Here is a 57671-nt window from a genome sequence, read left to right on the forward strand (position 1 = left end):
AGAAGCTCGAAGTATAGGAAAAACAAAATCGATTTCGTGCAATGAGCAGTTATGCAGCAGCAGTGTGCGTTTGAAAGAAGAACTACCGTAAGGCCTGAGGGGCAATTCTGCCCGCCCACTTCATTCTCGCTCCTGTGGCGTCGAGAAGCGGATCTACTTTGAAATCACGCAGAATCGACTCCCGACCAACGATGCGGACGCGGTCCAGGTCGTCGTCTCTGAGCCAGCAACATGAATATCCTTTCCGAGTCTTCTGCGCCGGAGCAGGTACTAAATATCGATGCGATCGCGTACGAATAAGTCATACTAGTCATCGCCTTTTGAATTTCGATACGCTTTAGGTCGTTCTGAGTGAGGAAATCCTATGCAGTTGCTTTCCCTCGTTCTGCTTTTCATCACCATCACTGGATTTCAGAGGTTATCAGCCTCAGGTACTCAAGGCTTTCTTTCTGGAAAGTCTTATACGAACGAGCAGTTGATGTTCACTTATCAATTCCCAGCAGATTGGGTTGTTGAGCAAGTCGACTCACAGAGTAGTGAGCTGGTGAGCTTGCTCAATGCGCAGACGGGTCCTCTACAGTCGCCTACGGCGACTATGACTTTGAGTGCTGAGAAGATCGCAGTCCAAACGGGGAGCTTGGATCTCTCTGAGTATGTTGACGCTATCGAACAATCTAGGCCGCTCAAAGGGTGGGTCAGAGTTGGCGAGCAAACTACAGCGGAGACCCCAGGCAGGACCTGGTTGCAGGCCAACTTTAGAACAAACGACAACACTAGCATGAGGGAATTAGCAGTGCTCGTTTGCGCGTCTCATGGCTACGTCCTTCGTCTCTTCTATTTCGGGACATCTGAAGATTGGCTTCATAATGCCATCAAGACCTCTCGCGGCATCAGGTTCATCCCAGATTGGTCGGAATCTTCCGCTAACGACGTGGGGTCTGAAGCCAACTCTGTTTCAAGAAGGGTCCGAATATCATCCGGCGTTCTGTATTCAAATCAGACAAAATGGCTCGAGCCGAATTATCCAGACAGCGCTCGCCGCGAGCGCGTGCGAGGCGGTGTCATCGTAAGCCTAGTAGTCGGTACAGACGGGGCGGTCAAGCGGATCTATGTGCTTGAAGGCAACCCTGCCCTCACGCAATCCGCAATTGAGGCCATGCGCGATTGGCGCTACAAACCGTACGTGCTGAATGGTCGACCAGTAGAGGTCGACAGCGTTGCCTGGGTTGAATTCAAGTAGCCGTGAAACGGTTAGACTCAAGCCTCAGTTACTGCCGTTAGAACCGCATGAGAGGAGCGGCTCAACCTCCATGATCGCTCCAAGACAGCAATGAGCGATTCATCATTGACAAGCTGCCGTTCACCCAAACTGAGCGCGTGACTATCCTGCTTGTCAATGTCCCTGGCCGCCTGTTTCATGATCTTCGCCGCTGCGCATCCCGAACCCTACTAGCTGCCGGCGTGCCTCAGGCGGTCGCAATGAAGATCATCGGACACAAAACCGATTCGATGTTTCGTCGATACGCGATCGTCACCGCCGAGCAACAGCGTGAAGCCTTGCGCCTCGCCGAAAGCTACCGCCGTGCCCAACAGCAGGGGCAGGAAAGGTTGCAACCATAGCTAGGCGCACTCAGTAGGGTTCTCTATGGAAGGTAAGCGTCCGTGAACACGGACAAAATACGGACAAATCCGAAGCGGCCACTCATCGCGAGTGGCCGTATCTTTTTGAATCTTATGGCTCCTCAGGTAGGACTCGAACCTACAACCCTCCGGTTAACAGCCGGATGCTCTGCCATTGAGCTACTGAGGAGTATGGTTTGCGGGTCGCCAGGACGGCGATCCGCTGGTTAAGTTGTCTTTCTTTTATAGCATAGCTGATGGCTAGGGGTCACTTGTGTGTTTGGCGTCAACCGTTCGCCGGGTGAGTGTGTGGTTCTGTTTTTTGATTTCTATTAGCGTCTCTCATCACCGAACTAGTTCGGTGCTACCAAACTTCCGGAAAGCGGGTCAATCGAAATTTGTTCGGGCTGATGTGGCCTGAGTGTTCGAGATCGGAATCGGGAAGGTGCGAGCAACGGACGAAATTTTCGAAATTCACTGCTAATACACTGTTTTTCACTGTTGTTTTTGTGCGAGCTGACGCGTCACTCCATCTAAGTCTATGTCTGCATGGCTCTTGTTCAGAATTGTCCGGCGTTCTTCTGAGTCACACAAAAAAATTCGCTGATAAATTCGCTGATAAATTCGCTGTTCCTGAAGCAGCAGTGAATTTCGCAGGAAATTGAGCCAGTCCGTTGCTCGAGGGTCCACCGCGCCGTGGATGGCGATATGGCGCCACTGGCTCAGGCGGCTCGCTTGCTAATCTGAGGATATGCATTCGATATCTCAGGTGATGAAACCTCCCGCGACCGCGAAACAGGTCGTCGAGGAAACCCTGCATGGGTTCACGATTCGGGATGAGTTCCGGTATTTGGAAGATGCGAACGATCCTGAGACACAGCGGTTTGTCCAGGAGCAGGACGCGTGGACTCGCAGCCTGCTCGATCCGTTTGCTGGGCGCGACGCGATCCACGCGCGTCTGGAACAACTGCTCAGCATCGGTGTGCTTGGGGCGCCACAGATTGGGGGGAACTACTACTTCCATACAAAGCGTGTTGGCAGACAGAACCAGGCCGTGTTGTACGTTCGCGAAGGGCTGAAGGGCGCTGATCGGGCCTTGGTGGACGTGAATACCTTGAGCGCGTCTGGAACAACAGCGTTGGACTGGTGGTATCCGACTCACGATGGGAAGTATGTCTGCTTCGGAACATCAGAGAATGGATCCGAGATCAGTGATCTGCAGGTAATTGAAACGGCTACCGCAAATCTGATGCCCTTGAAGATCCAGCGCACGCGAGCCGCGAGCGTTGCCTGGAAGCACGATAACTCTGGATTCTTCTACACGCGTTATCCCAAGGCGGGAGAGGTTCCAGCGGGCGAGGAGGTTTACCACCGCAAGGTTTTCTATCACTCTTTGAGGGATCCAGGCGACGGCTCGCAAGACAGGCTGGTCTTCTTCTATGACAAGGATCCGCAGGCGTGGCCTAACGTCACCATCTCTGACGATGATTGCTGGCTGCTTATCTCAGTGAGCCAGGGCTGGACGCGAGTGAACTTGTTTCTACAGGATCTGCGAGCTGATGCTGCTCCGCTTGAGATTACAGAAGGCAAGGAGTTTCTTTACGGAGGCGACATCTATCGCGGATCGATTTACCTGACCAGCAATGAAGACGCTCCTCGCTTTCGCTTATTCAAAGCCGATGCCAGCAGACCGGCGCGAGAGCATTGGCGCGAGATTATTCCGCAAAGCCCTGGCCCACGCGATGCCGTTCTTCAAGGCGCTCACGTGATTGGCGGGAAACTGCTGGTCAATTACGAAATTGACGTGACGGCAGAGATCAAAGTATTTGATCTCGAGGGAAAGCATTTGGCGGACGTGGCGATGCCTGGATTGGGCTCGCTCGGTGGAGTGGGCGGGAACTACGACAGCGATGAAGCCTTTTTCGATTTTCAGTCGTTTACCGTGCCTACAACTGTGTACCGCGTTGACATGAAATCATCGTCAGCAGAGGTCTCATTATGGGAATCGTTGCGTGCAGCGATTGATTGTCAGCAATACGTCGTCACCCAGGTTTTCTATTCCTCCAGGGACGGAACCCAGATTCCGATGTTCATCGTTCACGGCCCCCATGCGAAACTCGACGGTAAGAACCCGACGTGGCTCAGCGGATACGGAGGTTTCAACGTCAGCAACTCGCCGACGTTTCGCGCCTCGGTGTACCTGTGGCTGGAGCACGGAGGCGTCTTCGCCTTGGCCAACATTCGCGGCGGCTCCGAATATGGCGAAGAGTGGCACCGAGCGGGCATGCGCGAGCGCAAACAGAATGTCTTTGATGACTTCATCGCCGCTGCCGAGTATTTGATCGCGGAAAAATACACGAATTCGCAGCGGCTGGCGATTCAGGGTGGCAGCAACGGCGGCTTGCTGGTAGGCGCCGCTCTTACGCAGCGTCCAGATCTGTTTCGCGCTGTGATCTGCCAGGTTCCTTTGCTTGACATGCTGCGGTACCAGAATTTCCAGATCGCGAAACTGTGGATTCCGGAGTATGGATCGGCAGAAGATCCTCAGCAGTTCCGGTGGCTTTACACGTATTCGCCATATCACCGCGTGAAGGCCGGAATTCAATATCCGGCCGTATTGTTCATGACGGCCGACACCGATACACGTGTGGATCCGATGCATGCGAAGAAGATGACGGCGCTGCTGCAGACGCAGGCTTCGAATGGCCAAAGCGCGGAACGTCCAATCTTGCTGCGGCTCGATCTGAAGGCGGGGCATGGAGCGGGGAAACCAGTCTCGAAACAAATAGATGAGCTGACGGACATGTTTTCTTTTTTGTTTTGGCAGCTAGAGGTGAAGGATATCGGGTGATCGGGTGAAATGAGGCAAGTTTTCGGCGTTCGCCTATCAGGGTTCGGCCAGCAACCTGTTCGATTCGCGACCAGAACGGTTACAGGCCGACAGCTGACAGCCGAAAACCTAGCCAAGTTTCGCGAATTTTTATTCCCGCTCTGAATCCTGCTTAGTTCGCTGTCTCGCGCGAACAATCTCTTCCATCCGTTTCCGCAATTCGTGCTCGAAGCCTTCATCCGTCGGATGGAAGTAGCTGCGGTCGCGAAGATTGTCGGGTAGGCATTGCATGTCGGCGACCTTGGATTCGAGGTCATGGGCGTACTGATAGCCTTTGCCATAACCGAAGGCTTTCATGAGTCCGGTCGGAGCGTTGCGTAAATGCAGGGGTACAGAATCGGCGGCGGTTTTCTCAACATCTTCCTGAACCGCTCCAAACGCGGTGTAGATTGCGTTCGATTTTGGCGCCAACGCAAGATAGGCCACGGCTTGCGCCAGCGCGAGTTCGCCTTCGGGAGTGCCGAGAAAGTCATACGCATCGCGAGCCGCAAGGGTAATGCTGAGAGCCTGGGGCGAAGCGAGGCCGATGTCTTCGACTGCCATGCGGACAACTCGCCGTGCGATGTAGAGCGGATCTTCGCCGGACGCGAGCATGCGTCCGAGCCAGTATAGCGATGCGTCCACATCGCTGTTGCGGACGCTTTTGTGCAGGGCAGAGATCAGGTTGTAGTGCTCTTCGCCGGACTTGTCGTAAAGCAAAATGCGCTTCTGCAGAGCGTCGGCAACAAGGTCCGAAGTAATCGTTGCCGGCTCTCCCGTTTTGGCTCGCTCTTGGGCGAGCTTCGCGGCGATTTCGAGCACGTTGTAGGCGGAGCGGGCGTCTCCACTGGAGTAGGCAGCGATTCTGGCTAGAGCATCATCGGCGATGGTTACTCCCATTTCCCCGAGCCCGCGCTCGTTGTCGGTGAGTGCGCGACGCAGCAGCGTGATGATGTGCTCGTCGATGAGCGGCTTCAGAACATAAACGCGCGTGCGCGAGAGCAGTGCCGAGATGATTTCGAATGAAGGATTCTCTGTGGTTGCGCCGATCAGGCGGATGTTGCCCTTTTCGACGTGGGGAAGAAAGGCGTCTTGTTGGGCTTTGTTGAAGCGATGAATTTCATCGACAAATACGATCGTTCGAGTGCCAAAGTCGCGGGCTTTGGCGGCGTCGGCCATGACCTGCTTGATCTCTTTGATTCCGCTCAGAACGGCGGAGAATTCGATGAAATCAGCTTTCGTGACTCGGGCGATGATTTGCGCAAGAGTTGTCTTTCCCACTCCGGGAGGACCCCAGAAGATGATGGAACCCGGATCGTCTCGCTCGATCTGCAAACGGAGCGGCTTGCCCGGCGCGAGCAAATGCTCCTGTCCTACGACTTCATCGAGAGCTCGGGGACGCATGCGCTGGGCGAGCGGAGTGGAAGCAGATCGCGCGGTTTCCCGATCTGGAAGGGAGGAGAAGAGGCTCATCGCACGGCGCTCCGCTGACTTTGAGCTTCGTAGAGAGCGATTGAGGCGGCAACCCCAGCGTTCAGAGACTCGACTCGTGCTTGAGGAATTGCGACAAATTGGTCCATTTGTGCGAACAGTTCTCTAGGGATCCCAGCCCCTTCGTTGCCGATAAAGAGAGCGCAGGGGCTCGCGAGATCCGCATCCCGGAGCCGAAGTGGTGAGCGCGGGCTCCTGCCGTCACCGGAGTTGCCGTCATTGTGCGGAGCCACTAAAGCTAGAGCCCGTATCTGTCGACTGCGAAGCTCAGCTAGCAATTCCGGAGCGCTTGTCTTGAGTACAGGCAATCGGAACACCGATCCGGCGGAGGCTCTTACCGTCTTCGGATTCCAATGGTTCACAGTTTCTGCGATCCCGATGACGCCGCTGGCTCCGAAGGCTTCGGCGGAACGGACAAGGGTTCCGAAATTGCCGGGATCCTGAATAGCCGCTGCAACGACCAGGAGCGTGGACTGCCCTGCAAATAGAGATTGCAAAGAGTATTCGGATACCTGCACCAGCGCGGCCAAGCCTTGGGGATGTTCGGTGAGGACCGCGTTGTCGAAGACGCGATCCGGGAGGAGAAGAGCATCGGCATGCTTTGAGAGCTGGTCGAGGACTCGCTGCGCTTTCGGCTTCGCGGATTCACGGATGAACAATGTCTGGATCTTGAGCCGGCTGCGGATCGCCTCTTCAATCAACCGAATGCCTTCGACCGCGCAAAGTCCATTAATGGCCTGGCCTTGGCTGAAGGCCTGGCGCAGCTCTTTCACGAGAGCATTCTGGGCGCTGGTTATGGGGCGCAGCCGGGTTGACGTAAGTGTACGCATACGCTGAGGCAATTGTATTCCGTGACCTTAAACGATCGGTGCGGATGACGCTCTTGCAATGATGATTTATGCTTAGCCTTCGCGTTTCACACTTCGCTCACCAGAGGACGCCTTTGCCGGCAGAACTCCTGAAGATCAACAGCAGCCAGCCGGAACAAAAGCTTGTAAGTTACGCTGCGGAGCGCATTCGCCAGGGACAAGTATTGGGCATGCCAACCGACACCTTTTATGGCCTCGCCGCCGATCCGGTGAACCTGCGCGCGGTGGAGCGGATTTACGAGATCAAGAGCCGCTCGCGCCACAAGCCGCTGTCGTTGCTGGTGGAGAGCGTTGATCAGGCAGAGGAACTTTCGCGGAATGTTCCCGAGGTGTTTCATGAACTCGCTGATAGGTACTGGCCCGGACCTCTAACGATGATCGTGAAGGCGAGCTCGCGTTTGCCGCTGAAAGTTACTGCCAATACGGGAAACGTAGCCCTGCGCGTGCCTTCGGCTGCGATTCCGGTGGCCATTATCCGGGAGATTGGATTTCCCATTACGGCGACTTCAGCCAATCTGCTCGGGGCATCAGAATGCACGACTGCGGAGTGCGTCCGTGATCAGATGGGTGACCGCATTTCGATCATCGTGAACGGCGGACCCACGGAGCGCGATACGCCAACGACGATCGTCGATTTGAGCGGCGATCCGACGCAATGGCAGATTATCCGTGAAGGCGCGGTTCCTGCAGAAGAGATTTCACAAATCCTCTGGCATTGATGTCGAGCACTCGTAGGCCTCGAATTTGGTTGGCTATGTTCGCGGCGATTGCAGCTGCGGCTCTGGCTTGGGTCTCAGCGATTTTTTGGCTCGTCAGTCGGCAGGCGAGCCGGGATGAATCGCAGCACGCCGATGCCATTGTTGTATTTGGCGCAGCCGAGTACGCGGGGCATCCCTCGCCGATCTATCGCGCTCGGCTGGATCATGCATACACGTTGTTCAAGAGTGGATTTGCTCCACTGATCATTACCAGCGGAGGCGCGGCTGATGATCCCAATTTCACTGAGGGAGGCGTTGGAAGAGACTACCTTGTCTCCCGAGGCGTACCGGACGGAGCGGTGATCGCGGAAACACAAAGTGCTGACACGAGCGAATCGGCGTCGCGCATCGCCAACATCTTCCGAACGAACCGACTGCACACGTGTTTGGCCGTGAGTGATGGTTATCACATGTTCCGAGTGAAGCGAATGTTAGAAAGTGAAGGCGTGATTGCCTATGCATCGCCGCGGCCGGACTCCCGTCTAACCGGTCATTGGCAGCGGACCAAGGTTAAGTTGCGAGAAGTGATGAGTTACACGGCGTGGAAGTTAGGCTTTTAGTCGCGAATAGGGAGTGAAGAGCTATCTCACTAGCGCCATCAGCCGGACAGGTCCTTCGCCAGCGCCGTTGATCTTCTCCGGGGCGGCGATCGCGATAACTCCGGACTGTGGAACCAGCGAGAGATTGGCCACATTTTCCAGCTCGTAAATGCCTTTTGTGGCGAGATAAGCATTTTGTGTACTTGGCGCGACCGATGTACCGGCGTTTCCTATGGCGACGATATTCCGCGCTTCGACGAGAAAGTGCAGCGCATCATTACTGAACTGAGGTGTCTGTTGTTTCTTCGACGTTAGCAGGACGATCGCTCCTTGCGGGACAGCTCCGTGATCGCGTTCATAATCAGCCACGTCGTTCATGGTGACCAGCGATTCCGAATCGGGAAAACTCTTGTGCTGTGCTTCGATTACTGCGAGTGGGGCGACCAGCCGTGACGCCGGAAGAGTATCCACAGTCCATACGCCGCCGATCTTGGCCGGAGCTACAAGAATGGTGTTTCGGGTTGAGCTCAGGTCCACCTTCAGAGTTGTCGAGGCGGTCAAGTCAACCACTGCCCGAAACTGCGGTCCGGTTCCAATGGTGTGTTTCTGTGCTGCAAACAGCAGTATGGCGATGGAGAGAGTCGCGGCGACTACGGAAGCTTGGATCTTTAACAATCTGAAATTCATGAACTACTACTCTGATGATCTATTACGCAAATCCGGTGCACAGAGTTGCAGGCGAGTGACGCTACTCATCAGATGCATGCAGCCAACCGGTGTTTGCAGCAGCTCAGGTTAAAAAATCGTGTGATCAGACGAGGAATATTGGTTCTAATGGGTGCGCTCCAAGGCAAATCCGAACCACAGAGGATTCGATCCGTTGTAGGTCAAACTACGCTTCTGCGCGGCAAATCCGGGGCGAGAAGCCATCAGTGAGCAATTCTCACAGGGCTGCTGCAGGGGGATCTCGTATTTGCCTTCTCGTCCGGAGATCGTACTTCCGACGTCTGTTCCCGACGCGTCGGTCAGTACAACCTTGGTCCGAGGCAGCGGCCAGCCCTCGGTGTCGCTCACGAAACCTCGAACGCTTCCACGCGGCGCAAGTCCTTCCGGGGCGATGCCTCTGGCCTGATAGGCAGGTCCGCGAAGCGGACGTCCGCCATACTGACCAGTGGCCTTCTCATGCTCAAGTGCGAGGGTCCCATTTACGAACACATACTCGATTCCCACACTGGGGCGATTCGGCGATTCGAACGTACCCACGTCAAGGACCTTCGCCGGATCGAAAATGGTGATATCGGCAAAGTAGTCCTCGCGCAAGAGTCCACGATGGTCGAGACGCACGCGTTGCGCGGGAAGACAAGTGAATTTGCGGATCGCATCTTCCAGTCGAAGGAGATGCTCCTCGCGAACATATTTTCCCAGAATGCGAGTGAAGCTTCCGTACGCGCGCGGATGCGATTTCGACTCTCCGAGAAGTCCGTCAGGAGCGACGGCGCCATAGTCGGTGCCCACACTTAGCCATGGCTGTTGCATGGCGAGACGAACATCGTTCTCCTGCATGCTGAAGTAGGCTGCGACGATCCCATCTTTGCTCTGAATCAGAAGATCGCAGACCGTGTCGAACGGCCCTTTGCGCTGCATGCGAGCTACATCGGCGACGGTGCGCCCCTCATACTGTTTCAGTTCGGGAACGATCGTGGAAACCAGCATTACACCTTCGGGCCCGCCGACTCCACGCCACATGTTCTCGTAACCCTTGCCGCTCTCGAGTTCCTGGCGGATAGCTTCTTTCGTCTTTGGATCTTTCAGTCGCGCAACCAGCGCGTTCGATCCGCCTTCGTGATATTTCGGCGGAATGAGGGCACCCAACGATGTGGCCGAGGCGACATAGGGATACTGATCTGCCGTTACGTCTATCCCATGCGCGCGCGCATCCTCAATTTTGGAGATGACTTGTTGCATCTTTCCCCAGTTTTGTTTTCCCGAGACCTTCAAGTGGAAAATTTCAACCGGGATACTTGCCTCACGGGAGATCCGGAATGCTTCATCGAGGGCCAGCATTTCCTCGTCGCCCTCGTTGCGCATATGCGTCGCGTAGATGCCCCCGTACTTAGAAGCCACTTTCGCGAGCGCAATCAGCTCGTCTGTTTGCGCATAGCTCGAAGGCGCATAGATCAATGCGGTGGAAATTCCCATGGCTCCATCAAGCATGGCATCGCCGACAAACTCTTCCATGTCCTTCAATTCGTCAGCTGTGGGTGCGCGATTGACCATGCCCAACACCTTCTTGCGTACTTGACCTGCCCCAACATAGGTCGCCAGATTAATCGCCGCGTGCTGCTTGGCAAGCCGATTGAAGTATTGATCAAGGCTGTCCCAGTCGACGGTCAAATGAAAATGCTCGAAATAATCTTTTCGCTCGGCCAAGTCAAACTTCACAAATGGAGCAACGGACTCACCTTCACCCGTGATCTCCGTCGTAATGCCCTGCGTAAGCTTGCTGATCGCTCGTTTGTCGATCAGCAGATTCTCCTCGGATTGCCCAAGCATGTCGATGAATCCTGGAGCAACAATCAGGCCACTAGCATCAACCGTGCGCTTGGCTTTTACCTCGGGAGCGGCGTGTCCAACGAAGGCGATGCGATCACCGATAATTCCAAGATCTCCGTAAAACCATGGATTGCCGCTGCCATCGACGATTTTGCCGTTGCGAATGAGCATGTCGTACTGTTGAGAGAAGGCTGAAGCGGTGAAGATTCCGAAGAAGAGAATCAGCAGAAGTTTAGTTTTCATGAGTTGTTGGACTTGTGGCTCCGGTTGATGGAGAAAGTTTTGTAATGATTTACCACGTCAGAGTGGTTGCCAGCAAAGCGGCCGCGAGTGTCGATACAAAGTTGACTGCATTGTTGGTGAATCGGCCACGCCGCTCCAAGGTGGCGCCAAGCAGACTGTCGAGAAACATTCCGAGTGTTCCGGCTGCCGCCACGATGAGGGCGCGTCGAAGATCGATCAAGCCCGCGATCATCGCTTCAAGGGCCACCAGCGCCGCTGCCCCGACTCCTAGGAGGGTACCCGGAATGCTTATAGCTCCATCGGTTCCAGCGGGAACGAGCCTGCCCGAAGTTACAAGTCGTGCTTGCAACGCCAAGGCTTTGCCGGTTTCACTCGAAACCGTGTCGCAGGCTGCCTCCGCAAGGGCAGCAAGGCTGCCGACCAGCAGCGGCAAACGACGAGACGTAATTGCAGATAAAACTGCGAATATCGCGGATATCCCAACGTTCGCCATTACCTGCGCGCCATCGCGCCCGCCAGAACGCTCCGCGATCCTCAGAGACTGCTTACGCTTTTTCCCGAATTTTGTGGCTAGCAACGTGAGGACAAATACCAACAGAGCGGCAACGAACATCGCTGGCCCTGAAGTCACTAACAGCATGGAGGTGACAAGAAAGCCTGCTGCTGCGCCGCTGCCTGTAACACTGGCAAGGACTCTCGCGACCACTGCAAAAGCTAGAGTGATCATGAGAGCTGGTAGCAGTCGCGCGCAAAAGGGAATTTTCACCGCAATCGCACTGAATAAGGCGAGTAATCCTAATGCAAACAGGATCCAAAAGCGGGCGCTGCTAGTGCGAGTTGGCGTCGAGGCGTGAGGAACTGCGTCCATAGATGGCGGCAGTGAGGACGGCATCTGGTGGGGGTATCTGCATCGTAACAAACTGGACCGTTTGTAATCTTGAATTTACGCGTTCTAAAGGTAGAATTACGCTCCTACGCTATTGGGCCTGGACGACACTTAAGGAATAACTATGGCTGCTTCGGTTTGGACTGGATATCTGACATTTGGCCTCATTTCGATGCCAGTGCGCCTGTTTTCTGGCGCGCGCTCCAATCATGTTTCCTTTCATATGCTTCATCGTGACGATCATGTTCGAGTGAAGCAGCAGCTCGTCTGTCCAGAGGAGGACAAAGTGATCGGCCGAGACGAGATCGTGAAGGGCTATGAGTTCCGCAAGGGCGAATACGTGATTATCGAGCCGGAAGAGCTGAAGAAGATCGAGCCTAAAACGGCAAAAGCCATGGAGATCCTGGAATTTGTGAAGGCCGACGATATCGATCCCATTTACTTTGAGTCTTCCTATTACCTAATGCCTGAAGAAGCGGGCAAGCGGCCATATGCGCTGCTGCAGAAGGCTCTCGAGGACAGCAAGCATGTGGCGATCGCAAAGCTCGCAATGCACAACCGCGAGTACACAGTATTTTTGCGTCCGCATAATGGCGGCATGATGCTGCACACCATGTATTATCAGGACGAAATTCGTCACATTGAGGATTTCGGCAAAAGCGACGTCGAGATCAAGGACTCAGAGTTAAAGGTCGCGCATCAACTTGTGAATGCGCTCGCCGCAGACTGGGAGCCGAAGAAGTACTACGATACCTTCGAAGCGAATGTGAAAGAACTGATCAAGGCGCACCTCGAAGGCAAGCACGTGGTGGGAGTGGAGAAGCCGAAGAAGGCAGCGCCGGTAGTCGATCTGATGGACGCGCTCAAACAGAGCCTCGCACAGATGGAAGGCAAGAAAAAGGGGCCGCAGCGTGCTATCGATTATCAGCGTGAGAATCAGGTTCGTATTAGCGACGAACCGCAGCCTTCAAAGAAGGCCGTACGGAAGAGAAAGAGCGCGTAGCCACGAGTGGAGACGCAGCATGCCTGCATCCCTTTATACGTATCGCAATCTCATATAATAAGCAGACAGTCCTTCCCTTGAGCCTTCTGGCTTGCCCGTTGTGACTGCATCCAGCTGTATGTCTAAGCCAACCATCGCCGTAGCTATGTCCGGAGGCGTGGATTCGTCCACAGTGGCAGCCATGCTGCGCTCTGATGGGCATCCAGTGGTCGGCCTGACGATGCAGCTCTGGAATCAGCGAAGACTCGCTGGACGTGTGGGGATGCCGGAGGATGTGCAAGGCCGATGCTGCTCAATCGAGGACGTTTACGACGCTCGCCATGTAGCCGAGCATCTTGGTATTCCGTACTATGTAGTGAACCATCAGGAGCGGTTCGAGCGCGACGTCGTTCGTCCGTTTGTTGACGAATATCTCTCTGGCCGTACTCCGATTCCGTGCAGTCTCTGCAACAATCACTTGAAGTTTGACGAGCTCCTTATTACGGCCCAGCAAATTGGTGCCGACTTGCTTGCGACTGGACATTATGCGCGCGTTGAATATTCCGCAGAGCGCGGCCGATGGCTTCTGCTGCGCGGTCGAGACTTAAGCAAGGATCAGAGTTATTTCCTCTTTGGACTGACGCAAGACCAGCTCAGCCGCACGCTTTTCCCGTTAGGAAACATGTCGAAGCCGGAAGTTCGCGACCTGGCCCACCAACATGGTCTGGCGCTTGCCGAGAAGCCCGACTCGCAGGAGATTTGCTTTATTCCGGGCGGTGACTACAAGCGATTTATCGACGCTTACCTCCACGAGCAAGGCGAGGAGCTGCCGGATACCTCAGGCGAATTGGTGACGATATCCGGCGAAGTGATCGGTACCCACGCTGGCATCCACAACTTCACGGTAGGACAGCGCAAGGGCTTGGGCGTCGCAACCGGGTCGCCGCTTTATGTGATCGAGCTGCGCGGGGACAAGCAACAAGTCATTGTCGGAGGAGACCACGATCTGCGCTCGCGAACTCTGCGCGCTCATCGCTTGAATTGGATTGCCTTCGACACTCTTGAGGGTTGCATCCGCTTGAAGGCCAAAATTCGCCATCGTCACGAGCCGGCAGAAGCGGAGGTCAGAATGGACGGAAACCGCGCGGCGGTCACTTTTGACGAACCGCAAAGAGCTATTACTCCGGGACAGGCGGTTGTCTTTTACGACGACAATCTTGTGATCGGCGGCGGCTGGATCTGCTGAGCGGATTTAAACGAACATTCCTTCGTCATTCGTACTGCGCTTCCGCTCTTCACGAACCTCTCGCTTCTGATTCAGGAAAGCTCCAACGCCCACGCTGATAGCCTGAAGAATGCCGTTCACACGACGAACGGGAAACAGTACTGAGTTCTGCACTGCTCCCGTAGTCTTCTCCACCCGCTCGAGTGTTCGTGTAAGAATCTCATCTGCTGCTACGACCTTGTTCTTAGTCCGAATAGCCATCTCGATGGCGGTATCACCCAACGTGACCGCCTGCTTCTTCAGTGTCGCGGAAGCTTCGGAGAGGTTCGAAGTGATCTCCTTCACTTTGGGAGTGGCATCGGCGAGGAGGTCGCGAGCGTTCTCGATCAATGGTGTAGTGCGCCGCTGAAAATCCATTGCAATGTCATGCACTTGCGACGTAGTTCGGCGCATCGTGAGATAAATGCCAAGCAGAATCAGCATCTGCAGCACGATGGCCAGAGACGTGATCGCAATGAAGGCGGTCAGGAGGTTGGAGTTCATGGGCATGCTCTCGGTCCATCGTTCGGGGCGATGGACCGGAGTAGCTGTTCTTAGGCCTTGGGCTCGACTGCGTCGCGATATGCCTGACGACCGGCTTCCACCGCTGAGGTGATCTGGTCTTTGGAGCGGCTGATGGTGTCTTTTCCCTTTTGGACGTACTGGTTCACCTGACCTCTAAATTCCTGCGTGCGATTGTTGAGGTATTCGCGGCCTTCATTAGCCGATTGCAGGATCGTATCGCGAGTCTCTTTTCCGGATTTCGGAGCGTAGAGGACCCCAACGAGTGCGCCAAGACCCAATCCGGCGAGGAACCATCCAATGCTGCTATTGTCGTTGTCTGCCATAACCTGCGTGCCTCCCAGCGAAGATTGCTAAGAAGGGGATGTTAGCACAAAGCAGCTTCTAAGCTGCTCAGCTCCTGAGCGGTTGCGGCGATTTTTGGAGTGCTGGAATCCTAGGGCGTTTGGCGTTCGCGGGAAGCTCTCCCCATCAATGCGAGCGCGAGATCCAAAGAGCAAGAAAATAACAAGCTTAGGAGCTTAGGAGCTGGAAAAAACGAATTATCGATTCGATCCCGCGATAAAAGTTGGGAATGTGGAATTTCTCATTGGGGGCGTGGAGATTGTCGTCCGGCAATCCGAATCCCATCATGACTGATGGAATGCCGAGATGCTTCTCGAAATCCGCCACCACGGGAATCGAGCCGCCACTGCGAATGAAGACCGTGTCTTTGCCGAAAACTTCTTTCATGGCATCCTTTGCCGCCTGCACATAATGGTTGTCGGTGCGGATGAGCATCGGATCAGCGCCGCTGATTTGGCGAATATTGATCTGAATACCGCGAGGGGTAATTGATTTCACGTAGTTGGAGAATCGCTTGAAGATCTCGTCAGGATTCTGATTTGGGACGAGACGCATCGAAATTTTCGCAGATGCTTTTGCAGGAATCACAGTTTTGGCTCCGGCACCGATGAAGCCGCCAGGCATGCCGTGAACATCGAGCGTTGGGCGGGCCCAGGTTCGCTCGGCTACGGAATATCCTGGCTCCCCTGTGAGTTCGGTACTTCCAACTTCCTGTTCCAGATATTCCTTCTCATCAAACGGAAGCGATTTCCAACTGCGCAGCTCGTCTGCTGAAGGTGTCGTAACGCGATCGTAGAATCCCGGAACGAAAATGCGGCCATTCTCGTCTTTCAATTTTGCAACGATCTGTGCCAGCGCAACAAATGGGTTTGGAGCCGCACCGCCGTACATTCCGGAGTGCAGATCGACTTTCGCTCCGCGAGCTTCGACTTCGGTGTAAACCAGGCCACGCAGTCCTACACAGAGCGTGGGCAGATTGGGAGCGTACATCTCCGTATCAGAAACCAGGGCAAAATCGGCTTTGAGCTTCTGCGGATTTTCTTGTATATATTTTGCGATCGCCTCTCCCCCAACTTCTTCTTCGCCTTCAAGCAGCAGGCGGACATTGATCGGGAGCTTACCGGCCCCGCTCTTCATGAGCGATTCGAGCGCTTTTAGATGCATGAACATCTGACCTTTGTCGTCCACTGCGCCACGTGCATAAAGGTTCTGATTGCGCTCGGTCGGCTCAAACGGCGGAGTGGTCCACTCGTTCAGCGGATCAGGAGGCTGAACGTCGTAATGTCCATAGCAAAGCGCAGTGGGCTTGCCAGTGGCGTGTAGCCAGTCGGCATAGACGAGAGGATGGCCGGCGGTCTTGATGACTTCGACATGTTCGAGGCCGATGCTGCGCATTTGAGCTGCAAGGAAATCGGCTGCGCGTTCGATATCGCTCTTGTGCTGAGGAAGCGTGCTGACACTAGGGATACGAAGGAGATCTTTGAGCTCTGCAAGAAACCGCGGCTGGTTCTGCCGGGCATATTCAAGAGCAGGGGAGGACATCTTGACAACCTCTTTTCACTGCAGATTGTTCCCGTGAAACGATTCAGTATAGCAGCGGAAAAGCATGACATTCTGGACGGCGCACCCCGGCGCTCCGTTCACAGGCGTTTCAGTAGCTCCTTTGCTTTTTCGAGTTCTGGAAACAGTTTTTCCTCATCCTGGAACGCTTTGGGATGAACACACCTCCGGCTGCCGTTCAGCTTCACAGGATGTTTCAGGTGAAGCATCTCGTGATACACAAGGTATTCAACCGCATACCGGGGCATATCCGCTCTGTCGAAGACGCGGCTGATGACAATCGTGTTGTGAGCAGGATCGTAGTGGCCGAGGCTCTGGCGCGATGCATAGCGACTCCATGTCATGAGCGGCCGCGCAAGTAGCCCGTAAAAAAAGCGCCGATTCAAATCCTCGAAGACTGCTTCGAGGTTATAGTGCTGACCTTGAGGAGATAGCAGGATCTTCCGCCCGCGTTGCTGCCGCAGTAAATGCGCTTTACCAGAGACATCTCTGCGTCCCAGGTATCGACGATATCGTGTGGCATGCCGCCTCTGAATCTCTTTTCGGTAGAGCTTGGCGAGTAGAATGTGCGCAATGGCATGAAGTACGTCCTTGGGAGCGCCGGACAGCAAATCGGAGATCCGTACCAGGACTCTTCCTTGCCGCAGCCGAATAGTGTTGTTGATGTTGGAAAAAGGAAAGAATTGCACGCGAAACTCAGGAAATGGCGCCCGTGGACGTAATTCACGGTACGCCTGGGAAAAAATGTCCTTGAGCTTCGGGGTCACCTAAATCGAATTTAGCACGCCGCGCGGCAAGTAGAGACGCAGCATGCTGCGTCTCTACCATCAAGCATAAAGCTCACGTTTTTTTCTTCTTCGCAAATTTAGCGTTTTGTTCTTCCAGAAGTTTGCGTGTGCTGTCAGCGCTGCGATTTACGGAGTCGATGGCGTCCTCAAGGGCAAATTTGTAATCAGCAGCTTCATCCACGTTCTTCGAGTTCTCCGACGCAGCCTTCAATTCACGCAGCTTAGTCTGGAAATCGCTGTCCATCTCGACAACCTGTTTCAAAGGTTTCCGCAGATCAGCGTTGCGCTCGTTGTAGTTCTCTACGTTGTCGTCAACTTCATCCACAAGTGTCGCGATATCCTCGAGGAGATCATGAATCTTCTGGCCTCGGCCTTTGTTCAGTTTGGGATCGGAACGTAACTGCTCAACGGCGACTATCCGCGCCTTTGTGAAATCGACCATCAACTTGAGGCGTTTTTCCGGTTCAATGGCAGTCTCCCGAAGTTGATCGACTTCCTTTTCAGTAAGCGGATCCCGATCGCGAACCTGGGAACACAATGGGAGATTCAGAACTAATGTCACTGCGAAATAGAGGAGAGGACTAGCGCGCATAGAGCTACCCTAATGCTTAAAAATCTGATTCAGAATTTCGTCGTCCGCGGCTTCGATGCGCTTCACGACGGCCATGATCGCGGCGCGATTTTCTACGGCCGAAGACTGAGCAATGTCGGCGAGGCGACGCGAAGCTTTATGAAGTGTCAATTCCGCTTGTTTTAATTTGTGATGAGTATTTTTCGAGCCGTCACGTGCTTTGTCTGCGTAAGTTCCGATATCGGTTAATGCCTGCTGCGCTGGTTCTAGTCTGCCGGCATGCATCTGGACCTCGAATTCCTCGACCAGTTCGCGGACCAGCTCCGCCGCATCAATGCACAAGTCTTTTTCTGAATCGCGTGCGACTTTTTGCTTAAGTTCCTCGATCCTTGCTGTGGTTTGCTGTTCGGGAGTCTCCTTCTTATCCGCAGGAAGACTGGAGCAAACTGAACACAGCAGCGGAATGAGGAGCAGTCGTTTCACTTCAGCTTTTCAATCGCAATCAGACGGTGACGCGCCTTCCATTCCTCGTCGGGATACTTGCCGTTGGCCGCCGCCAGAAACTGCGTGTAACTCTGCGTTGCTTCCGGAAAGCGACGGAGATGGTCAAGCGCAGTCGCCCGCAGGAAGTATGTTCCCGGATTGTCGCCTAGTAGCTTAGTGCGGATATCGAGAGCCTTCAAGGCCAAGTCGTAATGCTGGTTCTCAGAGGCGACCACCGCCAGGTCGCCGTACGCGGTGGCGAGATTGGCATTCAGCTTTATTGCGGCCAGCAGCTGTTCTTCAGCCTCTGGCCAATGGTGCTGATGCATCAGCCCCAAACCGTACTGATAGCGAAGCTCGGAATCGCTGCCGCTCTGTTCCACAAGTTGTTTATAGATAGGAACTGCCTCGACCTCTCGATTCACCGCCATCAAGAGTCCAGCTTTGTCGCGCAAAACTTTTGGATCTTTTTGGTTTCCGGCTGCGCTGAGTTGAGCCAGTGCCTCATCATTTCTTCCTTGCGCCGCTAACAACCTGCCCAGCAGCAAATGAGCCTGCGAGTCTGCAGGATTTGTCGCCAGATATTGGCGTACATTCATCTCCGCTTGGTCGTACTGTTTTGACTTAATCGCAATGTTCACCAGCCCACGAAGAGCTCGATCGCGAGCGTCACCCTGAGCACCCTCGGCTGCTTGTCGATACTGAGTTCTCGCTGCTTCCAATTTGCCGGAGCTCTCGTATAACTCGCCCAATGAAAGACGTGGTTCGGAATCTTCAGGTGTGAGTTTCGCGGCTTCTATAAAAGCGTTTTCCGCTTCACCCGGTTTGCTGCTTTGCTGAAGCCTGCCCAGCGTGAGCCATGCATGCGCCTTAGCTCTCTCCCGATGAGTGGTGGGTTGAAGTTGTGTTGCTGCTCGAACGTATGTAATCGCTTGATCCCGCTCACCAGAATTCGCCAGGAGGAGACCAAGATTCAGATTTGTCTCAAAAACGCCGGCATTGATTTCCAGTGACTTCTTGTACGCCGAAAGGGCTTCGCTGTTGTGGTTAAGAGCCTGCTCGCAATATCCAAGGTCGTACCAAGCTTGATAGCTCTTCGGATCTTTGACTGCCGCCTTCTCAAGTAATGGCTGAGCAGAAGAGTAATCTCCGTTGGCGAGCAATGCCTCTGCTTGATCGAGCAGCGCAGACGCGGCCGATGGTGTTTGTTGCGCAGCGGCATGGTGCCGCACTGTCTGATGTGTGTCTTGCTGAACAGCGGCTGCGCTAAGGCTGGCCAGGAGAACAACGCCAGGAAAAAATCTATTCGACAGCGACGCCATCATTGGACTGCGAATTCCCATTCTTGGATAGGACGCGTGACAACCACTGACCCGTATAAGATTTCTTGTTCCGCGCGACTGCTTCTGGAGTGCCAACAGAAACTACCTCTCCGCCGCGAGCTCCGCCCTCTGGGCCAAGATCAATTAGCCAATCTGCGGCTTTTATCACGTCGAGATTGTGCTCAATCACAACCAGGGAACCGCCGGCTTCAATCAGCCTTCGGAAAGCTGCGAGCAATTTGCTTACATCGTCGAAGTGCAGACCGGTGGTCGGCTCGTCGAAGATGTATAACGTCCTAAGTGGCGATGACTTGCGCAGAGTTCCGCTCCCGTTCTCGCTGCCCTGGTTTGACGTACGCTCATCTCGGAACCGTGGAGTCAAATGCGCTGCTAGCTTCATCCGCTGGGCTTCACCGCCACTGAGCGTCGTTGCCGACTGGCCGAGCCGGAGATAGCCTAGCCCGACCTCCTCGAGCACTCGCAATTTATCTGTGATTTTCGGTACTCCAGAGAAGAAATGGAGAGCTTCCTTGACGGTGAGGTTCAGCACGTCGTGGATGTTCTTGCCTTTATAGCGGACATCGAGGACAGAGCTCTTGTACCGTGTTCCTCGGCACTCCTCGCAAATGAGCTCGACATCCGCAAGGAATTGCATTTCGACGGTTACAGTCCCATCGCCTTGACAAGCTTCGCAACGTCCCCCGGGAACGTTGAAGGAGAAGTGTCCAGCGGAGTACCCGCGCTTCTGAGGCTCCGGAAGGGAAGCAAATAGCTCGCGGATAGCATCAAAGGCCTTGATATATGTGACGGGATTTGATCGGGGCGTGCGACCGATCGGAGACTGATCTACCAAGATCACTTCTTTTATCTGCCCTCCGCCCTCGAGCTTCTGGAACAGACCTGTCGCGCTACCCGCCTCTGTGCTGCCGGTCACCGCGGCTACAGCCTTGTAAAGAACATCGTGCACGAGCGTAGATTTGCCGGATCCTGAGACGCCAGTAATTACCGCCAATACTCCGAGAGGAATACTGACGTTCACATTTTTTAAATTGTTTGCGCGGGCGCCAATCAGCCGCAACTCGCCACGAGGCTTTCGTCGAGCAGGAGGAATTGGGATTGCGAGATTATGGCTAAGATAACGTCCAGTTAACGAGTGTGCGTTGCGCGAAATCTCATCGTAAGTTCCGGTCGCTACGATCTTGCCTCCCAGTTCGCCGGCACCCGGTCCGAGATCGACGATACGATCGGACGCGGCCATTACCTCGGAATCGTGTTCGACCACAAGGATGGTATTTCCCAAATCTCGGAGTTCATGCAAGATCCGAACCAGCCTGTCCGTATCGCGGCTGTGAAGTCCGATGGAAGGCTCATCCAGGACATAAAGCGCACCCACCAGTCGTGAGCCCAGCGACGTAGCCAACTGAATTCTTTGCGACTCACCTCCGGAAAGGGTCGACGCAGTGCGGTCCAATGTCAGGTACTCGAGTCCCACACTGTTTAAGAACCCGAGCCGGTCACGAAGCTCTTCCAGAATCTTTTCGGCAATCTCCGCCTGCTGCGGAGTGAGCTTCACCTCGCCTACAAAGCGGGCTGCGTGCTCAACTGTCATGGCGGTCAGTTCACAGATGTTTTTACCCTCGATCTTCACATTGCGCGCCTCGGCCCGTAGGCGCTGGCCATGACAATCCTGGCAGGTCGCATAGCCTCGGTAGCGACTCAGAAAGACCCTAATGTGAAGCTTGTACTTCTTCCGCTCCAGTAGTGCAAAAAAGCCGGTTATACCGGGAAACTTGCCGTCACCCTGGAGGATCAATGTCCTCTGATCGTTCTCGAGGTCGCACCAGGACTGGTTCATGGCAATGTCGTGTACTTTGGCGAAGCGCTTTAGTTCCGCCTGGAAAGTCTTGTACTTGGGCTTGGTCCAGGGCTCTATCGCTCCTTCATTCAGCGTAAGCAATGGATTGGGAATCACCAGGTTGAGATCGAAGTCGATGGTGTTCCCGAATCCCTGACAGCGCTGGCATGCTCCGTAAGGATTATTGAACGAGAACAGCCGCGGCTCTGGCTCTTCATACTTGCGCCCACAGTCTTTGCATTCGAAACGCTGAGTAAACCTAAGTTGACGACGGGGAGACTCGTCGCGCGGCACGATCTCGAAGACCGCCTCTCCCGACTCGCGATAGCCGATTTCAAGCCCATCCACGATGCGAGCGCGCTGGTCTGGTGCCAACACTATTCGATCCACCAGAACGAACAAGGGCTGAGCGAAGTTAATCTCCAAGAGCGACTCGGGAGTTGAGAATTCATAGATGTTCTGGTTTTGATAGAGCCGATTGAACCCTCTACGACGGAGTTCGCCGAGCCGTTCTTTAAGCTGGTCGTTTAGCTCGGATTTCTTAGTCCCTGCCGCCTTGACCCTGCCGCGCGATTTCTTTCCTGTGATACCGGGAGCGGGAGCGGCTGTAACCGGGAACAACACATGGAATCTCGTGTCCTCAGGCAATTGGCTCAATGCCGTGAACACTTCATCGACAGTGTCTTTCTTCACTTCGATACCACAGTTCACGCAGTAGGTGCGTCCGATCCGGGCAAATAGCAGACGCAGATAGTCGTAGATTTCAGTCGCAGTCGCAACGGTTGAGCGGGGGTTTCGAGTAGTGTTTTTCTGCCGAATGGCGATGGCAGGCGAAATGCCATCAATCAGGTCGACATCAGGCTTTTCGATTCTTTCCAAGAACTGACGGGCATAAGCAGACAGAGACTCCACATAGCGCCGCTGGCCCTCAGCGTAGATTGTGTCGAATGCCAGAGAAGATTTGCCCGATCCGGAGACTCCGGTAACGACAGTCAGGGTATTGTGCGGGATCTCAAAGTCCACGTTCTTCAGGTTATGAACCCGTGCACCCCGTACAACAATGCTCTCGTTTGACATCCTAGGAAGACTTCCCCGCCGCTTCGGAACACTTCAGTGAGATCCAGAAAGGGGTAGGGAATCTTTCATTATAGCTGAATGTTATCGCGTTTCGGAAAGCCCTGGGAATAGAACAAGGGTAGTGGCAGGAGGATTTCAGCGACACCATTTCGTCCCAGAAAGTGCTCCCTAAATGGGAATATTCTCCAAATTGGGAATCGTAGAATAATGGCGTATTTCCACCATCAGCTCAGTGACATACAGCCAAGCTTGGTCATAGCTCCTCAGCGGCTTCTCCCAAAGTGACCAAACTCGCTGGAGGACGTGACCAAAACGGAACCCGCCCGTTTGTAATCACTTAGCTGTCCAATTGAGGCGTTGGAAACACGTCTGCAATGGGGACTAAGTGCACCGCGCCAGCTTCCTACTCGTTTCCCGCTCCGATTCATTGAGCATTCCAGGGTGATTTGTCGATGCCCCCTTCTTCTTCTACAAGCGGTGTGCCACCGGTATCCGAACTGCTGGTCGCCGACACAGATCTGGAATCACTTGAGTTGTGCCGTGACACAGCTGCGGCTGCCCGCTCGGTGCTGCGTAACACCCACGACTCTGAAGCTACGCTCGAGGTATTGGAATCAGGGCTAGTCGACGTACTCCTCCTCAGCGAGCAGCTTCCGGGAGGAGCGGAATTGGAGCTGCTGAGGCACATTCATTATTGGTATCCCGAAACCCAAGTCATTATGATCTCGGACCATCCGAGTTATGCCTCTGCGGTGCAAGCCGCGAAATTGGGCGCATTTGACTATTTGCCTAAACCCTTGGAGGGAAAACTCCTGGAAGCTACAATCGTGCGCGCCGTGGAGCATTCTCGCACAGCCCGTGTAGCAGTCAGGGAACCCATAGATGCCGAAGCAGCGTACGGCATCGTCGGCAAGACGGCAGTGATGTGGAAGCTCTACAAGGTCATCGAGAAAGTGTCCGCGAACATCCATCCTGTACTCATTCTGGGAGAAAGCGGCACGGGCAAGGAACTCGTCGCCCGGGCCATTCACTTTAGCGGCATACGTCATGAGCGGCCATTTATCCCAGTAGATTGTGGGGCGCTGGTTCCGACACTGTTAGAAAGCGAACTGTTTGGTCATGAGAAAGGAGCATTCACAGGAGCAGAGAGGGCCAAAGACGGACTGCTTCGAATCGCGGAGGGTGGAACGGTGTTCCTCGACGAGATTGGCGAACTTCCAGTGGAAGTTCAAGGAAAGCTCTTGCGGGCCCTACAAGAAAAGGAGATTCGTCCCGTCGGTAGTACAAAGCGCATTCGCATTGATGTTCGCGTAATCGCAGCCACGAATCGCGAGCTCGAGGCTGCGATAAAAGAAGGCCGCTTTCGCAAAGATCTTTATTTCCGCCTCAACGTTGTCACCATCAAACTGCCTCCCTTACGAGACCGCATGGACGATATTGAAGAGCTAGTGAATGCCTTTCTTGATCGAATTGCCCAAAATACCGGCCAGCCCAGGAAGAAAATCTCACGCGAGGCAGTGCGGATGTTGAAGACATATTCCTGGCCAGGGAACGTTCGCGAACTGGAGAACTTTATCGAGCGCGCGGTGGCGCTGGGCAGTGGAGGGACGCTGGAGCCTATCGACTTCCCCAGTCAAGTTAGCGGAAACATAACATTACCATCATTCTCGACCAGCGAGCCTATAAGACGTATTGGCCGCGTGCTTCCGATAGCAGAAGTTGAACGCCACGCAATCCTGAATGCAGTGGCTGAAGCTAAAGGCGATAAATTGCTGGCGGCTCGTATGCTAGGAATAGGTAAGACCACTCTCTACAGGAAACTCCGTCAATATAAAAACCGTGCATCACAACTATTATTGCCGTCGAGCTCCCCTGCAACTACAGACTCTTAATTCGAATTCATCTGACTGATAACACAGAATTTCTGGCGTGTTTTGACGCGATGAGACGGGCATCCAGATCAGGCCCGCTTTGCTCTAACTGCTCACTCGGTTGTGCGGGCTTAAACCTCCTGTTTGGGCAAGCATCACAACGTTGGTTCCGAACCTCATTGAAAAAACCCGAATGAACCTAGGGAGAAGATCTTACATTGCAGGCTGAAACAAACAGCCAATTGACCATCGAGTCACTGAGTTCAAGCCCGTCTGCTCACGATCCCCAGGTCGAGGCGGCGAAGTCGTGCCCAGAGTTGACCCGACGAATCATCGCCCTAGGCGATTGGTTTCATAACATCAATCTCAACGGAGTCTGGACAGCCCCAGATCACTTCCTCGGTGATTTTCCCAACGTAAAGTGGAAGGACATTTCGAAAGCCGTCCCGGAGGACCTAAAAGGAGCGTCCGTTCTGGATATCGGGTGCAACGCCGGATTTTATTCAATTGCCCTCAAGAAACGCGGAGCAGGCAGGGTCCTCGGAGTGGACGTCGATGAGCGCTATCTGAATCAGGCTCGCTTTGCTGCCGAGACTCTCGGCTTGAAAATCGAATTTCAGAAATGCTCGGTCTACGATGTGGATCAAATCCCCGGACAGTTTGACTACGTTTTGTTCCTCGGCGTGTTTTACCACCTTCGATATCCGCTATTTGCTCTCGACAAGATCATTAAGAAAGTCGCCGGAAGGCTCTTCTTCCAAAGCATGATGCGCGGATCGATGGAACAGCGAACATGGAACGGGGATTACGAGTTTTGGGATGTGAAGCCCTTTCAGGATCCTGATTTCCCCTGCATGTACTTCATTGAGAACAGCTACGCGAGCGACTACACGAACTGGTGGATCCCAAATCGTGGTGCGGTCGAGGGAATCTTGCGTAGTTCGGGTCTGCAAATCCTTGACCAGCCAGAGTCGGAAACCTACGTCTGCGAACCACGTCGCGTGCAACGGGATGGTAAGTACCTACTTGATCTTGAACTTTCGGGAACTTTGTAAGGTCTCAAAGAACGATAGAGGAATGCACGAATGGTTGAAGCGGTGATGCTCTGGAACGAGCCCAACAACCTCTCCCACTGGGATTTCAAAATCGATCCTGACTGGAAGAAGTTCGCGGAAATGGCAATTGCTGCAGGCAAGGCAATCCGCAGCGTGAATCCCGAGCTGCCCATCGTACTGGGCGGGATCTCGCCTATCGATCCTAATTTCATTCAGCTGATGGGCTCACATGGCATTCTGAACGCCGTGGACGTCGTTGCAATCCACGGCTTTCCTCTGGACTGGAATCACTGGAATGTCAACGAGTGGCCCGCGAAGGTGGATGAAATCAGGGCGGTGACAAAGCTCCCGGTCTGGATTTCGGAAGTCGGGGCCTCATCTTTCGGAGCCGAAGAGGTTCAGCTGTTCGGATTACAGAGGATGTCTGAGCTGCTGCTCGGGAATGTGGAACGCATTCACTGGTACAGTCTCTTTGATCTACCGGCCTCCTGGACTGCAACTACACGCCATAAAGAAGCGGAAGGAAGCGCCTATTACCGCCACTACTACATGGGCTTATTGCGTGAGGATGAAACCCCTAAGATGGCAGCGGCGGAATTTCCTGAGGGACTTGGAATCTGTCAATGGTTTCACTACGAAGACCATCGACTGGATTCAGCCGTTGAGTGGCTGCATAGACTCAAAGTTCGGTATCTCCGGACTGGGGTGAGTTGGGCCGACAGCCATCGTGAAAACGCTGAGCTGTGGTTTGACCGCCAGATGAAGGCTCTTGAGCCGTTTAATACGACGCTCACATTGTGCTTTACGCCAGAGCATCTAGGCATTGCGCCGCATTATACGAGTCCGCCGAAGGATCCAAACACGTTCGCGGAATTCGCGCAATGGGCGGTATCACGCTATGCACCTGCGCCTGTTCGAACGAACTCGGCTTACGCAATGCCGGAAGAAATGGCGGCGCCTTCGGTTCTAAGGTGAGAACAACACTGGAAAGTGAATTGAGGCAGATGATCACAAAGAAAATCTTGATCACAGGTGGAGCAGGTTTTGTTGGCTCACACTTGGCTGATGCGCTCATCGCTCTGAGGCACGACGTCCGCATTTTTGACAACTTGTCTCCTCAGGTTCATGGGTGTGGAGTGCCCTCGTATCTTTCCGGCAATGCGGAATTTGTCGCCGGGGATATGCGGGACGAGAACGCAGTTCGGAAAGCGATTGAAGGCGTGGACGTCATTTTTCACCTTGCCGCCTCCGTCGGAGTCGGCCAATCGATGTACCAGATCTCCGACTACATGGGAGTGAATACCCAAGGTACAGCAGTGCTGCTACAGGCGCTGCTCGAACGAAAAGCGCGGGTCGAAAAACTAGTAGTGGCGTCGTCGATGTCAATCTATGGAGAAGGGCAGTATCTTTGCCCCAACTGCGGCGATTCTGTCCCCTCCCCGAGGAACATCGGGCAGCTTGCTAGAAAACAGTGGGAGGTAAAGTGCCCGGACTGTGGTGCTGAACTTACTCCTGTGCCCACGGCCGAAAGCAAACCTCTGCAATGCACCTCAGTTTATGCGCTCTCGAAGAAGGACCAGGAGGAGATCTGCCTGCTTTATGGCCGGACCTATGGGCTGCCAGTTGTAGCTCTGCGCTACTTCAATATCTATGGGACGCGCCAGGCTCTCTCAAATCCCTACACCGGAGTTGCTGCGATCTTTGCTTCTCGTCTTCTGCACCTAAAAGCGCCATTAGTTTTCGAAGACGGGCGCCAGATGCGCGACTTTGTCAGCGTTCATGACATCGTGAACGCAAATCTGCTCGCTATGGAATCGGAAAAAGCTAACGGCCATGCCGTCAACATCGGGTCTGGGCGGCCCATTTCGATTCGTGAGGTCGCCTCAGTGCTCTCGCGAGCGATGGGCCTCCAGATATTCTGTGAAATCACGGGCAAGTACAGGGCTGGAGATATCCGCCATTGTTTTGGAAAGATTTCCAAAGCACGCGAACTTCTCGGGTACGAACCAAAAGTCCGATTTGAGGATGGAGTCGCTGAACTGGTTGATTGGCTGCGCGAGCAGACTCCCGAGGACAAGGCCGAGCGCATGGTTGCGGAATTACAAACCTTCGGTCTCACGGCGTAGCAGGGCCAAGTGTTGAGGAACTAGAGATGGATAGTAATCATTCAGAGAGGCGATCGGTACTGATCTTCGGCGGCGCAGGTTTTATTGGCGCGAATCTTGCGCAGTATGTGCTCCTCGAAACCGAGGCGAGCGTGCATGTCTTCGATAATCTCTCCCGTCGGGGCGTTCAGCACAACTTGGAGCTGCTGAGGAAAGCGGCTGGGCGATCTGGACGGCTTCGCGTCACCGTAGCCGATGTGCGCAACGCGTCAGCAGTCGAGCGCGCCTGCGGGGAGGCTACCGAGATATATCAATTTGCAGCGCAGGTCGCGGTCACAAGCTCGATCACCAACCCAAGGTGCGACTTCGAGACCAATATTATAGGGACCTTTAACATCCTCGAAGGTGCTCGCCTTTCTGGCAATCAGCCGTTCATCCTATTCACTTCCACCAACAAGGTGTATGGGGAGATGCTTGAGGAACAACTGGAGCTCAGAGGAGGACGATACGCCTATGCACATCGCACCTGTGTCTCTGAAGAGCAACCACTCGATTTCCATTCACCCTATGGCTGTTCGAAAGGCTCCGCAGATCAGTACGCTCGGGAGTACTCACGAATGTACGGATTACCCACTGTCGTATTTCGCATGTCTTGCATCGCCGGCGAGATGCAATACGGGAATGAAGATCAGGGCTGGGTAGCGCATTTCCTCTACACAGCATTGCGCGGCGGTCGACTCGTCATTTATGGAGACGGGTATCAAGTGAGAGACGTACTTCACGTGAAGGACTTGGTACGCGCATTCGACGCGGTGCGCACGTCATTGCCTCAAACTGCTGGACAGATTTACAACGTGGGGGGCGGGCCAGAAAACACGATTTCCCTCATGGAGCTCATCGATGAGATCGAGGTTCTCACCGGCGAGCGGCTGGAGTACACAACGGGCCCCCGCAGGGCCGGAGATCAACAGATTTACGTGAGCGATTACTCGAAGTTAGCTCGGCACACCGGCTGGAAGCCGCGTTCCTCGGTTCGCCAAACGTTGGCTGCCATCCACCAATTCTGGCAAGAGCATCGTGAATTCTTCGGCGATATTCCGGTCCGGCAGCGTGCCGAACCCGTTCTGTCACCCACGTTGCTTGAGAGGGCAGCCTGATGCGGTACGCTTTCATAAACCCAAATTGGAACTTCACAGGTTCAACTTACTTCGGCTGTCAGGAGCCACACTACCCCCTGGAGTTGCTCTTCGCCTTCGACCAGGTGCTTCAGGCAGGAAGTGAAGCTTTGCTTGTGGACGCTCAGGTCGAGAACCTCACTACCACTGAGGCTTCGCCGCGAATTCGTGATTTTCGACCTGACTTCCTGGTAATCCCGACTGCTCCGTCGTACCTTTTCTGGCGTTGTCCGCCGCCTGAGCTGCGCGTGCCGGGAGAATGGTTTTCAGCTCTGCGCAGCAGTGGGACGCACGTAGCAATCGGTCCTCATCCGTCGGCAACACCTGGTGCTACGTTGCGCAAGACGAAATGTGATCTCGCGTTGCGCGGGGAACCTGATCAGACCTTGCCGCAGCTCGCCTACAAGCCTTGGCAGGAGATCGTCGGTTGCTGCTGGCGCGATGACAAAGGCGAACACATCAGCTCCGCATTGGGAGTCACAGATATGAAGGCGCTCAGTGCGCTCGACTTCCACAACTATCCAGTCGAACTCCACGGGCATTGTCACCATGTCTTTAGTGGGCAAGCCCGAGGTGCTGAACTCGAGTTCGCACGCGGCTGTCCATGGTCATGCACCTTCTGCAATAAGACATTATTCCGCAACAAATTCCGTGAGCGCTCGGTGGACGCAGTACTCATCGAAATCGATCACCTAATAGCCCGCGGAGTCGGCTACATCTACTTTATCGATGAAATATTTGGCGTCAGTAAGAATGTCTTGCGATTGCTCGAAGGCATCGCCGAACGACCGGTGAAGATTGGCTTCCAAACGCGAATCGATCTCTGGACCGAGGAGACACTCGATCTACTTGGTCGCGCCCACTGTATTTCGATGGAATGTGGTGTGGAATCAATTACTGAACAGGGCAGGGAAGAGCTGAACAAGAATTGCCGGATCGATACCTGCCGCATTAGTGAGCTATTGATCTATGCGCGCCAGCGAATTCCCTGGGTACAGGCGAATCTGATCCTTACGGAGCAGGACGACAAGGTCCAGATTCGCAAATGGCAGGACGAGTTGAAGTCACACGGCGTGTGGGTCAGCGAGCCTGTTCCGATGTTTCCGTTTCCCGGCAGTCCTCTCTACGTGCAAACGTTCGGTGAGTCGCCCGACGACAGTGCCTGGGAGCGGGCACATCACTTCTACATGTCCCAATTTCAGGACAAGGGTTTCAGCGATATCCAGGAGCAGCAGCCGGCCGCGATCGAGGATCTTGAATGCACGTATTGATGACTGCGGATACCATCGGCGGCGTCTGGACCTTTGCCCGCGAACTGGTCACGCAGCTCTCTCGCCAGGGGATCCGCATTACTCTGGTGAGCTTTGGGGAGATTCCATCGGCACAGCAATCCAAGTGGCTCGATGACCTTCCATTAGTGTCGTACTACCCAACCGCGTTCCGTCTGGAGTGGATGCAGGACGCGCAATCCGACTTAGAGCAATCTGCCGAACTTCTTCGATCTCTCATCGCGGAAACGAAGCCCGATCTACTTCATTTCAATCAGTTCTATTATGGGAGCCTTGACTGCGGGCAACCCAAAATCGTGGTCGCCCATAGCGACGTCGTCAGCTGGTGGGTTGCCGTACATGGTGTCGAGCCACCGGCAAACGATTGGATTCGGCAGTACCGCGAGAACGTAGTTCGCGGTTTCGCTCGAGCCGATCTGGTAATCGCTCCTACTCACTGGATGTTGGACCAGGCGTGCCATCACTATGGCGAGCCTGGGAAGAAAGCCGTCGTGTACAACGGTCGCGACCCACGACTCTTCGTCGCCAATGCGGCGAAGCAACATTACGCAGTTTCGATCGGAAGGCTCTGGGATGCGGGTAAACAGGCGAACTTATTGCTTCGTGATGACCTTCCGTTGCAGACAATCCTGGTGGGATCCGAACAGAGTCCCCAAGGAGCCATTGCCTCGGCTCAATCGATGGGTCGCCTCGCCAATCTTCGCGTGATTGGACCTCAATCCGAAGAGCAACTGCGCCAATTGCTTGCGGGAGCGTCCATCTACGTCGCCAGCTCGCGCTACGAACCCTTCGGTCTAGCGCCGTTGGAAGCTGCACTGTCAGGCTGCCCGATCATTGCGAATGACATAGAAACATTCCGCGAGGTCTGGAGCGAAGACGCGATTTACTTCGAGAAAAACAATTCCGGCAGCCTGGTACTCACAATTCAGCAACTTGCATCTAACCCCCTGCGGCGTTCGGAATATGGAGATCGTGCCCTGCAGCGAGCACGCAGGCAGTTCAGTTCCGAGAAGATGGCCGAAAGCTATCTAGCCCATTACCGTTCCCTAGTCCATTCGGAGGTTGCGGCCGCTTGAACGGCAAGCTGCGAATTCGGGTCTTCGCACACTCTCTCGTATCTGACTGGAACCATGGCAACGCGCACTTCCTGCGCGGATTGTCGCGCGCATTGGTTCGTCTTGGCCATCAGGTTCGCTCGTACGAGGAGCTGGGCGCATGGTCGCTTGCCAATCTCATTCGCCAGGAAGGTGAGACCGCGATTGAAGCCGTCGACGACTTTCGGCGGATCTACTCCGAGCTCGATATCCACTTCTACAAGAACGACGCGACCTTGGAAGGCTTCCTGGAGGAAGAGCTCAAGGAAGTAGACCTGGTTCTCATCCACGAATGGAATGACCCTTCGGTCGCCAACAAGGTGCTCGCATTCAAGGAAAAGTACGGATTCAAGGCCCTGTTCCACGACACACATCACCGCGCTTACACGAGGCCGAGGGAAATCCTGAAATTTCACCTGCACAAAGTCGACGGGGTACTAGCGTTCGGCGAGGCCATCCGTCGAATCTATGCGGACGGATTCGGTGTGCCCCGGGTTTGGACTTTTCACGAAGCTGCCGATGCCGAGGTTTTTGCTCCCCGACGTGAAAAACAGGAGACCGATGTCCTCTGGATCGGCAACTGGGGTGATGATGAGCGTACGCGTGAGTTGATGGAGTTTCTGCTCCAGCCAGCCAGTGCGTTGCAGGGTCGCCGAATCGTTGCATACGGAGTTCGCTATCCAGAAAACGCGCTCGAGCAATTGCGCCAGTCCGGAATTGAATACCGCGGCTATCTGCCCAACTTGAAGGCTCCACAGGTGTACAGCAGGAGCGCTCTTACGCTGCATGTTCCACGGCGTCAGTATGCCAATGGCTTAAGTGGGATCCCAACGATCCGCGTCTTTGAGGCGCTCGCTTGCGGAACGCCACTAGTGTGCTCGCCCTGGACGGATACCGAAAATATGTTCCGACCTGGGCAAGACTACCTGTGCGTGCCTGATGGCCCAAGCATGCGCGCGGCGATAGAAGCCCTTCTCCGCGACGATGCCGCACGCGCGCAGCTCGGAGTGAGTGGACGAGAGACGATCGAAAAGCACCACACCTGTGGTCATCGCGCAGAACAGTTGCTGGGCATCTACGAGGAGTGCGCATAGTGAAGATATTCGTCTTCGGTTCCAGCATTACCTCCTCATACTGGAACGGAGCCGCAACCTACTATCGGGGCATTTACAGTAACCTCGCCCGATTGGGTCATCAGATCACTTTCGCAGAACCCGATGCCTATGGCCGACAGCAGCGGCGCGATCCGGGCGACTACAGCTATGTCGAGAGTCTGGTGTATTCGAGCCCATCAGACCTTTCGAAAATCTTCGAGCAGGCTGCCCGAGCGGACCTCGTTATCAAGCACAGCGGCGTAGGAGTTGACGACCCCGAACTGGAATTTGCAGTAGCACGTGAAATTGAAAGCGCTGCCATTCGCGTCTTTTGGGATGTTGATGCTCCCGCAACCCTCTCCCGTATCGAGCAGGACCGGAGTGACCCATTTCGGTTACTCATTCCTCAGTACGACCTGATTCTGACCTATGGGGGCGGACCACCAGTTGTAAATCATTACCGCCGCCTGGGCGCACGCGATTGTTGTGCAATCTACAACGCCCTGGATCCAACCACTCACCATCCGGCGCCAAAGGATTCATCGCTGAAGTGCGACCTCGTATTTGTCGCCAACCGCCTTCCCGATAGGGAACGAAGGGTAGAAGATTTCTTTATCGCGGCAGCGCACCTTGCGCCTGAACTAAGTTTCATCTTGGGAGGCGAGGGCTGGGAAGGGAAGCGTTTGCCAGAAAATATCCGGTGGATTGGACATGTCGGCACCTCAGATCACAACCGCGTAAATTGCTCGGCTCGCATGGTATTGAATCTCAATCGAGACTCCATGGCGAGCGTTGGTTTCTCTCCGCCAACCCGTGTCTTTGAAGCTGCTGGAGAGGGCGCATGTGTTGTGACTGATGCCTGGACCGGAATCGAAACTTTCTTTGAACCGGGCGAAGAGATCCTATTGGTCTCAGATGCGAACGAAATCGTGGACGTTCTGAGAAATACGAGTGATGAGCGTGCTGCGCAAATCGGAACCGCCATGCGGCGGCGCGCTCTACGGGACCACACCTACGCTCAGCGCGCGGAACAGTTATCTGAACTCCTGGCGCGCGTCGAAAACCAGCAGAGCGCAGTAGCGTAGCCGCTTATGAAGATCGTTGTCTTCGGTTTATCGATTACTTCTGCCTGGGGCAACGGCCACGCCACCACCTTCCGTGCACTCCTTAAAGCTTTACATGAACGCAAGCACGACATCGTATTTTTCGAAAAGGAAACGGAGTGGTACGCCCATAATCGCGATCTCCCCGAGCCGCCCTACTGCCGGCTGATCCTTTATGACAACTGGTCAGACGTGTCGAGCAAGGCGCGCAAAGAGCTGGCCGATGCCGATGTGGGAATGGTCGGTTCATACTTTCCGGATGGAGTAGTCGCCATCGACGAGTTGCTCGACAGCCGAGCTGGCGCGAAAACCTTTTACGACATCGATACGCCGATCACGATCGCCAACCTCGGGCAAAAGGGAAGTACAGACTATGTAACCGCAGCGCAGCTGTCTGGATTCGATATTTATTTCAGCTTCACCGGCGGGCCGATGCTGCGCGAAATCGAGGAGAAGTTCGGGGCAAAATCGGCGTTTCCCCTCTACTGCTCTTTCGATCCATGTGAATATCATCGCTTTCCCGCAAACAAGCGTTTCGCATGTGACCTGAGTTATATGGGTACGTATGCCCCTGATCGGCAGGCGAAGCTCGAAGAGCTACTTGTACGCGCCGCCACCGACTCTCCGGAGTCGAGCTTCACAGTCGCTGGATCGCAATATCCAAAGCGTATCCGCTGGCCAAAAAATGTCCGGCGGATTACACACCTAAATCCAAAATGGCACGCTCGCTTTTATTCATCTTCGCGGCTTACACTGAATCTTACTCGGCGCGAGATGGTTATCGCTGGCTACTCGCCTTCAGTGCGTCTTTTTGAGGCCGCAGCTTGCGGCGCAGTCATCGTTTCAGACAACTGGCCAGGGCTCGATTCCTTCTTTATTCCGGGACGTGAGATCCTGCTTGCGGCCGATGCTCAGGACGTCGAGCGATATTTGGCGTTGCCGGATTCGGAGCTGCGCGCCATCGGCGATGCTGCCCAAGCGAGAGCTCTGGCTAAGCACACCAGCGAGATACGGGCTATTGAATTTGAAGAGGCCATTGGCGCGCCAATTCAGAAGCGCGAAATCGCTACTCCTGGTTCGCAGCAGGAAGAAGAAGTTGTGCAGGTGAGTTAAATCATCGGCGCCGAGTTGCGCGCCAACGCTACCATCCTTTTCCGCATCTAAACAGAAGCTCCATCCGGTGAAGCAGCACGTAGTCTGCCCCACAGTCCAACCCAAGGAGTCCAATGAGAGTTGCTGTAGTCGCTCCTCCGTTCATTCCAGTTCCCCCAAAACGATATGGCGGAACGGAGCTCTTCGTCGGTTATCTCGTGCAGAGTCTAAAAGCGCACGGAATCGATGTGGTTTTATACGCAACAGGGGATTCAACTGCCAAGGTGGAGGTCCGCTTTCTCTATCCGAAATCAGAATGGCCTCTCGAAGGCGAGATCTTCTCAAACTTGAAAGACGTGAATCACACCTTCTGGGCAGTCGAAGATGCGATGCACGATTGCGACATCCTTCACCTGAACAACGCGCCGGGGTTGGCGGCTACCCGTTTTGTGAACGTTCCAGTCGTGTACACGGTGCATCATCCCCGGCAGAATCTTCTGAGTGACTTCTATGCCTCGTATCCGGACATCAACTACGTCATGATCAGCGATTCTCAGAAGTCGTTTGAGGCGATGCCGAAGATGACGACGATCCATCATGGAATTTCGATGGACGATTATCAGTTTCAGAAGCAGAAGCAGCCATACCTGAGCTTCATTGGCCGATTTGCTCCGGTCAAGGGCCCCCACATTGCGATCGAAGTTGCCAAAAAACTCGGCATTCCGCTCAGGATGGCCGGCGAGGTACAGCCACAGTTCAAGGATTACTTCGAGAATGAAGTCAAGCCGCACATAGACGGCAAATTTGTCGAGTTCATTGGCGAGGCCGATCAGCAGATCAAGAATGAACTCCTCGGGAATTCTATGGCGTTGCTGTTTCCGATCCAATGGGACGAACCCTTTGGATTAGTGATGATCGAAGCCATGGCTTGCGGAACGCCCGTAATCGCGCTGCGTGGCGGATCGGTAGCTGAAGTAGTGTGCGATGGAATATCAGGCTACGTCTGTGAGAACGCGGATCAGATGGTGGAACGCATTCGCAACCTGTCCATCCCGAGCGCTTCCGTCCGGCATTACGCGGAAATGAATTTTTCTACTGAGAAGATGGCCAAAGACTACGCGCGCTTGTACGAGTCATTAATTACGAACGCTGATTTGGTACTGCCCGAGACAGACACGATATCCTTCACGATCGAGCCCGGAACGGCGGCATGAGCACGGCCACCAGAATTCCCCTCGACGAACTCGAGGAAGTAGCTTCTCCGTATCCCGAACCACAGCTCGGCTTTCTCGTTCATGAGCCGAGAAAAGTCAATAACCTTACTCTGATTAATGGAAAGACCTTTCTCTCCACCACGGTTGCCGGAGATATCACGCCGCCGGGAGCTCCTGACGTTGGTTTCTTTCACGACGATACGCGCTTCCTGAGCAGGCTCGAGCTGAAGATAGGAGGACAAAGAACCGTTGTCCTCTCCTCCAGCACAGAGAAGACCTTTGCCTCAAAAATAGAACTTACTACCACCACTCTTGCACAGATCAATTCGTTCGATTTGCCGGAAAACACAGTTTACATTCGCCGCCAGCAGCTTCTCGTTTCCGATGTGTTTTATGACTCAATTACTTTCTCCAATTTCAATCAGTCGGAAGCGGAACTGCTGGTTGAGATAGCAGTGGAGGCGGATTTTGTCGATGTTTTCCAGGTGCGTGGATGTGCGCGCAATAAGTCCGGACACTACTACAAGCCTAAGCTCCAGGGAGATTCATTGGTCTTCTTCTACGTCGGTCTGGACGGGATAGCCCGGGAGACGACGATCCGCTTTCAAACGCCACCAGATGAGGTAGAGAGTCCTTTCCTTCGGTGGCGGCTCAAAGTTCCGGCAACCGGATTCCGTGAACTGTTGAACACGATTACTTGCCGGGTCGGCGATAAGCCTGCTCGCTCGAAGGAAAAGAGCGTTGTGCTGGGCTTCCGGGAGAGGCGGGAAACATATCGCCGCTGGGAAGAGGCATCCACCAGATTCGAAAGCAGCAACGACATCTTCGATCATGCAATGCAAACCTGCACTGCCGATTTCCATGCATTACAGATTCCTGACGGCGATCAGCACATTCTCGCTGCCGGTATTCCATGGTTTGCGACGATGTTCGGTCGCGACTCTCTGATCGCCGCGTATCAGTCCTTGCTGCTCAATCCGCGGCTCGCCTGCGAGACGCTGCGTGTGCTGGCCAGATATCAGGGAAAGCGATCGAATGACTGGCTCGATGAAGAGCCGGGAAAAATTCCCCATGAATATAGGACCGGCGAAATGACCCGCGCCGGGGAAATGCCATTCAGTCCTTATTATGGGTCCGTTGATGCCACACCGTTATTTCTCATATTGCTCAGCGAGACTTTCAACTGGACAGGAGACGCTGAGCTAGTGCAGGAACTCCTGCCCGCAGCTCGTTCCGCTCTCGATTGGATCGAGAACTACGGCGACCTCGACGGCGATGGACTAGTCGAATACAAGCGGCGATCGCCGAAAGGACTTATTAACCAGGGCTGGAAAGATTCGTGGGACGCAAACATGCATCGCGATGGCAGCATGGCCAACCCGCCAATCGCTCTCGTGGAGGTGCAGGGGTACTGCCATGAGGCCCAGTACCGCATGGCGCAACTGCTGCGGCTCGTTGGCGATACGATGCGGGCCGACAAGCTGCGAAAGAGCTCCACGGAATTCGCTAAGAGAATTGAAAAGGCGTTTTGGCTGCCAGAAGAGAACTTCTACGCGATGGGACTAGACAGTGCCAAGAGACCCATGGAGGTGATCTCTTCGAATGCGGGGCATCTCCTCTTCACTCGAACGGTCGCCAAAGATCGTGCGCGGCTGGTGGTGGAGCGCCTGATGAGAGACGACATGCAGTCAGGCTGGGGATGGCGCACGCTGGCCCGCTCAGAACGTGTGTTCAATCCGCTCAGCTATCACCGCGGCTCAGTCTGGCCTCACGATAACTCGCTTATCGGTCACGGAATGGCTTTGTATGGTTTTAGAGATGAAGTTAAGCAGATCTTCACGGCGCTCTATCAGGCTGCACTAAATTTTCGTGATTACCGATTGCCCGAACTCTTCTGTGGAGTGCAGCGGCATGAAAACGATGAGCCCGTGCATTATCCGGTCTCCTGTTCACCGCAGGCATGGGCGTCCGGAGCCTTCTTCCTCCTGCTCACATCGCTGCTCGGCATACGCCCATCGGCGCATCGCAAGGAATTAAATATCGTGAATCCGATGCTGCCCGACTGGCTCGACTACCTGCGAATCAGCAATCTGAACATCGGCAAGAGCCGCGTGTCCCTGGACTTCAGCCGTCACGGCGAACGAACGTTCTGCAATGTTGTGGACGTGAGTGGAGAGAAATTGTTGATTAATGTTGCTTTCAGGAAGTAGAGCGCCAATGTCTCTATGCTGCATGGTAGAGAACCAGCATGCTGCGTCTCTACGAGGATGGTTGCGCATCCAAATGTGTGTCCAGTTCTACACTCTCAATTACACTGAAGACAGAAAGCGAGGCCAATGATGGCGGAAGTGAAGATCACGGTAAAACCGAATGGACCGTATCGAGTCGAAGGACCGGTGAAGCTGGTCGACGCTGAAGGTCGCGAATGGGACCTCACCGGGAAGCCCGCATTCTCACTCTGCCGCTGCGGTGGTTCCGTGAACAAACCTTTCTGCGACGGAACTCATTCCAAGCTCGGCTTCCAGGCTGCCGAAGCAGCCGTGCGACGGGAAGAGGTTGCCCAGGGACAGGCTCCTCCTCCGAATCCTGTGACAAAAATGTAAGCCGCTCATTCCATAGCGGCACCGCCACATACCTGCACGAGTCAGTGAATCGTCCGTGTCTTCCGTGACATATAGTCCATCAGCAGATACTGGCCCAAGGTATGCGGAGTGGTGAAGTACGCCTTTCCCCTGCACATCTCCGTCACCTTCTGCACGAACTGAATCAGTCCGTAATCCGAAGCAAGCATAAAAGTATTGATCATCACCCCAGCGCGTTTGCACCGAGAGACCTCTTCCAGAGTCCGGCTCACAACCAGCGGATCCAGCCCAAAGGCGTTTTTATAAATCCGGCCATCTTCGAGCGTGAGCGCCGATGGCTTGCCATCAGTAATCATGATGATCTGCTTCATGTCCTTACGCTGGCGGTCGAGAATGCGCTGTGCCATGCGCAAGCCCTCGCGAGTGTTGGTGTAATACGGACCAACTTTCACACGCGCGAGCTGTGAAAGCGGCAGCTCTTCGGCCGAATCGTGAAACAGGACGAGAGAAAGGGAATCGCCGGGATACTGCGTACGAATCAGTTGCGAGAGCGCCATCGCAACTTTCTTCGCCGGAGTGAAGCGGTCTTCGCCGTAGAGGATCATTGAATGCGAGCAGTCAAGCATCAGCACAGTCGCGCACGAAGACTGATATTCGCACTGATGCACCTGAAGGTCCGAATATTCGAGTTCAAGTGGAACTTTAAGTCCATCGCGCTGAATTGCGTTTGATAATGTGGCGGTAATGTCGAGGTTGAGAGTGTCGCCGAACTCGTATTGGCGTGATGCGCCGCTCGACTCGATACCGGTAGCCATGTCGCGCGTGTCGTGACGTCCGAAGTTGGATTTGCCCAGAGAGCCGAGAAGATCCCGCAGAGCGCGATATCCCAGAAAGTCGAGGCCCTTGTCGGTGACCTCAAACTTGACCTGGCCTTGCTGCATTTCCCCGGTTTGTCCAGGGAGGTTCGATTGCTGGGAGCGATCGAAGGGCTGATCGACCGTAATGTAGTTCTCCTGCTCCATACGGTCGATTAACTTCTCGATAAGTTCATCAAGCTGACCATCGGCACGCATTTGCTCGAGCTGCTCGCGCATGTTCTCGTCAAGCATGTCGCCGGATTCAAGCGCTTGCTGAATCGCCTGCCGGAGTTGCTCGAGTGTCTGCTCGCCTTCATTGAATTCGTAGAAGTACCAGGAATCCTGAAACCCGCTCTGCAGCAGATAGTTGGAGAGCGCATTGAGCAGATCTTCCATGCTCATCTCCCCAGCAGGATCGGCAACGTACTTGGAGTACTTGATGAATTTCATACAATCCATGGCGCCGTACCGGCGCGGTATCCGCTGAGTTCAAGGACCGTCGTGCGCCCTCGCGCGGATTTTCGGTGATTTCACCAGAAAGCCCAAATAGAGCTAAGCGTTCCTATCTCTAGTACGCGTCAGTACGCATCCTGCTAGCACTCCGAGACCAACACCCGCGCGAGGGCGCGCGGCGGTCCTTTTTAGTTGTACGGCCTTCGATTCCGCGCCGGGATTTCATCGCGTCCAATCGCCTTCTCCGCATGATGCTGCTTCTCCGGAGCGGTGAAGACGCGCTCCTCGCTTCTTCCAATGCGTTTGTGTGCGTACAAGCCTTCAAGCAGAAATTCCGCCGCGGAAACTACAAGTTCGGGTTTGTCCTTCGGCTTCACGTCAACCGCGTTCAGCTTCTCCGTGAGACCCTGTATGTGTTTCAGTCCATCGAGCAATTCGGCGGCGCCGGCGGTATCGGAAAATTTCAGCTGGCCTCCCAGATCGAACCACTGCGTGATTTGCTGCATGTTGCCATCTTTGAAATACGAGTCAAACGTTTTAGCAACGGCGAGTCGAATCAGATCGCGAACCACCGTGTCTGCTCCTCGCAATTCACCTTCATACTCGAGTTCGAGTTTGCCGGTGATGGAGGGAATGGCGCTGTAGATGTCGCTAATGCGCGGAACGACGGTACTCTCGGCATTGCGCAATGCGCGACGCTCGGCATTGGAGATCACATTCTCCATCGTCGAGATCGGAAGGCGCTGGCTTACGCCAGATCGCTTATCGACGCGCTTGTCTTCCCGGGCCGCGAAGGCGATCTGTTCCACGATCTCGCGGATGAACTGTGGGACGTGCAGCGGATGGCCATTGCGCTCAGCCCATGCCTCCTGCCTGGTAATGGCGACGCCTTCTTCCAGTGAGTCCGCATAGTGCGTCCGGACTTCGGAGCCGATGCGGTCTTTGAGAGGCGTAACGATCTTTCCGCGCGCGGTGTAGTCTTCGGGGTTGGCGCTAAAGACCAGAGCCACATCGAGATTCAGGCGCACCGGGTAGCCCTTAATCTGCACATCGCCTTCCTGCATGATGTTGAAGAGCGCTACTTGGATCTTGCCCGCCAAGTCGGGCAGTTCGTTGATGGCAAAGATTCCACGATTGGCCCGTGGCAGTAATCCGTAATGCACAGTGAGTTCGCTCGCGAGATCGAGTCCTCCCCGCGCAGCCTTGATGGGATCGATATCGCCAATAAGATCCGCTACTGTGACATCCGGAGTTGCCAGCTTCTCAACGTAGCGCTCCTGTGGACTCAAATATGCAATCGGCGTTTCATCACCTTCCTCGGCGATGAGGTGTTTGCACTGCCGGCACAGAGGCTCATAGGGATTGTCGTGAATCTCGCATCCCTTCACGTACGGAAGATGCGGATCGAGCAGACCGGTAAGAGCGCGCAACATGCGGCTCTTCGCCTGTCCGCGGAGGCCGAGCAGGATGAAATTGTGCCGCGATAAAACTGCATTAACGACCTGTGGAACAACGGTATCTTCGTATCCGACGATGCCTTGAAAGATCGGTTGACCGGTTTTCAGTTTTGCGATCAGGTTGTCGCGCAATTCATCTTTCACACGACGAGCGCGCAGTCTCTGTTCGCTAAATTCACTTTTCCGGAGTTCACCCAGAGTGGTAGGGAGGTTCATTACAGATGAGATCACCTCAAGAAAATTATACGCGGGCGCGAAAAACGCGTCGGCGCGCGGTAGGCAATAGGCGATATGCAATAGGCTAAACAGGCCGCGATCCGCCTTGCCGATTGCCTATCGCTTATTGCCGCTTCACATCACATGCCCATTCGATCCGCTTTTCTTCTTCGCCTGCACCATTTTCCCCAGCTTTGGCAGGATGGCTTCGTAGTATTCGATGAGCGTCGCCAGCCGCCTCGCTTCCGAAGGCATCGAGAGAATGGTTTGTTTGAAGTCCAGATCGACTGGGAGTTGCGAGATCAGATAGAACGAGAGGAGATCTTCAGGAGGTTCGATCGTTGGGATTGCCTGTCCGCTCGCGGCTATTAGCAGCAGCGAATGATGCAAATCCAACACTTTCTCTTTGGTTTCGGATGGCCCATCCGATTCTTCTACCAGAAATTTGACGTCGGCCTGAAGGAAGGAACGCTCCTGCAAGATCTCAAGCACCTCGAATCGACGTGCACCTTGGGTGACGATATCCAGCCGGCCGTCTTCATACCTCTTTACGACGGTTACTACTTCTGCGGAGCAACCGATCTGAGCGATGCCATCCTTGATGGCACGGACTATCCCGAACGGCGAGTCGCGGTCGAGGCACTCGCCGATCATCTCCTTGTATCGCGGCTCAAAGATGTGCAGAGGCAGAGCCATTCCCGGAAATAGAACTAATTCCAACGGAAACAATGGGAGAAGCTCGCTCATTCGTTCGATTCTAGAGCAGGCTTGACCCACTTGCATTGTGCAGATACAACGAGAGCCATGCGTTGCCGCGATCAAGTAGTGGTGATAACCGGCGCTTCCATGGGAATCGGCGAGGCCATTGCTCGCACATTTCTCGTTGAAGGAGCCCGCGTGGTGATGAGTTCGCGCGATCTCGCGCGGCAAGAGGAGGCCCGGAGGCGTGTAGGAGACATCGATCGTACGGCGGCGGTCGCTTGCGACGTGCGCGATCGTAGCCAGATCAAAGCTCTGGTATCTGCGGCTAAGAACCGTTTTGGGAAGATCGACGCCTGGATCAATAACGCCGGTTACGGATTAATGGATTCAGTGGCCTCGATGTCAATGGACGAGTGCCGCGCTCTGTTCGAAACCAACCTGTTTGGCGCAATTGAGTGTATGCAACTCGTGGCGCCGATTTTAAAGGCAGAGGGCGGAGGCACGATCATCAACATCTCCAGCATCGTTGGACATCTGCCTGTGCCGCACATGAGCGCCTACTGCGCCAGCAAACACGCACTGAATGCTGTGAGTGAAGCTGCGCGGCTCGAACTGGAACCAAGCGGCATCCGCGTGATCAGCGTTTGCCCAGGCCGCATCCGCACGAATTTCGGCGCTAACACAGTGCGGGGGAGTGAAGGCAAACGTCTGGGCGATGCGGTGCAGCAGGGAATCTCGCCCGAACGTTGCGCTCGAGCCATTCTGCGTGGATATCTGCGCGGCACGCGTGAGGTCTTCGTTCCCTGGCACGGATGGCTGCTTAGCCATGCTTATGAACTGTGCCCTCAAATCATCGAGTTTGGCATGAGAAGGATGATGAAATAGCAAACTTGCTCAGCCATTCCTAAACTAGAGACGACTCCCAGCCTCTTTGACGACCTTCTCAACTTCGGGAACGGAGGAGGCCGAAACCAGCACCAAAGCGATGTCGTGCTTCTGGACGGAGCCCACTGTGAGGCCGTCTACCTTTTGCGCGGCAGGTGAATTGTTTTGGAACCAGCTGAGAACGCGAGTGGTAAAGCGTTGATTGTCCTGGTGGCGGAGGAAAAGCGAGACCTGGTTCATGCCGTCGGAATAGTCCAGATGCATGTACCGCTTGCCATGAAGCACGCAAACGCGAGCGCCAACAAGGTGATAGCCAGCCGGGGCTACGCGTTGCGGAGCCTGGGGATCACCAACCACTCTTTGCGCCAGCGCCTGCACGTCCTTGTCGTCGACCTTCCATTTCCTGGGAGCTTTGCCGATCACTTCTTCCTGATGATCGTCGACTGCGTCGCCACAGGTCGCGCTTAAATCCATTCGTCCTTTGGCATAACCGAAGGTTGCGACCAAAAGCGTCGCGAAAATGACAGTCGCGGCAACGCTGTACCGCACGAGAACCATGACCGGAGACTTCCAAGGGGAAGAGTTTCGGATGGCATTGCGGACATGGGCCTCGAGCTGCCTGGTTTGCAGCCGTTCTTCATTCACGGCGTGCTTGATAACGAGGTCGAAATCCGATTCTGCCGCTAGTTTCGCGGCGCATTCCGGACACTTGCCCAGATGGGTGCGCCACTCGGGGCCTTCAATTTCCCCCGAAAGGTAAGCGTCGGTGACTTGGTCGCTGTATGTACAGTTCATAGTCTTGCTTTCACTTTCATGTAACGCGCTTCGCGCTTCGACAGATCGCTCTTCACCATCGTGCGTGCCCGTGAGAGCCGCGACATCACTGTGCCAATCGGGATACCCAAGATCTCTGCAATCTCCTTACAGGAGAACCCTTCAACCGCGAACAGTAGGAGCACAGTTCGATACTCCTCGTTCAACAGATCGATCGAGTTCTGAATTTCCTCCGCGGTGAATCGCGTCGGGGGACGTCGTTCACCGTCGGTATTTTCCGCGTACTGTTCCGGAAAAAACTGAATCGCCTCTTGCCGGATCTGCTGATGACGCGTGGTCCAGCAGTTCAGCATAATGCGAAACAGCCATGCCTTACAGTTTGTTCCCGGTTGAAACCGGTCAAAGTGGCGCCACGCGCGAAGCATCGCGTCCTGCACCAGATCTTCTGCGATCGCTACATCGCGTGCCAGACGCACTGCGGCCCGCAGCAGCGCGCGCAGATGTATAAGCGCGAGCTGCTCAAATTCCTTCTGCCGCGAATCGCCTATGATTTGTATCGCTTCCTCGCTCTAAACGGGAATGCAATCCAACCGGGGAACCCTAGGCCTTTGCGTGCTGCAGATCCGCCAACGTGACCAGCACTTCCTGACTGTGCCCGTTGGGCTTTACTCCTTTGAAAATCTTCCGCACGACTCCGTCAGGATCAATGATGAAAGTGTTGCGGGCCGCGTATTTCTTGCCTTGAAACTCAGTCAGGCTGCCGTACTGATTGACAACCTTCGCCGACTGGTCGGAAAGGAGCTTAAAGTTTAACCCTTCCTTGGCGCAAAATTCCTTGTGCGAATCGCTTGAATCAAGACTAACACCCAGAATCACTGCTCCCTTTGACTGATATTGTGCTTCATCCCGCTGGAAGTTGTGGGCCTCAATCGTGCACCCCTGAGTGAAATCTTTGGGATAGAAGTACAACACCACCCACTTTCCGCGATATTGATCGAGCGAGATTGAGCTTCCGTCCTGTGACGGCAGGGTGAAGTTGGGAGCCTTCTCTCCCTCTGAGACGATTTTTATTGACTCAGCGTCACCGCCAACGAGCAGACTTGAGAGCGGGTGAGCGGCGTTCAGCGAAGACTCCAAAAATAAGATAGATACCAGTGCGACTGCTAAGAGCCTCATTAGGTTATTCAGTTCTCCAGAATGTGAAGCAAGTTCGCAGGCGAGAAGTGGCAAATTGCTGTTAATAATACGGATAATGGAAGAGGAGCCGCTACTGTCTGCAATAGTCTAAAACATCGTATTTGGGGTATTTCATCCGACACATCTGGGGATTTCGGGGACGAAAGTCCCGGGATAAGCTGTCCGATAGGCGCTACGATCATTCGCGAAAGGCAGAAAAGCGGGCCATTACTGGCCCGCTTTTCATTTGCTTCAGTGAAACTGGGAAACGAATACTTACCGGCCCCAACGTCCGTCGGAACCGTATCCCTGCTGATAGCCCTGCTGGTATCCCTGGCGGTAGATGGATTTGTACTGATCCTTGTTGCCGTAGCCTGAGCTGTATCCGCGCGTAGCGTTGCGGTAGCTGTCATCTTGGGTGGGGCGATAACTATGTCCAGTTGCGCGGTCGTTCTGCCCATCCCGGATTCCATCCTGATAGCCGATGGAGCGCGCTTGGTTCATCCCGCCGCCATAGTAGCCGCTGTTTCCGCGCCCGTAATAGCCACCATTGCCCCCGTAATAGCCACCATTGCCGTAGTAGCCACCGTTATTGCCGTAGTATCCGTCATTGTTGCGGTACGTCCCGTAGTTGCCGTTGTTCCGGCCGTTGTTGTAGTAGCCATTGTCATGGGCGCGGCGCCATTCTTTCTCGCGTTCCTTCCGCTCACGTTCCTGGCGCTTTTGCCAATCTTTATCTTGATATCTCCACCGGTCACGATTGTGATCACGATCGCGATCCTGCGCACTCGCTTGCACCACGCCGGCAGTGCTCCCTGCAATGGCGAGAGCCATAGTCCAGAGCAAACTTTTACCGAAGAATTTCATTTGTCTCCCTCCCTCCACTTCAGAGCGGCTGCGTTCCGGATGGCGCTTGCCCAGCACAGTCGGCCTTCGTGGGGTGTCTTTGCTAGCTAGAAACACGGCTGTCGGGACGGAAGTTGCGCCGAAAGAGGGCCAAATTCGGAATACTCAACTATTGCTTGCAAAAGAGTTAGCAGAGCTGTCTTAACGCCCAAGGCCGCTCAATTGGATCCGGCAATCAGCACCCCGCAGCAATCTAACAACTCTAGTTTGCACCCATAGGAACACGTGTGTTTCCCTAGCTTCGGAGTTTCTTGATGAGAGTTTTCCTTACCGGGGCTAGCGGGTTCGTAGGCTCCCACATTCTGCGCCGTCTTCTCTGCGAAGGGCACACTGTGCGAGCCCTCGTACGTCGGCGCGGGTCTCTGCACGGTCAAGCAGAGCTTGAGGAAGTAGAAGGCGACATCAACTCCGGCAATTTGAGCACCTTTGTGGCCGGCTGCGATGCGGTCATCAATCTCGTCGGCATCATATACGAGCGCGGCATGAAGACGTTTGAAAGCGTACATCACCATGGAACCAGGAACCTGGTAGCTGCGGCACGGCAGAACGGCGTGACACGCTTCGTACAGATCTCGGCATTGCGTGCCCGGCCGACGGACGCTACTGAATATCACACGACTAAGTTTGCGGCCGAAGAGGAGGTTCGCAATAGTGGCATTCCGTTTGTAGTGTTGCGGCCCTCACTCATCTTTGGACCGGGAAGCGCCTTTACGCGGCAGATGGTGGAGGTAATGCGTGCAGTGCCTTTCCTTCGTCCGATTCCAGGAACGGGAAAATACCGCTTTCGTCCAATTCACGTGGATGACGTGACAGAATGCTTTTCGCAGTCCCTCAGCAATCCTGCAGCGGCAAAGCAGACCATCGATTTAGTGGGTAGCGAAGAACTTAATCTGGATGAAATTGGGAATGTAATCGCGGAGAGTCTTGGTATCCAGAAAAAAGTCCTGCACATTCCCATGCCCTTCATGAAAGCCGCGGCAACTTTTTTTTCTCTACTTCCGGTGACACCGCCAGTCACAGCTTTGCAATTGCGAATGATGAAAGAAGGCTCAACAGCAGACCCGACGACAATGAAGCGCATCTTCGGCATTGAGCCTATCGGTTTTCGTGCGGGAGCGCGGCGTTACCTCACAGCGGAATTTCGCTGATAACGTGCACGTTAGCCGCATTTTGCACAATCTAAGGCGTTTTCAAATCGTAAATACTTCCGGTACGTCAATTCTCTAAGGCGGTGAGCAACAAACGGCTACTCTCAGGGTTATAAAATAGTCGGGTATCTCCTCACGATTCAGCGCACTTGGTTCACGTTCGCAAGAGCCCGAGAGATTGCCGTTCGTACAGGAGACAACGCTGAAGGAGAGTGTTATGAAATTTAAGTCCGCAGGAGCAGTTTTCACATTGGCATTGCTGCTTATGGTTGCAGCGATCAGTGGCTGCTCAAAGTCGGCCAATGTAGCCAGTGGCGACCTGACAGACGCCCAGGTCGCAGGCAATGTACAAACCAAGATCAGTTCTGACCCTTCGTTGAGTGGGCGCCAGATCAGCATCAACGCCGATAAGGGCGTCGTAACCCTGGCCGGTACTGTGAACAGCGATGCCGAGATTACATCCGCGTTAAACGATGCGCAGCAGGTACAGGGCGTAAAGCAGGTGATTAGCCGCCTGGCAGTCCAGACCGCGCAAGCTGCGCCGGAGCCTGAGACACCTCAACCGGCGCAGCAGCGCAGTTCGCCAAGCCGCGCAACCAGCCCGCGCGTACGTCCACGTCATTCGCTGCCATCGGCATCGAGCTCGTATACGAACTCTCAGGGCACAAGCACGACTTCGAGCAGTTCCGATTTGGGTTCGAGCAACTCGACGGCAAGTACGTATACGCCACCTTCACCGCCGCCTCCTCCGCAGAAAGTTACAGTTCCAGCGGGAACAGTTCTGCAGGTGCGGACTGTGGAAGGGCTGAGCTCCGAGACCAATCACGAAACCGATACGTGGCACGGAACACTCAATAACGACGTTATGGTCGACGATCAGACCGTGATCCCGGCGGGCGCCGAGGTTCAAGGACGAGTCATGGAAGCGCATGCCGCCACTCACTACAGCGGCGGATCCACCCTGGTGCTCGGTCTTGAGCGCGTTAGCTTTAACGGCAAGACCTACCAGATCGCAACCGACACATGGCAGCGCAAAGGTGACACGCGTGGCAAGAACACCGCAGAGAAAGTCGGCGGTGGTGCTGCTGTAGGCGCGATCCTGGGTGGAATCTTTGGTGGCGGCAAAGGGGCTGCCATCGGAGCGACGGCGGGAGCCGGCGCGGGTGCTGGCGCAAACACCATTACCAAGGGGCAGAAAGTGGAACTGCGTCCAGAAACTCTAGTCAGCTTCCGCCTGCAGAATCCCATTTCGGTAATGCCATCCGCAACTAACGAACGTCACGGAACAGTGATTCGCCCCGACAGCAGCGGCGAGCCACAGTAACTGTGTCTTCAGTAATAAAGGCCGGACGGGAATGTCCGGCCTTCTTGCGTGGTAGAGACGCAGCATGCTGCGTCTCTACGGTTCGAGGTTTTGACTGTCTACGACTTCAACTCCGGGAGGCGGAGAGAACCGGAAAAGGTCCGGCTTCACTACTACATCCTCCTGCAGATCGCGGAAGATGAATTCCGTCGTTGAGCCATCCAGTTGTTCGATGAGAATTCGTCCGATCTGATTCGAAGGGGTGATCTCAAGCAGCGCACGCTGGATGCGATCCTCCATTCCCTTAGGGACACCTTCGAGTACTACATTATCGTGCTGTTTCGGCGACTCGGCTGAAATCCTGAGCTTGGAGAATTCCTGTTGCAGCTTCGTGTGGCCCAAGAGATACCGGATCGGAGAGCGAAAATCGTCGAGCTTTTTTGCCGGCATTCGCCGCGCTTGCCGCTCCGAGGGAACGTAGAAGAACGCACTCTTCCCATCAACTATGAACAACTTCGGCGTTGGCTGCTCATATTGCCATCTCATCCTGCCGGGTTTCTGCAGCCACAATTGTCCTGATTCATTTCGCACAAGGCCCGCGCCGTTGTAATTCTCCTGGAATTGGGCTTTGAGCGTAGTGAGGTGGTTGTAACGGCGATCAATCCGCGAGGCAATTTGCGAGACGGACAGCTCATCTGCAGTGCTGACGCCGGCGATGAATAGCAACAGCAAAAGCGCGGTCGAGGGCGGCCGCATCCAGGCTCGCTCTCTTCGTGACCTCATACTTCTGCCTTCGTGACCGGAGCCCGTCCTGAGCGGAGCCGAAGGGTGTTTGCCTCTCCCTTCCGAAAATGTTGCAGAATCGCCGCGGCCTGTGCGGGCGTCACAACAGCCGAGAGCGCAGCTGGCTCAGCTTCTTTTACGGCACGAACGCTACCAAAGTGCTCAATGAGCCTGCGAGTAGTGAGTGCACCAATGCCCGGGATTTCCAGCAGCTCAGAAGCGCGATCGCGTATCTCCCGACGTTTGCGATGAAAGGTGACGGCAAATCGATGCGATTCGTCACGAATCATTTGTACGAGATGCAGCACCGGTGAGTGGCGATCAAGAACAACAGGATCCTCTTCCTGACCGTGCACGTAGATGATTTCTTCCCGCTTAGCAATCGAGGCAAGCGGCTGGTTAGTGATTTCGAGCGACTCCAGCGCCTCGGCAGCCGCATGGAGCTGCCCAATGCCGCCGTCAATTAGCACCAAGCTCGGCATGTTCCGTTTCTCGCTGGTTACGCGCTTGTAGCGGCGGGCGATTACCTCGCGCATCGAAGCGAAATCGTCTACACCTTCCACGGTGCGGATGATGAATTTTCTATAATCCGACTTCTTCATCTGCCCGTCTTCCCAGACCACCATCGATGCGACTGTCTCGGCGCCTTGAATGTGTGAAATATCGAAGCACTCGATGCGAGTTGGCAGTGTGGGCAAGGTAAGTGCGTCCTGGAGAGCTTCCTGAATGGCCTTCACTGACGGCTTCATTACGCGGAAGCGCTGATCGTAAATCTGGTGAGCATTCTTGGCCGCAAGATCGATGAGCGACCGCTTTTCTCCGCGCACCGGAATGAGGATCTCCACTTTGGAACCGCGCTTCTCCGAAAGCAGCTCTTCGAGAGCTGCACGTTCATTGAAATCCACCGGCACAAGGATCGCGCGGGGCACATATTGCTTATCGATGTAGCACTGCTTTAACAAGGCCGCGAAAAAGAGTCCCGGATCAAACTCTGCTTTCGGTACTCGTTGCACGTTCCCGCCGGGTTCCTCCTCCTCGCTAGGCCACATGAGTTCAAATTCGGGCAGGTCCTCCCAAAACAGCTCACGGCGGTCGAGGATGCGTCCACCTCGCATATGAAAGACGTTCAGGGCAAGCATCTGGTTCTCATAATGAAACCCGAAGACATCCATATCATCACCCTGAACCACCGCCATGCGCTGACGTTCCATCAAATCTTCAACTGTGCTGATCAGGTCGCGGTATTTAGCAGCAGACTCATACTCTTGCTCTTGGGCAGCTCTTTCCATTCGGGCACGCAGCGAACGAGCAAGATCAGCCTGTCGACCTTCAAGGAAAAGTTGAACGTCGCGTACTGCCTCGGCGTAACGGTCAGCTGTGGTCAAGTCCTTCACACAAGGACCAAGACAGCGCTTGATGTAGTACTGCAAGCAGGGACGCGGATGATACCGCGACAGATCGATGTTGCATGATGGAATCAGGAAACTGCGGTGAATTAAATCGACCGTCCGGTGAGCCAGATTCGCGGGAAAGTATGGACCGTAATAAGCGCTGCCATCCTTCTTTAACCTTCGTGTCACGAAAACCTTTGGGAAACGGTCTCCCAACGTAAGCTTGATGTATGGATATGTTTTGTCATCCCGCAGGAGAATGTTGAAACGCGGCTTCTTCTGCTTAATGAGATTGTTCTCAAGAGCCAGCGCCTCGCGCTCGTTCTCGACGACGATGTACTCGACGTCGACGGCTTCGCGCATTAGCGAGCCGGTTTTTGCATCCTGGGTAGCAGCTTCCAGCAGGTATGAACGTACCCTCGCCCGCAGGCTTTTGGCCTTGCCGACGTAGATCACCTCCCCTTCGGCGTTCTTGTACATGTACACGCCGGGGCTGATGGGAAGAGTCCGAATTTTCTGCTGTAGTTCCATTTCTATTTGCTAAGCACGAGTAAGGAGGATTCCTTTAAGATTCGTTCGCATATTGCCAGACTTCCTCGTCCGTTGCGCGTGACAATCCCACCTCGGGCAGCTACTGAGCCGGGATACTCAGTCTTGAGAAGAGTCGCGATTTTGTACGAGAGATTCTGGTCGAGCAGCAGCTTCACTTGATGCTCGCCAAGAACCTGCCGCGAACGCAAGACACGCCCGCAGATCATCTCAGCCAGGTCTGGAAAGTTGCGCAAGATCTCTTCGTGTCATATCCCAGAAGCCATTTAGTCCAGTACGTCGGAGACCGTAATTCGCAGACCGCGGATGTAGGGTTTCTCGCCCATTTTGCCCTCGTCCATCGTGATGATCTTGCGACAATCCATATGCAAAGACTAAGTTGTCGATGCTGGGATGGTCAATCGCGATTCAGCCGAACACTCTAGGCAACGAGAGTTGAGATAATCTCGTTCTAAGTATTCGGTCCGGCGAAGTAGCTCAGGAGGAGACAAAGTGGAAAAGCATGATTGGAAGACGATTTTGATGTTCGGCGCATTCGGCGCAGCGGCATACTTTTTGTTGAGTGGCAGGCGAGCGGCTGGCATGGCTAGTGCGGGAGTAGGACTGGCCGCGTTGGCCTCTGACCATCCGGAGAAGTTCGAGCAGATTTGGAATCAGGCCCCCGAGTACCTCGACCGCGGCCATCGTATCGTGAACGGAATTCAAAGCCTGGTGGAACGCATCACGGAACACGCGCAGAACTGGCAACAGATGCGTGGGCGCTCAGGTGGAGAGTTCCAGAATAAGCCGTACTAGGGGACGCGCGATAAGGAAAAGGGGAAAGGGAACAGCAACTCTGTTTTCCTTGGCTCTACTCGATTCCTAACTTCTGCCGGGCTGCCTGACTGAGTCGCTCCGGAGTCCACGGCGGAGACCACACAACGTTCACGGTCGCCGAGTTCACGCCTGGAAGTTGTTCGATCCGATCTTTGACCTGCTGGCTGATCTGCGTGTGTGCCGGGCATCCTGGTGCCGTGAGTGTCATTTCAACTTCGACATCACGCCGCGTTTCCGGGGGAACTTCTGGCTTGGATTCGGGCGTAATCCGAACACCATAAATAAGGCCAAGATCGACGATATTGACAGGGATCTCCGGATCGTAGCAGTCCTTCAGTGCAGTCATTACATCTTCTTCGGTTACCGGCATACCAAATAGTTTAATGCAGTGGCTGCGGACTGTGCGCGCCCTGCGCGGGGTCGGGAAGCATTTGCACTAAGACCGTCCGGCGCAGCTGAATAGGCTGCTTTTCCGCGGTGTCAACTTGAAGGGCAAAATCAGAAAATTCGCGATACTTTGCTGGCGCAATTACCTGGGATGGAATTCGGAAGCGGCGGCTCAGTTTGAGCACCCTGCCTTCAGTAATGAACTCGCTGTGATAGTCGCCAAACTCGGATTTCACGTCGATTGCACCGGGCACGCGAACGGCTGCAAGTCCGGCCGGCAAATCGATCGCAAACTCGGAGCTTTCAATTAGCGGTGTGTCAAGAAATACGGGCTGCTGTCGTTGGGGCAGAGTGGCATATATTTTCCCAAGTCGGAGTGGGGGAACGATCTCTTCAAGCTGCACTTCGGAACCATTCCATTGCCCGAATTTCGAAGCCCGAATGTTTAGTTCCAATTCCAGAGCCTGCTCGGGATCTTCTTCGTGATTAACTGTGGCTGCCACAGAGCTTGCGCTTGGCAAGATCCGGTTAGCCATCTGCTCAAAGAAGGTCTCGCGATCCCTTGAAGGAAGAGAGCGCAGCATTTTACGCATTTGGGCGCTGCGGAAGCTGCCAAAACGAATGCGCATCTTTCCGGCAAGACCGCCTGCCTCGTCTAGTCGCAATGCCGCAGTTGCCACACTGAGCTGATTCGTGGATTCGGCAACCACGAACGACTGCTTCGAAGGAGCTTGCGAGCGGGGAATGATCAGCGCTGTTTCGCCTTCCACCTCGGGCGAGAGAGCTCCAGCAGCGACGCCGTCAACCTGCGGGTCAACCAGAATTGTCCCGGAATCAGGCAGTGCCACTCTGACGAGAGGATGTGTGTAGCACCGGGCATTTGTGCATTTATCGTCTGCATCGTGCTTGCCCCGTTCACTGGCCAGCACAAGGTCTGCCTCATATCCCAAGGCGGAGAGAAGAGCGACAAGCGTGGCCGCCCGATTGCCCTCGCCGTGCTCCAGGCTTTCATCGGCAGAAGTGATGTTTCCATCGTGCCAGTTCTCCGGCTCTTCTTCGATGTTTTGCATCACGTACTGGTACGCCGCGTTTATCTTGCTTCCTGATGATCCTTCGAGTTCAGAAGCAAGATCCCGAATCCGGAAGCTGACTTTCGTCGCAGAAATGAGTGCGTTTCGTATCTGTGCCCGCGGGTCTTCGAGCTGCGTGCGGTCCATTGACAGCCACAGCAGACGCGCGCGACGATCGTATTTAGGAGCGGCCGGCTCGTCTTGAACGGCTGGCCTATTCGCGATTTCCCAGATCGTGACGCTGACATCATCTCCCGGTTCGCTATGAATGCATGGTACTTCGGGTGAGCGCCACAACAGTGGCTCCGGGACGTGATCACGAATCAATGTTAAACGTGCGGAGCGAGTTGGTGATTGCGACGAGGCGAATGCGAAATCCAGAACCTCTGGTGATGTAATCAGCGTTTCGGAGCTGACATGCTGCAAGTATGCGATCTCAATCGCATCTCCCTCTGCGAGCGACGGCATTGACACTATATTCTTGTTTTCGCCTTCCTCCGCTTCCACGAACGTCCCGTTTGCCTTGAGAGTGCGGAGTTCAAGCAGGTCAACCGCTCGCGGGATGTCCACCTCTCCTAGTTGAGCGATTCCTCTCTTATTGAGAGCCTGCGTAACTGAATGCTGGTAAATCCACGCCCCACGGGAGTCGAGCTTCACAACACGATCGTTGATGAGCACACGATTGTCAGAGAGTTGCGTGTCGCTCTCGCGCATCCATGGGAATGGATCACGCACAAAGGGCTTGTAGAAGTCGTTTGCAGCCGAATAGCCGGAGCGAGAGTCGAGTATCAATTCGGGGTGATCGGCGAGTGCGGCTGCCCAACGCCAGTTTGGAGCCAGCGTGTGCAGAGCTTTCCCGTAAAGGCCGGCAGCTGGCACATCATTCGCAAGAACTGCCTCTCGGATAGCCATGATTAGAGCCTGACGGTCATCCGGGCGTTCGCCGAGGTACTTGCGAATGCTGTTCCCGGCCAACTTATGCTTACCGCGCAGACTCAGATGCTCCCAGAATTCATATGGCCTTGGCGAGCACGTGGCGAGCATGGCCTCGTAACGCTGTGCTCGATCGCTTTGGGAATGGGCCTCATAGAACCTGATTGCATCTATGAGTGCGCTACAGCTCGGATGCAGTCGCAATCGTTGGCTGAGAGAGGTATCCTGCTCAGTTTGCCAGTTGAAGTGCTCTGCCAATTGGAACTTCAATTCTTGTGTCTGGGGATAGGCCGGAGCTCCCTTGAGAACTCTTCCGAGTTCCGCGGTTGCTTCTTCGTATTGCTCACTGCCCAGTGCCGTTTCGGCAACCTTGAAAGCAGAAAGCAGATTTCGTGAATCTGAATTGCTGAGACTTCGAAAGAGCTCGATTGCTCGCCGCTCGTCTCCTGTTTGTGAAACCGCCTCAGCTTTGAGGGCTGCGATTACTGAAGAGTCTTGATCGTTGAACTTGAGTGCCGGCCGCGGATCGCCGCCCATGAGTGCGGTCGCCGCATTCACATAGAGCTCCTCCCAGGCAAGGAGTTTCAAAGGCACGGAATGCACTTTCCGAACCGGCTCGATCCAGATCCGCAAGGGAAGCGCTGAGGCTTGCAGCTTTAGAAATACCAGATGCTTTCCCGGTGAAAACTCGGCTTCCACCACGGAGGCCGCGTTCTGCTGCGAAAATCGAGCGTCATGAACTAATAGTGGGATTCCATCCACATTAAGCTGATAAGTGCCGTCGCTCTCTACTGTGAGCCGGTATTGGTCACTGTGCGGAATAGAAATCTGCCCGGCCGCGTAATAAACGCCGGAATGAGTCAAGTATTCCGGCAGCTGCAGCTCGCCGGATTGAACTTCAATATCCTCACGAATTTGTTTACCGTAGCGGGCACTGCGAAGCTCGTTCTCTTCCGGAGGCCAGACGCGATCGAAATCGACTTCCGAAAATTGACCGAACGGACCGGCGATCTGCCACTTAGTGACTCTGCGCGCCAGACGAAGCCTCCCTGGCAGCACCGTGCCATCTGCGGCAGCGCTTAACACTGCACCGCTGAGCGTGATCGCCTGTGGAGTGTTCTTCGCCAACAACTCTGCGATTTCTGGCAGCACAGCACGAAACTGTGGAGTGTTGGCGGCCAATTCGCGAATCCGCGCAGCCGCAATTCTCGCTCGAGGATCATTGCCGCGCGTCTCTTTTAAGACCGCAATCGCGGAATGGAGTACGTCTCGATTGCGAAGTTCCAAACGCGCAGCTTCCATGCGGACAAATTGCGCATTCACATCATGCGGACTGTGCTTAAGTTCAGCTGCACTGGTGCGAAGCGCACCTGCCAGATCGGATTTTGCGAATAAGAGTTCCGTCGATTTTTCTGCATTTTGTGCCAGAGCATATGCGGAGGCTGCCGCAATGCAGATCCCTAACCGCCACGGTTTCACGGCAGCTCGACCTCGAGATCACAATGGAAAGCTGCTTCCACCTCAGATGCGAATTTTCGAAAATCACGGTATTGTGCCGCCGGTATTCGCGTCGCGCTGAACTGGACCGTGCTGAGGATCGTGATCTGCTCTCCGGCTACGTGGTAACGAATCGTCGCATTCCCAAATTCGGTCGAGACGCTTTGATTATCGGGAATCCCAGAAAGACGCGCGCCAGGAGGAAGTTCAATGTGAATTTCTTCAGTTGTGATCCAGGGAGCTTCGAGCAGCAAATCCTGGCTGCGCATGTTCTTGGCCGCTAGAGTTTCAAGGTAGTTGCGTTCCATCCACGAAGACGGCAGCGTTGCCAAGTGGCGCCCGTGGAATACAGTCAATTCGCCATCGAAACTCAGAGAAACAGCGTCGGAAAGACTTACGGGCAACTGTACATCGTGCACTTCGACTGCCGGCAGCACTTGCGCGAGACGATCCTGCACGTATCCCAGCTTGCTCTCACCTGGCTCCAATTGGCGGCGGAGCTCGGGAGCATCTTCACCACGAACGTAGGTAGCGCCAGAGAATCTGATGGTGCCGTCGGTGTCCACGTGTGCGTTAATCGTGCGCCTTGAATAGTTGTCCTCCGCGGACGACACCGGCGTACGCCGAAGCACGGCGTCGCCATTGGCTGTTACGGTGAGAGCCATCACCCCCTGGTCATCCACTGGGAGCTCCCGCAAGCGCGAGAACTCGGCGGTGCCGTCCAGCCACAGGTCGAATTCGGGAACGTAGACAATTGCGTGATCAAAGATGGAGACCGAGGCTGGTTGGGCGGCGATGTCTCCGAGCCGTTTTGTGCGAACCAGCGCTATTTGTGCATCGATGTCTGCGGCGCGCAGCAACGCGACCATCAGGCTTGCCTTGTCTTTACAGTCTCCGAAGCGTCGGGCGAACGTCTGCGTGACTGGGTATGGCTTGAACCCATACACGCCGAGCTCGAGAGCGACGTAGCGCGTATTCGTTAGGACCAGTTCATCGATGGCAGCTACGCGATCGAGACGGTTGGGATGGTTCCGCACGATTTCCGCCGCCTGTCTTTCCAGTTGTTCGTTCAGTTTGAACTGCGGGCGAATCAGATTCGCATACCACTTGCCCAATTCCTGCCAGGTCTCGAAGTTCGAAACATGGACGTAAGCCCCTTGCTCGCTCCAGGAGGGTGAGTTTGGTTCACGGACAAGCGCAGCTATATCTTTTCTTTCCCAAATGCGAATATCTTCAGCGGGCCGCTGTTGGATCGTTGCTGCGGGTAACGAACGCTCAGAACTGCTCAGATGAATTTCATGCGGGCTGCGCAGAACATATCGCTGAAAGTCACAGGGGATCGAAGAGCCGAAAGCGATTAGCTGCGCAAAGTACTGGCCATAAGGATTCTCGGTGGTCAGCGGTGTGATTGTGTATTCCAGCTCGATTACGTCCCCCGCTCGGAGGTCCTTCAGGCGATATTGTCGCGTTCGTAAATCGTCGTAAGTCGCCGCACTGGAGTCTGCGACCGAACTCTCACCAAGATCTTCAGCTTCAGATATTCGTCCATCGCCATGATGCGCGCGGGCATGCAATACGTTGAGTTGCTGCGATTGAGCCGAATATTGGATACCGCGTTGCTTGTAAGTGACTACGTCGCCCGCTGCACCAATCGCAATCACTTGTTGCACGTGTTGCGCGTCCTGGTAGTCAGGCCGGAGTTGATCGACGCGAACATCGGCCAGGATGCGCGACTCGCTTCGTTCCGCTAGCGGCCGTGCTTGCCACTTCTGTGCCAGCTTGGAAGCATCAGCGAAGAATTCTCGAGAATCATGCGCTGACGCGGCATGACCATTCAGCAGACGTCGCAGGGCTGTCTCATCCTGCGCCTCAGAAGATTCGCTTCTTGCCTCTTCGGGTGATCGAACGCCAGTCTGCTTTGAATTCAAGGTGGCGTCACCCGCCTGTAGATCCAAGCGCAATGCCAACTCGCGTTCTTCAATTCCACTCGGATGAAGTTGAAGGGCAGTATGAGCAAGTTCCTGCGCCTCGTGTACGAACCTGAGCTGTGCATAGTCGTCGGCGAGCTGTCGCGTAACGGCAACCGGCAGAATCCTG

Annotated in this window: 49 protein-coding genes, 1 tRNA gene and 1 pseudogene (1 of these 51 running past the window's edge); 24 read left to right on the forward strand and 27 right to left on the reverse strand. The window is 54.7% G+C overall.

The genetic code is table 11. From position 1 onward, the window contains the following. The first annotated feature begins 364 nt into the window (after positions 1-364). Complete coding sequence (locus tag DMG62_10140; protein PYY23010.1) at positions 365-1240, forward strand: hypothetical protein; 876 nt, start codon at positions 365-367, stop codon at positions 1238-1240. A gap of 101 nt (positions 1241-1341) precedes the next feature. Next, complete coding sequence (locus tag DMG62_10145) at positions 1342-1620, forward strand: hypothetical protein (GenBank protein PYY23011.1); 279 nt, start codon at positions 1342-1344, stop codon at positions 1618-1620. A gap of 115 nt (positions 1621-1735) precedes the next feature. On the opposite strand, the gene DMG62_10150 is transcribed toward DMG62_10145, so the two are convergent. After that, positions 1736-1810, reverse strand: a tRNA-Asn gene (locus tag DMG62_10150). A 561-nt stretch (positions 1811-2371) separates the two neighbouring features. On the opposite strand from DMG62_10150, the gene DMG62_10155 reads away from it, so the two are divergent. Beyond that, complete coding sequence (locus DMG62_10155) at positions 2372-4471, forward strand: S9 family peptidase (GenBank protein PYY23012.1); 2100 nt, start codon at positions 2372-2374, stop codon at positions 4469-4471. Between the two features lie 129 nt (positions 4472-4600). Here the strand turns inward: DMG62_10155 and DMG62_10160 are convergent, their stop codons facing one another. Continuing rightward, a complete protein-coding gene (locus DMG62_10160) occupies positions 4601-5962 on the reverse strand; it encodes an AAA family ATPase (protein PYY23013.1) in 1362 nt (453 codons plus the stop codon). Beyond that, on the reverse strand, positions 5959-6810 hold the full coding sequence (locus DMG62_10165) for an RNA methyltransferase (protein ID PYY23014.1): 852 nt from the start codon (positions 6808-6810) through the stop codon (positions 5959-5961). Before DMG62_10165 ends, DMG62_10160 begins: the two co-directional genes overlap by 4 nt. A gap of 113 nt (positions 6811-6923) precedes the next feature. Between DMG62_10165 and DMG62_10170 the strand changes: the two genes are divergently transcribed. Both DMG62_10170 and DMG62_10175 read left to right on the forward strand, forming a co-directional pair. Continuing rightward, on the forward strand, positions 6924-7568 hold the full coding sequence (locus DMG62_10170; GenBank protein ID PYY23015.1) for a threonylcarbamoyl-AMP synthase: 645 nt from the start codon (positions 6924-6926) through the stop codon (positions 7566-7568). Then, positions 7568-8167, forward strand: coding sequence for a YdcF family protein (locus tag DMG62_10175; protein PYY23016.1), 600 nt, complete (start codon positions 7568-7570; stop codon positions 8165-8167). Before DMG62_10170 ends, DMG62_10175 begins: the two co-directional genes overlap by 1 nt. A gap of 21 nt (positions 8168-8188) precedes the next feature. On the opposite strand, the gene DMG62_10180 is transcribed toward DMG62_10175, so the two are convergent. The 3 genes from DMG62_10180 to DMG62_10190 all read right to left on the reverse strand — a co-directional run bounded on the left by DMG62_10180 (position 8189) and on the right by DMG62_10190 (position 11834). Continuing rightward, entirely contained in the window at positions 8189-8833 is a 645-nt protein-coding gene (locus DMG62_10180; GenBank protein PYY23017.1) for a hypothetical protein, read from the reverse strand. 144 nt (positions 8834-8977) lie between these two features. Next, on the reverse strand, positions 8978-10942 hold the full coding sequence (locus DMG62_10185) for a dihydroorotase (protein ID PYY23018.1): 1965 nt from the start codon (positions 10940-10942) through the stop codon (positions 8978-8980). A 49-nt stretch (positions 10943-10991) separates the two neighbouring features. Continuing rightward, the gene (locus DMG62_10190) at positions 10992-11834 is read right to left on the reverse strand and encodes a hypothetical protein (protein ID PYY23019.1); all 843 of its coding nucleotides are present in this window, start codon (positions 11832-11834) and stop codon (positions 10992-10994) included. Between the two features lie 118 nt (positions 11835-11952). On the opposite strand from DMG62_10190, the gene DMG62_10195 reads away from it, so the two are divergent. Further along, entirely contained in the window at positions 11953-12831 is an 879-nt protein-coding gene (locus DMG62_10195) for a Ku protein (GenBank protein ID PYY23020.1), read from the forward strand. A gap of 118 nt (positions 12832-12949) precedes the next feature. Continuing rightward, complete coding sequence (locus DMG62_10200) at positions 12950-14056, forward strand: tRNA 2-thiouridine(34) synthase MnmA (protein PYY23021.1); 1107 nt, start codon at positions 12950-12952, stop codon at positions 14054-14056. A 6-nt stretch (positions 14057-14062) separates the two neighbouring features. Here DMG62_10200 and DMG62_10205 read toward each other — a convergent pair whose 3' ends face one another. The 8 genes from DMG62_10205 to DMG62_10240 all read right to left on the reverse strand — a co-directional run bounded on the left by DMG62_10205 (position 14063) and on the right by DMG62_10240 (position 22597). Further along, the gene (locus DMG62_10205; protein PYY23022.1) at positions 14063-14578 is read right to left on the reverse strand and encodes a hypothetical protein; all 516 of its coding nucleotides are present in this window, start codon (positions 14576-14578) and stop codon (positions 14063-14065) included. Between the two features lie 50 nt (positions 14579-14628). After that, positions 14629-14922 (reverse strand): hypothetical protein, encoded by a 294-nt coding sequence (locus DMG62_10210; GenBank protein ID PYY23023.1) that lies wholly within the window; start codon positions 14920-14922, stop codon positions 14629-14631. Positions 14923-15109: 187 nt separating this feature from the next. After that, entirely contained in the window at positions 15110-16483 is a 1374-nt protein-coding gene (locus DMG62_10215; protein PYY23024.1) for a dipeptidase, read from the reverse strand. Positions 16484-16581: 98 nt separating this feature from the next. Further along, on the reverse strand, positions 16582-17268 hold the full coding sequence (locus DMG62_10220) for a hypothetical protein (protein PYY23025.1): 687 nt from the start codon (positions 17266-17268) through the stop codon (positions 16582-16584). Positions 17269-17341: 73 nt separating this feature from the next. Further along, positions 17342-17881: a hypothetical protein gene (locus tag DMG62_10225; protein ID PYY23026.1), complete on the reverse strand. Its 540-nt coding sequence runs from the start codon at positions 17879-17881 to the stop codon at positions 17342-17344. Between the two features lie 9 nt (positions 17882-17890). Next, entirely contained in the window at positions 17891-18343 is a 453-nt protein-coding gene (locus DMG62_10230) for a hypothetical protein (GenBank protein ID PYY23027.1), read from the reverse strand. Next, positions 18340-19686 (reverse strand): hypothetical protein, encoded by a 1347-nt coding sequence (locus DMG62_10235; GenBank protein PYY23028.1) that lies wholly within the window; start codon positions 19684-19686, stop codon positions 18340-18342. The genes DMG62_10230 and DMG62_10235 overlap by 4 nt, the downstream gene beginning before the upstream one ends. Further along, entirely contained in the window at positions 19646-22597 is a 2952-nt protein-coding gene (locus tag DMG62_10240; protein ID PYY23029.1) for an excinuclease ABC subunit A, read from the reverse strand. The genes DMG62_10235 and DMG62_10240 overlap by 41 nt, the downstream gene beginning before the upstream one ends. Positions 22598-23049: 452 nt before the next feature. Here DMG62_10240 and DMG62_10245 point away from each other — a divergent pair, with 452 nt between their 5' ends. From DMG62_10245 to DMG62_10305, 13 genes are all read left to right on the forward strand, one after another. Continuing rightward, positions 23050-24489: a sigma-54-dependent Fis family transcriptional regulator gene (locus tag DMG62_10245; protein PYY23030.1), complete on the forward strand. Its 1440-nt coding sequence runs from the start codon at positions 23050-23052 to the stop codon at positions 24487-24489. A 236-nt stretch (positions 24490-24725) separates the two neighbouring features. Further along, complete coding sequence (locus DMG62_10250) at positions 24726-25523, forward strand: TIGR04290 family methyltransferase (GenBank protein ID PYY23076.1); 798 nt, start codon at positions 24726-24728, stop codon at positions 25521-25523. A 30-nt stretch (positions 25524-25553) separates the two neighbouring features. Further along, positions 25554-26498 (forward strand): beta-xylosidase, encoded by a 945-nt coding sequence (locus DMG62_10255; protein ID PYY23031.1) that lies wholly within the window; start codon positions 25554-25556, stop codon positions 26496-26498. 29 nt (positions 26499-26527) lie between these two features. Next, the gene (locus tag DMG62_10260; GenBank protein ID PYY23032.1) at positions 26528-27649 is read left to right on the forward strand and encodes a nucleoside-diphosphate-sugar epimerase; all 1122 of its coding nucleotides are present in this window, start codon (positions 26528-26530) and stop codon (positions 27647-27649) included. 26 nt (positions 27650-27675) lie between these two features. Then, the gene (locus tag DMG62_10265; GenBank protein ID PYY23033.1) at positions 27676-28785 is read left to right on the forward strand and encodes a CDP-paratose 2-epimerase; all 1110 of its coding nucleotides are present in this window, start codon (positions 27676-27678) and stop codon (positions 28783-28785) included. Next, complete coding sequence (locus DMG62_10270; GenBank protein PYY23034.1) at positions 28785-30074, forward strand: TIGR04295 family B12-binding domain-containing radical SAM protein; 1290 nt, start codon at positions 28785-28787, stop codon at positions 30072-30074. The genes DMG62_10265 and DMG62_10270 overlap by 1 nt, the downstream gene beginning before the upstream one ends. Further along, the gene (locus DMG62_10275; protein ID PYY23035.1) at positions 30062-31168 is read left to right on the forward strand and encodes a hypothetical protein; all 1107 of its coding nucleotides are present in this window, start codon (positions 30062-30064) and stop codon (positions 31166-31168) included. The genes DMG62_10270 and DMG62_10275 overlap by 13 nt, the downstream gene beginning before the upstream one ends. Before the next feature lie 8 nt (positions 31169-31176). Beyond that, a complete protein-coding gene (locus DMG62_10280) occupies positions 31177-32280 on the forward strand; it encodes a glycosyltransferase (GenBank protein ID PYY23077.1) in 1104 nt (367 codons plus the stop codon). Continuing rightward, positions 32280-33365 carry a hypothetical protein gene (locus tag DMG62_10285; protein ID PYY23036.1) on the forward strand — a complete coding sequence of 362 codons (1086 nt, stop codon included), beginning with the start codon at positions 32280-32282 and terminating at the stop codon, positions 33363-33365. Before DMG62_10280 ends, DMG62_10285 begins: the two co-directional genes overlap by 1 nt. 6 nt (positions 33366-33371) lie before the next feature. Next, positions 33372-34496, forward strand: coding sequence for a glycosyltransferase (locus tag DMG62_10290; GenBank protein PYY23037.1), 1125 nt, complete (start codon positions 33372-33374; stop codon positions 34494-34496). A 113-nt stretch (positions 34497-34609) separates the two neighbouring features. Continuing rightward, a complete protein-coding gene (locus tag DMG62_10295) occupies positions 34610-35689 on the forward strand; it encodes a glycosyltransferase family 4 protein (protein ID PYY23038.1) in 1080 nt (359 codons plus the stop codon). Continuing rightward, positions 35686-37899 carry an amylo-alpha-1,6-glucosidase gene (locus tag DMG62_10300; protein ID PYY23039.1) on the forward strand — a complete coding sequence of 738 codons (2214 nt, stop codon included), beginning with the start codon at positions 35686-35688 and terminating at the stop codon, positions 37897-37899. Before DMG62_10295 ends, DMG62_10300 begins: the two co-directional genes overlap by 4 nt. A 129-nt stretch (positions 37900-38028) precedes the next feature. After that, positions 38029-38292 carry a CDGSH iron-sulfur domain-containing protein gene (locus tag DMG62_10305; GenBank protein ID PYY23078.1) on the forward strand — a complete coding sequence of 88 codons (264 nt, stop codon included), beginning with the start codon at positions 38029-38031 and terminating at the stop codon, positions 38290-38292. A gap of 41 nt (positions 38293-38333) precedes the next feature. Here DMG62_10305 and DMG62_10310 read toward each other — a convergent pair whose 3' ends face one another. The 3 genes from DMG62_10310 to DMG62_10320 form a co-directional block, all read right to left on the reverse strand. Beyond that, the gene (locus DMG62_10310; GenBank protein PYY23040.1) at positions 38334-39578 is read right to left on the reverse strand and encodes a hypothetical protein; all 1245 of its coding nucleotides are present in this window, start codon (positions 39576-39578) and stop codon (positions 38334-38336) included. A 191-nt stretch (positions 39579-39769) separates the two neighbouring features. Further along, a complete protein-coding gene (locus DMG62_10315) occupies positions 39770-41254 on the reverse strand; it encodes a magnesium chelatase (GenBank protein PYY23041.1) in 1485 nt (494 codons plus the stop codon). 135 nt (positions 41255-41389) lie between these two features. Next, positions 41390-42037: an ATP-dependent protease La domain-containing protein gene (locus DMG62_10320; GenBank protein PYY23042.1), complete on the reverse strand. Its 648-nt coding sequence runs from the start codon at positions 42035-42037 to the stop codon at positions 41390-41392. Positions 42038-42058: 21 nt separating this feature from the next. Here DMG62_10320 and DMG62_10325 point away from each other — a divergent pair, with 21 nt between their 5' ends. Then, positions 42059-42841: a short-chain dehydrogenase gene (locus DMG62_10325; GenBank protein PYY23043.1), complete on the forward strand. Its 783-nt coding sequence runs from the start codon at positions 42059-42061 to the stop codon at positions 42839-42841. A 24-nt stretch (positions 42842-42865) separates the two neighbouring features. Here DMG62_10325 and DMG62_10330 read toward each other — a convergent pair whose 3' ends face one another. From DMG62_10330 to DMG62_10345, 4 genes are all read right to left on the reverse strand, one after another. Further along, positions 42866-43636, reverse strand: a complete 771-nt coding sequence (locus DMG62_10330) for a hypothetical protein (protein PYY23044.1) — start codon at positions 43634-43636, stop codon at positions 42866-42868. After that, positions 43633-44172 (reverse strand): RNA polymerase subunit sigma, encoded by a 540-nt coding sequence (locus DMG62_10335; GenBank protein ID PYY23045.1) that lies wholly within the window; start codon positions 44170-44172, stop codon positions 43633-43635. Before DMG62_10335 ends, DMG62_10330 begins: the two co-directional genes overlap by 4 nt. A gap of 43 nt (positions 44173-44215) precedes the next feature. Beyond that, entirely contained in the window at positions 44216-44791 is a 576-nt protein-coding gene (locus DMG62_10340) for a peroxiredoxin (protein ID PYY23046.1), read from the reverse strand. Positions 44792-45067: 276 nt separating this feature from the next. Then, positions 45068-45658, reverse strand: a complete 591-nt coding sequence (locus DMG62_10345; protein PYY23047.1) for a hypothetical protein — start codon at positions 45656-45658, stop codon at positions 45068-45070. 293 nt (positions 45659-45951) lie between these two features. On the opposite strand from DMG62_10345, the gene DMG62_10350 reads away from it, so the two are divergent. Then, positions 45952-46845 (forward strand): NAD-dependent dehydratase, encoded by an 894-nt coding sequence (locus DMG62_10350; protein PYY23048.1) that lies wholly within the window; start codon positions 45952-45954, stop codon positions 46843-46845. 217 nt (positions 46846-47062) lie between these two features. Continuing rightward, a complete protein-coding gene (locus tag DMG62_10355; GenBank protein PYY23049.1) occupies positions 47063-48169 on the forward strand; it encodes a hypothetical protein in 1107 nt (368 codons plus the stop codon). Positions 48170-48244: 75 nt separating this feature from the next. Here DMG62_10355 and lolA read toward each other — a convergent pair whose 3' ends face one another. The 3 genes and pseudogenes from lolA to DMG62_10370 all read right to left on the reverse strand — a co-directional run bounded on the left by lolA (position 48245) and on the right by DMG62_10370 (position 51236). Further along, positions 48245-48931, reverse strand: coding sequence for an outer membrane lipoprotein carrier protein LolA (gene lolA, locus DMG62_10360; protein ID PYY23050.1), 687 nt, complete (start codon positions 48929-48931; stop codon positions 48245-48247). Next, on the reverse strand, positions 48928-50853 hold the full coding sequence (uvrC, locus tag DMG62_10365) for an excinuclease ABC subunit C (GenBank protein ID PYY23051.1): 1926 nt from the start codon (positions 50851-50853) through the stop codon (positions 48928-48930). The genes lolA and uvrC overlap by 4 nt, the downstream gene beginning before the upstream one ends. 117 nt (positions 50854-50970) lie before the next feature. After that, a pseudogene (locus DMG62_10370) lies at positions 50971-51236 on the reverse strand (hypothetical protein). Positions 51237-51363: 127 nt separating this feature from the next. Between DMG62_10370 and DMG62_10375 the strand changes: the two are divergent. Further along, the gene (locus tag DMG62_10375; protein ID PYY23052.1) at positions 51364-51666 is read left to right on the forward strand and encodes a hypothetical protein; all 303 of its coding nucleotides are present in this window, start codon (positions 51364-51366) and stop codon (positions 51664-51666) included. A 55-nt stretch (positions 51667-51721) separates the two neighbouring features. Here DMG62_10375 and DMG62_10380 read toward each other — a convergent pair whose 3' ends face one another. The 3 genes in view from DMG62_10380 to DMG62_10390 are tightly spaced (at most 10 nt apart) and all read right to left on the reverse strand, a layout consistent with a single transcriptional unit that may run on beyond the window. Continuing rightward, a complete protein-coding gene (locus tag DMG62_10380; protein PYY23053.1) occupies positions 51722-52057 on the reverse strand; it encodes an aromatic ring hydroxylase in 336 nt (111 codons plus the stop codon). 10 nt (positions 52058-52067) lie between these two features. Beyond that, complete coding sequence (locus DMG62_10385; GenBank protein ID PYY23054.1) at positions 52068-55556, reverse strand: hypothetical protein; 3489 nt, start codon at positions 55554-55556, stop codon at positions 52068-52070. Beyond that, positions 55553-57671, reverse strand: the 3' portion of a protein-coding gene (locus tag DMG62_10390) for a hypothetical protein (protein PYY23055.1). 776 nt of this gene lie beyond the right edge of the window; 2119 of the gene's 2895 nt are visible here — the last part of the coding sequence; the start codon falls outside the window, past its right edge; the stop codon is at positions 55553-55555. Before DMG62_10390 ends, DMG62_10385 begins: the two co-directional genes overlap by 4 nt.

This window comes from Acidobacteriota bacterium (assembly GCA_003225175.1).
GTDB lineage: Bacteria > Acidobacteriota > Terriglobia > Terriglobales > Acidobacteriaceae > Gp1-AA112.

Coding starts and splice junctions, on each gene's coding strand:
- DMG62_10140 (PYY23010.1), top strand. CDS start 365: ATGCAGTTGCTTTCCCTCGTTCTGCTTTTCATCACCATCACTGGATTT.
- DMG62_10155 (PYY23012.1), top strand. CDS start 2,372: ATGCATTCGATATCTCAGGTGATGAAACCTCCCGCGACCGCGAAACAG.
- DMG62_10160 (PYY23013.1), bottom strand. CDS start 5,962: ATGAGCCTCTTCTCCTCCCTTCCAGATCGGGAAACCGCGCGATCTGCT.
- DMG62_10165 (PYY23014.1), bottom strand. CDS start 6,810: ATGCGTACACTTACGTCAACCCGGCTGCGCCCCATAACCAGCGCCCAG.
- DMG62_10175 (PYY23016.1), top strand. CDS start 7,568: ATGTCGAGCACTCGTAGGCCTCGAATTTGGTTGGCTATGTTCGCGGCG.
- DMG62_10180 (PYY23017.1), bottom strand. CDS start 8,833: ATGAATTTCAGATTGTTAAAGATCCAAGCTTCCGTAGTCGCCGCGACT.
- DMG62_10185 (PYY23018.1), bottom strand. CDS start 10,942: ATGAAAACTAAACTTCTGCTGATTCTCTTCTTCGGAATCTTCACCGCT.
- DMG62_10190 (PYY23019.1), bottom strand. CDS start 11,834: ATGCCGTCCTCACTGCCGCCATCTATGGACGCAGTTCCTCACGCCTCG.
- DMG62_10195 (PYY23020.1), top strand. CDS start 11,953: ATGGCTGCTTCGGTTTGGACTGGATATCTGACATTTGGCCTCATTTCG.
- DMG62_10200 (PYY23021.1), top strand. CDS start 12,950: ATGTCTAAGCCAACCATCGCCGTAGCTATGTCCGGAGGCGTGGATTCG.
- DMG62_10205 (PYY23022.1), bottom strand. CDS start 14,578: ATGAACTCCAACCTCCTGACCGCCTTCATTGCGATCACGTCTCTGGCC.
- DMG62_10210 (PYY23023.1), bottom strand. CDS start 14,922: ATGGCAGACAACGACAATAGCAGCATTGGATGGTTCCTCGCCGGATTG.
- DMG62_10215 (PYY23024.1), bottom strand. CDS start 16,483: ATGTCCTCCCCTGCTCTTGAATATGCCCGGCAGAACCAGCCGCGGTTT.
- DMG62_10225 (PYY23026.1), bottom strand. CDS start 17,881: ATGCGCGCTAGTCCTCTCCTCTATTTCGCAGTGACATTAGTTCTGAAT.
- DMG62_10235 (PYY23028.1), bottom strand. CDS start 19,686: ATGGGAATTCGCAGTCCAATGATGGCGTCGCTGTCGAATAGATTTTTT.
- DMG62_10240 (PYY23029.1), bottom strand. CDS start 22,597: ATGTCAAACGAGAGCATTGTTGTACGGGGTGCACGGGTTCATAACCTG.
- DMG62_10245 (PYY23030.1), top strand. CDS start 23,050: ATGCCCCCTTCTTCTTCTACAAGCGGTGTGCCACCGGTATCCGAACTG.
- DMG62_10255 (PYY23031.1), top strand. CDS start 25,554: ATGGTTGAAGCGGTGATGCTCTGGAACGAGCCCAACAACCTCTCCCAC.
- DMG62_10260 (PYY23032.1), top strand. CDS start 26,528: ATGATCACAAAGAAAATCTTGATCACAGGTGGAGCAGGTTTTGTTGGC.
- DMG62_10265 (PYY23033.1), top strand. CDS start 27,676: ATGGATAGTAATCATTCAGAGAGGCGATCGGTACTGATCTTCGGCGGC.
- DMG62_10270 (PYY23034.1), top strand. CDS start 28,785: ATGCGGTACGCTTTCATAAACCCAAATTGGAACTTCACAGGTTCAACT.
- DMG62_10275 (PYY23035.1), top strand. CDS start 30,062: ATGCACGTATTGATGACTGCGGATACCATCGGCGGCGTCTGGACCTTT.
- DMG62_10290 (PYY23037.1), top strand. CDS start 33,372: ATGAAGATCGTTGTCTTCGGTTTATCGATTACTTCTGCCTGGGGCAAC.
- DMG62_10295 (PYY23038.1), top strand. CDS start 34,610: ATGAGAGTTGCTGTAGTCGCTCCTCCGTTCATTCCAGTTCCCCCAAAA.
- DMG62_10300 (PYY23039.1), top strand. CDS start 35,686: ATGAGCACGGCCACCAGAATTCCCCTCGACGAACTCGAGGAAGTAGCT.
- DMG62_10305 (PYY23078.1), top strand. CDS start 38,029: ATGGCGGAAGTGAAGATCACGGTAAAACCGAATGGACCGTATCGAGTC.
- DMG62_10310 (PYY23040.1), bottom strand. CDS start 39,578: ATGAAATTCATCAAGTACTCCAAGTACGTTGCCGATCCTGCTGGGGAG.
- DMG62_10315 (PYY23041.1), bottom strand. CDS start 41,254: ATGAACCTCCCTACCACTCTGGGTGAACTCCGGAAAAGTGAATTTAGC.
- DMG62_10320 (PYY23042.1), bottom strand. CDS start 42,037: ATGCAAGTGGGTCAAGCCTGCTCTAGAATCGAACGAATGAGCGAGCTT.
- DMG62_10325 (PYY23043.1), top strand. CDS start 42,059: ATGCGTTGCCGCGATCAAGTAGTGGTGATAACCGGCGCTTCCATGGGA.
- DMG62_10330 (PYY23044.1), bottom strand. CDS start 43,636: ATGAACTGTACATACAGCGACCAAGTCACCGACGCTTACCTTTCGGGG.
- DMG62_10340 (PYY23046.1), bottom strand. CDS start 44,791: ATGAGGCTCTTAGCAGTCGCACTGGTATCTATCTTATTTTTGGAGTCT.
- DMG62_10345 (PYY23047.1), bottom strand. CDS start 45,658: ATGAAATTCTTCGGTAAAAGTTTGCTCTGGACTATGGCTCTCGCCATT.
- DMG62_10350 (PYY23048.1), top strand. CDS start 45,952: ATGAGAGTTTTCCTTACCGGGGCTAGCGGGTTCGTAGGCTCCCACATT.
- DMG62_10355 (PYY23049.1), top strand. CDS start 47,063: ATGAAATTTAAGTCCGCAGGAGCAGTTTTCACATTGGCATTGCTGCTT.
- lolA (PYY23050.1), bottom strand. CDS start 48,931: ATGAGGTCACGAAGAGAGCGAGCCTGGATGCGGCCGCCCTCGACCGCG.
- uvrC (PYY23051.1), bottom strand. CDS start 50,853: ATGGAACTACAGCAGAAAATTCGGACTCTTCCCATCAGCCCCGGCGTG.
- DMG62_10380 (PYY23053.1), bottom strand. CDS start 52,057: ATGCCGGTAACCGAAGAAGATGTAATGACTGCACTGAAGGACTGCTAC.